Raw genomic sequence first — 56,953 nt, forward strand, 5'->3', positions numbered from 1 at the left:
ATCGATCGTCAGATCGGTTCGCCTACCGGACCGCCGCCATCCCCTGGATGGCGGCGGTTCCTTTTTTGGGGATATGTCGCAGCCGTCTGGCGCTGGCGGCCGTAATACCCCCCAGCGCGTAGACCATCAGCCCCAGGTGCCGCGCCAGCATTGACAGGGCGGCGAAGCGCAGAGCCCCCAGACCGGCCGCACCGGGATGGCTGGCGGTAGAAAACACCGGCGAAATCAAAACCGCATCCACACCAGCCCGCGCCGCCCGCCGCACTGCACCGGCATCATGGGCTGCCGCGGTAACCTGCCCCAGGCCGGTACGCCTCGCTGCTGCCGCCCGGCCGATCAGCCCCTGCGGCAGATGCAGGCCATCGGCATGCACGGCACGGGCAAGCCGCACATCACCGGCGACCAGCAGCACCAGACCCTGACGGCGGCACAGTGCGGCAATCTGCCGGGCCAGTGCCAGGCGCCGGACCGGTGCAAGCTCGTAATGGCGGAACAGCACGCCGTCACCCGACTGCAGCCGCCGGATCGCCGGCAGCGGGTCAGGCAGACGCCTGGCATCGGTCACCAGCCAGCGCACCGGCCAGGCCTCAGGCTTTCGCCGCGAGGCGGGGGTTGCTAGCGTGCGGCCCAGCGACGTTACCTGTGATTTCACCCGGTGTTTCATCCGTGCAGCGTGCCATGACCCAGTCCCCATCGGAAGCATCTGACCCTGCCGCCACCCTTGCCGACCGTCTGGCCGCCATCCGGCAGCAGATCGCCGCAGCGGCCGAGACGGCACAGCGCAAGCCCGACGCCGTGACCCTGATCGCCGTGGCGAAGACTTTTCCGGCCGAAGCCGTGATCGAAGCGCTGGCCGCCGGACAGCGCCATTTCGGCGAGAACCGCGTGCAGGAGGGCATGGCCAAATATCCAGATCTGCGGCAATCGCATCCCGATCTGGTGCTGCATCTGATCGGCCCGCTGCAAACCAACAAGGTGAAACAGGCCGTCGCCCATTTCGACGTGATCCACACGCTGGACCGCGAAAGCCTGGCGCAGGAGCTGGCCAGGGAATTTGCCAAAAGCGGTCGCCGCCTGCCCTGCTTCATCCAGGTCAATACCGGTGCGGAACCGCAGAAGGCCGGCTGCGCGCCGCAAGAGGCCGACGCCTTCATCGCCGCCTGCCGCGCACTGGACTTGCCGGTGGTCGGCCTGATGTGCATCCCGCCAGCCGAGGAAGAGCCGGCGCCGCATTTCGCCCTTTTGCACAAGATCGCGAAGCGCAACGGGCTGGAGCAGCTCAGCATGGGCATGAGCAGCGATTTCGAAACCGCTGTGATGCTGGGCGCCACCCATGTGCGCGTGGGCAGCGCCATCTTCGGTGGCCGCAGCTATCCGCCTGCCAGCTAATTCCCGGCGTTAGTTTCCGGCGAGCTTTGGCAGATCGGCCAGCAGACTGTCGCGAGTCTGTGGGCCGGCACCCATTGCTGGACCACTATCCAGCTTTCTCAGGCGCGCAAAGACCACCGCATCGCGTCCGGGCTTTTCCGCCCAGCCGACAAACCAGCCGAAAGGCTGCGTGCGATCCACATTGCCGCCGGGACCTCTCTGGTAACCGCTGCCGGTCTTGCCACGCACAGCCCAACCATCCATCGCGGTAAAAACCGGCAGGCTGGCAATCGCCTTGTCCTGCGCCGTCCGCGATACCGGCAGCGCGCGGTCCAGCAGCCTGCGCAGGAAAACAACCTGCTCGCGCGGCGATATCTGCAGCGAGGAGTGGCCGAGCCAGGCCTGGGTCAAGCCGTTCTTCCTGCCCGGATCGCCGGAGAGGTCGCGGTTGCCGTAGTCGAAGCCATCAACATAACGCCGGAAAGCCGGCATCCCGAGCTTCAGGGTCAGCTGCTGCGAATACCAGACAATGGATTCCATCAGCCAGTAAGAGGGATCGGTCGCCTTGCGCGCCTCTTCCCGCGAAGCGCGATACTCCTGACGATACGACCATACCGGCTTATGAGGATCTTTCAGGATGCCGGCATCGAAGCCCATCACCGCCAGCGGCAGCTTGAAGGTGGAGGCCGGGCTGTTCCGCGATGCGCAATCACCGCTTTCATGCAGCAGCCGCCCATCGGCGGCATTCACCACCAGTGTACAGGTGGCCGCAACCGCCACATCACATATGGGCAGCAACAGCAGGCCGCATACAGCAGCCAGACTCTTCAACATCGGCAATCGCGCGGCGTCAGTTCTTCTTGGTGGTTCCACCCGAAGCCAGCGTGACGCTGTCGCCGGTGATGACAAAGGTGACCGAGCCATCGCTGGTCTTGTAGGTCCACTGTTCCAGCGGGCCCAGCTTCTGCAGCTCGGTCGGCTTGCCGAGCGCCTTCTCCAGCGCCGCCTTGGTCTTGGCCGGTTCAGCCTTCTTCAGCGCCTCTTCGGTCGAAGGCGGTCCACAGGCGATCAATGCCAGCGGCAGGGCAAGCGTAAAAGCAAAGCGGGCCAGGCGAGCCATGATCATACTCCTGAAATAAAAGAGGGCCGGGTTAGTTAAACGGCCAACCCGGCCCACGTAAAGCAGTAAACGATTGTCTTTAGGCTTGACTTAGAACTGCAGCGGCGTCGCCTGGCGAACGCCCGGGATCGCCTTCACCTTGTCAGCCACCGCCGCCGGGATCGGACCATCGACCTCGACCAGGCAGATCGCTTCCTGGCCGCGTGCGGCGCGACCGAGATGGAACGTGGCGATGTTGATGCCGGCATCGCCCAGCACGGTGCCCAGCCGGCCGATGAAGCCCGGCTTGTCCTCGTTGGTGACGTAAAGCATGTTCGGACCGAGTTCGGCATCGATATCGATGCCCTTGATCTCGACGACGCGCGGGTTCTTGTTGGCGAACAGCGTACCCGAGAGATGGCGCACCTTGTCGGCATGGATGGTGACGCGCATCAGGGTCTGGTAATCGCCCTCGCGGTCATGCTTGACCTCGGAGACCTCGATATTGCGCTCCTTGGCCACCAGCGGCGCGTTGACCATGTTGACGCTGCTGAGCTGGCGGCGCAGCAGGCCTTCCAGCACGATGGCGGTCAGCGGACGCGTATTCAGCGTCGCGGCATGCCCTTCGTATTCGATCATCACCTTGGTGAGGTTCGCCTCGGCGAGCTGGCCGACGAAGCTGCCAAGCTGCTCGGCCAGTTTCATATAGGGGCGCAGTTTCGGCGCATCCTCGGCCGAGACTGACGGCATGTTCAGCGCGTTGGTGACGGCACCCGACAGCAGATAATCGGCAATCTGTTCGGCCACCTGCAGCGCCACATTCTCCTGCGCCTCGTTGGTGGAGGCGCCCAGATGCGGCGTGGCGACAAAACGCTCATGGTTGAACAGCACGTTTTCCTTGGCCGGTTCGGTGACGAACACGTCGAAGGCGGCACCGGCCACCTGGCCGCTGTCCAGCGCATCTTTCAGTGCCACCTCATCAACCAGGCCGCCGCGGGCACAGTTGATAATGCGAATGCCCTTCTTGGCCTTGGCCAGCGCCTTGGCATCCAGGATGTTCTTGGTCTGCTCGGTCAGCGGGGTGTGCAGGCTGATGAAATCGGCCCGCGCCAGCAGTTCGTCCAGCTCGACCTTCTCGATGCCAAGCGAGGTGGCGCGTTCCGGCGTCAGGAACGGATCATAGCCGATGACGCGCATCTTCAGCCCTTGCGCGCGGTCGGCGACGATGGAGCCGATGTTGCCGCAGCCGATCAGGCCGAGCGTCTTGCCATACAGCTCGACACCCATGAAGCGGTTCTTTTCCCACTTGCCGGCCTGGGTGGAACGGTCGGCCTGCGGGATTTCGCGGGCCAGCGCCATCATCATGGCAATGGCATGTTCGGCGGTGGTGATCGAGTTGCCAAACGGCGTGTTCATCACGCAGACACCGCGGGCAGTGGCGGCCGGGATATCGACATTGTCGACACCGATGCCGGCGCGACCGACCACCTTCAGCTTCTTGGCGGCTTCCAGCACCTTGGCAGTCACCTTGGTGGCCGAGCGGATAGCCAGGCCATCATACTCACCGATGATGGCGAGCAGTTCTTCCGGCTTCAGGCCGGTTTTGATGTCGACCTCGACGCCGCGCGACTTGAAGATGTCGACGGCGGCGGGGCTCAGTTCGTCGGAGATCAGAACCTTGACCATGGGATAGTCCTCAGATTTTCAAAATGGGGAAAGAAAAACGGGCGCAGTCCCAGAAAGGCTTCTTGGTACTGCGCCCGTGGATCGGTTCAGGCGGCGACGGCCGGCTTGTAGGTCGCCTTCACTTCCGCGAAAGCCCAGTCGAGCCAGGGGCAGAGCGCGGCGATATCGCTGGTCTCCACCGTGGCGCCGCCCCAGATGCGCAGGCCCGGCGGGGCATCACGGTAATGCGCGATATCCATAGCCACGCCTTCCTTGTCCAGCAGCGAGGCAATCTGCTTGGCGGCGGCTTCCTGGTTCTTGGCATCCAGCGCCGTGAACCAGGGATCGACCACCTTGAGGCAGATCGAGGTGTTGGAGCGCACGGCGGCATCACCGGCGAGGAAATCGACCCAGGCGGTCTTGGCCGCCCAGTCGGTGATCGCCTTCAGATTGGCTTCCGAGCGGCCGATCATGCCCTTCAGGCCGCCGACGCTCTCGCCCCATTTCAGGGCATCGAGAATGTCTTCGACGCAGAGCATGGAAGGTGTGTTGATCGTTTCACCCTTGAAGATGCCGTCGATCAGCTTGCCGTCCTTGGCCATGCGGAAAATCTTCGGCAGCGGCCAAGCCGGGGTATAGGTCTCCAGGCGCTTCACGGCGCGCGGGCTCAGCACGATCATGCCATGGGCGGCTTCGCCGCCGGTCGCCTTCTGCCACGACCAGGTGGTGACATCCAGCTTGGACCACGGCAGGTCCATGGCGAACACCGCCGAGGTGGCATCGCAGATGGCGAGGCCCTGGCGGTCATCGGCGATCCAGTTGCCGTTCGGCACTTTCACGCCCGAGGTGGTGCCATTCCAGGTGAAGACGACATCGCGGGTCCAGTCGACCTGTTTCAGGTCGGGAATCTCGCCGTAGCCGGCCTTCAGTGTGCGGACATCCTTGAGCTTGAGCTCCTTGGCGATATCCGAACCCCAGCCGGCGCCGAAGCTTTCCCAGGCCAGCACATCGACGCCACGCTCGCCCAGCATCGACCACAGGGCCATCTCGACGGCACCCGTATCGGAGGCCGGCACGATGCCGATCTTGTAGTCGGCCGGAATGCCGAGCAGCTTGCGATGGTTTTCAATCACGTCCACCAGGCGCTGCTTGCCCTCTTTCGAGCGATGCGAGCGGCCGACCAGGGCGTTCTTGAGGATATCGGGGGTCCAGCCGGGGCGCTTGGCGCAGGGGCCGGAGGAAAAATGCGCGGAATTGGGGCGCAGGGCAGGCTTGGTCATCGGTCTATCCTTCCAGATAGTAAGCGCCCCGTTGGGGGGGCGTGTCCCGCGGCCCTTTTAACCGGGCTCGCCCGACGGCGCAATGGCTTCCTTGGTTGTGCGCTGAGCGAAATGCCGTTTATGGTATTTTTATACAGATTAACTAATCCGGGCGTGCAAGCTGGCTGTAAGGCAGCCATGGTCTAAACATTCGCCCATATCGGTAATCGGATCATGCTGTCTGTTTTGTCGTCGCCGCGTCTGCGTTTCTGGCTGCTCTGTCTCGCTGTGTTCGTGGGCCTTGCGGCGCTGGTCCGGCTGGTGCTGACCATATGGGTGGCCATGGACACGCCCGATTCCGCCTGGGCTTTCGTGGCCGTCTGGCTGGTCGGGCTGCTGGACGATATCGCCACCGCCATTGTGCTGGGCCTGCCCTTTATCGCCGGGCTCTATTTCCTGTCGCGCCCCCTGAAATGGCGGCTTGGAAAGGTCTTTGCCCACCTGCTGCTGATCGCGCTGCTGGGCGTCGCCGTCTTCAGTGCGGTGGCCGAACTGTTCTTCTGGGAAGAATACAACAGCCGGTTCAACGGCATTGCCGTCTACTACCTGATCTTCCCCAAGGAAGTGATCGGCAATATCCGCGAATCATTCGACCTGCGATATTACCTGCCGCCGATCGGCATGGTCGTGCTGATCGTCTATGCCTTCCTGTTCCGGCGGCTGAACCACGCCCTGAACGCGCCTTTTGCGCCCAGGGAACGTCGGCGTACATCCGCCCTGGCGGCAATCACAGCCGTGCTGGCCGTGCCCTTCGTGATATCCGGTCCGCATGAACCGGCGGCATCCCGCACCGTCAATGAACTGGCGATCAATGGCATGCACAGCATGCTGAATGCCTACTTCACCAACGACAGCAAATATGACGGCATCTACGCCGGCATCAGCGAAGAAGAAGCAATCCCGCTATTGCAGGACATGGTGAAACAGGACAACACCATCAATCTTGCAGCACCGGGCGAACGCAGCATCCGCCGCCATGTCGACAACGGGCCGCTGCCGGCCAAGAAACTGAATGTGGTGCTGATTCTGGAGGAGTCCTTCGGTTCGGTCTATTTCGAGGATGTCTTCCAGGAAAAGCAGCGCGACTACTGGAAGACCATGTCACCGAACTGGCATCGCATCGCCGAGGACGGCCTGCTGTTCACCAACATCTATGCCACCGGCGACCGTACCGTGCGGGCGCTGGAAGCCGTGTTCACGTCCTTTCCGCCAATCCCCGGCATATCGACGGCGCGTCGCGCCGGTTCGGAAGGCATGAATTCCCTGCCCTTCCTGCTGGAAAAATTCGGCTACCGCACGGCTTTCCTGTATGGCGGCCCGACCAGCTTCGACAATATGGGCTATTTCTGGAAAACCATCGGTTTCGACAAGGTGATGGGCCAGGCCGATATCGCCGACCAGAGCTTCAAGACGATCTGGGGCGTTGCCGACGAGTACATGTTCAAGGAGGCTCTGACCCGCATCGACCAGATGGCGGCGGAGCCAGGCCCGTTCTTCTTCGCCGCCCTGACCGTGACCAACCACCGCCCCTTCATGTTTCCGGAAGGTCGCGTGTCTTTCAAGCCGGCGCCCAACGCCCGTGATCATGCGGCCGCCTATGCCGACTGGGCGCTCGGCCAGTTCATCGATGCCGCCCGCAAGAAGCCGTGGTTCGAGGATACCGTTTTCGTCATGCTGGGCGATCATGGCCCGAAAGTCTGGGGCGCCGCGCAGATTCCGGTGCAGGCCTTTCGCGTACCGATGATCATCCTGGCGCCGAAACACCTCAAAGCCGAGCGCAATCCGGTACTCGGTTCGAGCATGGATGTGGGGCCGACCCTGATGGGCATTCTGGGCCTAAGCTATGACAGCCCGTTCTTCGGCATCGACCTGCGCCGGGTGCCGCCGGGCGGCGGCCGCATTGCCATGGCGCATAATTTCGATGTTGCCGTAGGCGATGGAAAGAATGCCGTGGTGCTGACTCCAAAGGGCGGCCTGCGCCCTTACGGCATGCAGGCCGGACCGTTCCAGCTTGAACCCGCCGAGCCGGAAAACGTGCCCCCCCTGATCCTGAAACAGGCAGTGGCGCAAACCCAGACCGCGCATCGCATGTTCTATGCGCGGCAATATCACGAATTGTCCGCAGGTCAGTAAACCGCGCGGATCAGGCCTGTCGCGCGTTGACGTCTGCCGCCAGCTCCATCAGGCGCGGCGCGCGATCGGAGACCTCGCGCAGGATGGTTTCAGCCACCACAAGGCGCTTGCGCGCATCCTCATCCAGCACGCCCTCGAGATGCTCGCGATCGACGCGGGCAACGGTTTCGTGCAGTTCCCAGATGGTGGCCAGAAAGACTTTCTGGGTACCGACCGGCAGCACCTCGGCGCCTTCGAGCGCCGGGAAAACCCTTAGCACCACATCGATCTTCATGCGCAGCAGGTCGACAATCAGCTGGCTGTGATACTCACGCAGCTGGGCCGCAGCATCCTTCTCCGCATTCTCCATGCGGTCTTCGATCAGCACCAGCACGCCCTCGATCTCGGTAAGGGCATCGCGATATTCGTAATAGGGTTCGTAGGTGGCCTTGCTGATCCGCTGGATGGCATCTTCGGCCATCTTGCGCGCACGCCTGGTCTGGCGTTTCAGCGCATCGAGCAAGGTCTCGATCTCGGGCTTCCGGTAGCTCTTGCCGGCAATCTTGGTCATCGTCTGCGTCTTCTCTTGCCCGCGACCCTGTGGCGGTCAGCACGTGCCCGCATACTAGCCGGATCGCCGGCCTCGCAGCCACCGGCATGTTCGTGACAGTTCATACAAAAACGGTCGCCCGAGACTATCGGGCGACCGTGACGTCAGAATCGGCAAGATTCCAGCGTGTATTTGCGGTCAGTCGATTCGCGCGCCCGACGCCTTGGCCACTTCGGCCCAGCGCTTGATCTCGGCGCCGAGGAAAGTGCCGAAGGCGGCACCCGTCATGTTGGGCACCTCGGAGCCGTTGTTCTTCCAGATCTCCTTCACCTCCGGTGTGTTCATCGCCGTGGTGACTTCCTTGGCCATGCGTTCCACCACCGCAGCCGGCGTGCCCTTCGGCGCCCACATGGCATACCAGGTCGAAACCTCGTAGCCATCGAGGCCGGCTTCCTTCGCTGTCGGTACATCGGGGAAGGCAGCCGAACGCTTGGCGGATGCCACCGCCAGCGCCTTGATGCGGCCAGCCTTGATCTGCGCCGCCGAGGAGCCCAGGCCGTCGAAGATCATCTCGATGCCCTGGCCGCCGACGAGATCCTGCATGGCCGGACCGGCGCCGCGATAGGGTACATGGGTGATGTCGGTCTTGGTCAGGATCTTGAACAGCTCGCCCGCCAGATGATGCGAGGTGCCGTTGCCGGCCGAGCCGTAGCTCAGCTTGCCCGGCTTGGCCTTGGCCTCGTCGATCAGCTGCTTCAGCGTGGTGGCCGAGGTGCGGCTGGTATTGATCACCACCACCTGCGGCGGCTGCGCCAGCAGCGCGACCGGCACGAAATCCTTCTCGATATCGTAATCCAGCTTCGGATAGACCGAAGGCGCGATGGCATGATGCGCACCGCCGATGAAGAAGGTGTAGCCATCCGGCGCCGCACGCGCCGCCACGCCCGCACCCACAGTGCCGCCGGCGCCACCGCGATTGTCGATCACCACCTGCTTGCCGATCTGGTTGCCCAGATGCGCCGCCAGCGGGCGGGCGAAGGCATCGGTGCCGCCGCCGGCCGGGAAGGGGACGACGAAGGTGACAGGCTTGTCGGGCCAGGCCTGCGCCTGCACGCCATGTGCGCCGAAGGTCGCTGCGGCCAACACCGCCGTCGTCAAGATCAGAATCCGCCGCATAATGTCTCTCCCTTCCAAGCGAGCCGGTTCAATCCGGCTGTCGCACGTTTCCTCAGGATCAAGACTCTTACGGCAAAGCCGCCGTCGGACCAACAATTTCGTTGGACCCGCAACCGTTTTGCACTGCACACCGATGATGAAGTTTTCATCCCGCCAGCAGCAGCACCAGCGCAAGCAGGGTAAAGGCCGCGGCGGCAATGTAGCGGACCGGGGCCAGCGGCAACCGCCGCATCAGGGCTTCGCCGAGGAAAACCACCGGCACATTCGCCAGCATCAGGCCCAGGGTGCTGCCGAGCGTGACCATCAGCACGGCATCGAACCGTGCCGCCAGTGCGGTGGTGGCCAGCTGGGTCTTGTCGCCGATCTCGGCCAGGAAAAACAACACCAGCGTGGTGAGGAAGGCGCCCCAGCGCCCGGCCTTCGGCGCGGCGTCGTCATCCAGCTTGTCCGGGATCAGGGTCCAGACGGCCATGGCGATGAAGGATGCGATCAGTACCCAGCGCAGCACGCGCGGTTCCAGCAGACCCTCGATCCACACCCCGAGCGCCGCTGCAGCAAGATGGTTGGCAATCGTGGCCACCAGGATTCCGGCGAGGATCGGCCAGGGTTTCTTAAAGCGCGCGGCGAGCAGCAGCGACAGCAACTGAGTCTTGTCGCCGATCTCGGCGATGGCGACCACGCCGGTTGTCGCAAGGAAGGGGCCAGCGAAATCCGGGACAATATCTGGAAACACGGGGCAGCTCGAAACGGACCGGGCGGCGATACTGGCCATAGGCTGTCCCGTCGCCGCCCGGTCCGGGATGCAACGGTACAAGCCTAAGGTCTCGCCATACCGAAGTGGCTTCGGTCCAAAAGCGCCAAGGCGAGAGGGCTGGTCTCCGCTCGCCTAGTCTGTTGACGCTCTCCCCACTCATCTTCTGCAAGACGGCGGACGGCTACTCCCCAAAGGGTGCAAAATCTGTGTAACGCGGATCGGTCAGACTGCCAAGGCATACAATGCCGCAGGCCGGAATATTCAACTCTGGGGCCGGCACCGTCGGTTCGACAGGGACCGGATTAGCCGCAATTCCGCCATAACTCCGGCGATACAGTGCCATCCGTCCGCCAAGAGACGGACATGGGAAACCTGGAGAAGGATACAGACCATGATCAGCCCGCGGGCCCTGCAGCGCAGCGCCCTGTTCGCCCTGATACTGGTGGCGCTGGCCGCCTGCTCAACCCGCTCGATCTCGGATTCCGGCTATCGTGCCGAAGCCGGTCAACGCAGCCAGAGCAACCCCTTCTATCGCGGCGAGCTGACCGCCTATGACATCCTGGGCATCGAGGCGGACAAGCCGATTTCAGATGACGATATCCGCAAGGCCCTGTCAGCGAAGCAGCAGATTGCCGCGCGCAAGGGCTCTGCCGTCATGCTGGTGCAATCCGGCGCAGCCTTCCCCGATCACGACATGGTGGCGGCACTGGAGCGGTACTATACCGTCGCGGCCTTCTCCGGTGTTCCGATGGAAACCCGCAGCAATCCCGAAGCGGCAAAATATGCGCAGGTCTTCCGTCTCGCAGCGGCGAAGGGCGGCTATCAGACCATCGTGGTCTATTGGGGCGTGCTGGAATCCGCCACCGAAGGATCGGGTGGCAAGGTGCTGTCATGGCTGCCGATCATCGGTGGTTCAATCCCCGACCAGTCGCAGCTGATGCGCATCCGCCTGATGGTGGCGGTGATCGATGTCGCCAGCGGCCAGTGGGACACCTTCACGCCAGAGCCCTTCGTCGATGCGGCCAGCAGTGCCGAACGGCGCCGCGCCGTCTCCGACCAGGAGCAGGTCGCCCTGCTGAAGACCAAGGCCTACAAGGCCGCCGCTGAAAGCCTGGTGCAGCGCTACAGCCGATAGTGTCTCGCCATATCTTCCTTGAATATTTGGAAAACTCCGCGCTCCGGCAGGGCCAGGGAGAAGGAATTCTTTCATTTTGCGGGAGAATGACTTGAAAAACTCAATCACAGGTGATTGAGTTTGTGTGAACAAAGGATAAACGCCACAGCCTTAAGCCGGGGACAAAGAGAATGCGATTTTTTAAGCGTCTGGGAACAGTGATCCTGCTGGCTGCCGCACTGACAGCCTGCGCGAATGCAAAATCCGTGGCCCAGAAACCCGCCGATGCTGGAACGGCACGCAGTTTCGAAGCTCCCTTTGCCACAGTGAAAGATGCCGCTTATGGCGCACTAAAACTGCTGAAGCTCTATCCTGAAGGTGAACAGGATACTGCAGAGTCGCATGTCATTCTCCTGGCACGCCCCCCGCACGGCATGAGCTGGGGCGAAGTGGGCCGCATAACCGTGGAGAAATCCCCCACCCCGCCGACGATGGTTCGTGTCGTTTACGACAAGCGCACTCCATTCCAGCTGACAGGAGGCGAGGAAGGTTTTTCCCGCCGCCTGTTCGAACGGATGGATGGATTGCTGGCCAAACAGACATCACAAAGCGATTAGGCGCAGCGGATGGTCGCACGCTGCCGTACCGTCGCATTCCAGGGCATCGAGGTGATGCCGGTCGAGGCACAGGTGCAGCTCGCCAATGGCCTGCCGGCTTTTGCCGTGGTCGGCCTGGCCGACAAGGCGGTGGCGGAAAGCCGCGAGCGCGTGCGTGGTGCGCTGGGCGCCATCGGCCTGGCCCTGCCGCCCCGGCGCATCACGGTCAATCTCGCGCCAGCCGACCTGCCCAAGGAAGGCAGCCATTACGACCTGCCCATCGCCCTGGCCCTGCTGGCCGCCATGGGCGTGCTGCCACCCGATGCGCTGGATGGTTTTGTCGCGCTGGGCGAGCTTGGCCTCGATGGCGCCATTGGCCCGGTGACCGGCATTCTGCCCGCAGCGCTCTCCGCCCATGCCAATGACCGCGGCCTGATCTGCCCGCAGGCCCAGGGCGGCGAGGCAGCCTGGGCCGGCGATGCGGCGCGCGTGCTGGCCGCGCCATCGCTGCTGGCCCTGATCAACCATTTCAAGGGCAGCCAGGTGCTGCCGACACCACAGGCCGGCATCGCGGCGGAAGACCATCAGGCCCTGCCCGACCTGCGCGACATCAAGGGGCAGGAAAGCGCCAAGCGCGCGCTGGAGATCGCCGCGGCAGGCGCCCATAACCTGCTGCTGATCGGCCCGCCGGGCGCAGGCAAATCGATGCTGGCCCAGCGCCTGCCCGGCATCCTGCCACCACTCGATTCCGCCGAGATTCTCGAGGTCAGCATGATCGCCTCGCTGGCCGGGCAACTGGCCGAGGGCAAGCTGACGCGACGTCGCCCCTTTCGTGCCCCGCATCATTCCGCCTCGATGGCAGCCCTGGTCGGCGGTGGCCATCGCGCCAGGCCGGGCGAAGTCAGCCTTGCCCATCTCGGCGTGCTGTTCCTCGACGAACTGCCGGAATTCAGCCGCCAATCGCTCGACTCCCTGCGCCAGCCGCTGGAAAGCGGTGAGGCCGTGGTGGCGCGCGCCAATGCGCATGTCAGCTATCCGGCCCGCGTGCAGCTGGTGGCGGCGATGAATCCCTGCCGCTGCGGCCATCTCGGCGATCCGGCCCATGCCTGCAGCCGGGCGCCGAAATGCGCCGGCGATTACCAGGCGCGCCTCTCCGGTCCGCTGCTCGACCGCATCGATCTCACGCTGGAAGTGCCGGCCGTCAGCCCCGATGATCTCAGTGCGCCGCCGCCCGGCGAAAACAGCGCCACCGTTGCGGCCCGCGTGGCGCAGGCGCGCGCCATCCAGCGCGACCGCTATTCACGCACCGGCAGCGGCGGATTGTCGAAAGACGGCCGCAGTGTGATCCGTACCAATGCCCAGGCCGATGGCCAGCTGCTGGAGCTGATCGCAGCACCTGACGATGCCGGCCGCAGCCTGCTGACCGAAGCCGCCAAGGCCATGCACCTGACGGCGCGCGGCTATCACCGCGTGCTGCGCGTGGCGCGCACGCTGGCCGACCTGGATGGCAGCGACAGCGTGCGGCGCAGCCACGTGGCGGAGGCACTGAGCTATCGCAGGCTGGGGTTTGTGAGGTAAGAAAAAAGGGCGCCGTTGCCGGCGCCCTTTACAGGCTTCACTCAGGACGGCCGCGTTACGCGGCGATCTTTTCCATTTCACGAATGTGATCCGGAACGCGGGAGCCAACCAGGATATCCAGATCGAGGAACGAGACCATTCGGGACTCGCGTGCAAGAAGCGCAGTCAGAAATGCGTTCTCATCCTCCATCCCCGTCTGCGGCACCGGCTGCAGCTCGCCTGCTGTCGCGGAGAGAATATCCGAGACGGCATCGACCAGCAGACCGTAGAAACCAGCCGCGGCCTCAACCACAATCACAACATGCGTGGCGGTCGGCGAACTGCGCTCGGCTCCAAGCCGGATGCGCAGATCATAGATCGGCACCACCTGGCCCCGCAGATTGATGACACCCCGAACCGCAGGCGGGCAATTCGGCAGCGGATTTTCCACTGTCCAGCCGCGGATTTCGCGGACGGCCAGAATATCGATGCCATATTCTTGGCCGGCAGCCGCGAAAGTGAGATACTCCCGCTCGGCATGACTAAGCATGCCACCGTCAGAAGCGACAACCGCGCCCATCAGAATTGCTCCCACGTGCTGTCCTGCGGCTTGACCGCAGCATTGCCATTGGTGGCTGCCACTTTAATCACTTTGGCCATCTTCTGGGCCGGACGCTTGTCGACCGATTTTTGCGGCAACCGGGTAACTGTGGCAGAAGTACTGCGCTGCACGGAACCTGCTTCAGCACTCTGGCCGTCGATCTTGTAGCGCTGCACAAGCTCAGCCAGTTCCTGCGCCTGGCTGGAAAGCGACTGCGCCGAGGCGGAGGTCTCTTCAACCAGAGCGCCATTGCGCTGGGTCATCTCGTCCATACTGCCGACCGCCGTGTTGATCTGCTCCAGGCCAGTCGACTGCTCACGGCTGGCCGCCGCAATTTCAGCCACGATGTCAGACACCTTCTTAATCGCGCCGACAATCTCGGTCAGCGAGCCCCCAGCCTGATTGACCAGGGCGGCGCCGGTCTTGACCTGCGTATTGGAGGCCTGAATCAGCGCCTTGATGTCCTTGGATGCATTGGCGGAACGCTGTGCCAGCGCGCGGACTTCCTGGGCGACGACAGCAAAGCCCTTGCCGGCTTCGCCGGCGCGGGCAGCTTCCACCGAAGCATTGAGCGCCAGCAGGTTGGTCTGGAAGGCGATCTCGTCGATCAGACCGATGATATCGCTGATCTTCTGCGCGCTTTCCTCGATCCGCGTCACTGCAACAACCGCGTCCTGCACCACAGAACCGCCCTTTTCCGCCGTGTCGCGCGCCACAGTGGCGAGCTGATTGGCGGCCTGGGCATTGTCGGCATTCTGCTTCACGGTCATCGTCACTTCATGCATCGATGCGGCGGTCTCTTCGATGCTTGCGGCCTGAGATTCAGTCCGGCTGGCCAGATCCTGGCTGCCCGTAGAGATTTCGTTTGAAGCAGCGGCGATGGTGTTGGATGCTTCACGGATGCTGCTGATGATCGTGGTCATGGCATCGACCAGATCGTTGACACCCGCGCAGAGCGAGCGAATTTCGCCAGTCTTGCCGTCGAGGTCGATCCTCTGGGTCAGATCGTTGGCCTTGGTCGCGTCGACCACGTCCTGAACCTGCTGCACCGCAAGCTGAGTCATCTGTGCCAGACGGGTCTGCGCCGTGATGTCGGTGGCATATTTCACCACTTTATACGGCCGGCCATTGGCGTCCATGATCGGATTATAGCTGGCCTGAATCCAGACTTCCTTGCCGCCCTTGCCAATGCGCTTGTATTGCGCGGCATCATACTCGCCACGACCGAGCTTGGCCCAGAAGTCACGGTATTCGGGGCTCTCGCGCAACGCCGGCTCGACGAACAGGCTGTGATGCCGCCCCTTCACCTCATCCAGCGTATAGCCGAGGGTGTTGAGGAAATTTTCGTTGGCATGCAGGATTTTCCCGGTCAGATCGAACTCGATCACTGCCTGCGCCTTGCTGATGGCGCTGAGCTGGCCTTCGTAGTTGGCCATCAGCATTTTCTGCTCGGTGATATCGGTGGCGAATTTCACCACTTTATAGGGCTTGCCGCTGCTGTTGAAGATCGGGTTGTAGCTGGCCTGGATCCAGACTTCCTTGCCACCCTTGCCGATACGCTTGTACTGCGCGGCCTCATATTCGCCGCGCCCCAGCTTGGCCCAGAAATCGCGATAGTCGGCACTGGCACGATAGGCCGGATCGACGAACATGCTGTGATGCTGGCCCTTCACCTCATCGAGGGTATAGCCGAGCGCATTCAGAAAATTCTCGTTGGCATGCAGGATTTTCCCGGTCAGATCGAACTCGATCACCGCCTGCGCCTTGTTGATGGCATCGAACTGGGCCCTCAGATCGCTTGAGCTAGGCCCTTTGGACATTCCGAACATTTTCCACCTTTAGGTTTTTGATGCCGGATCCCTCCCGGCCAGGTGGCAGCATCAAGCCTAAAAATGCCGGTATTTTCGAATTACAAACCTGTAATTATGGCCGGATTACCAGGAATTAACGTTACTATCGAATCACTGCCATTCCCTCGTAGCGGCCGGTCGAATGCCTACTATAGCGCGTGCCGCCGCCGCGCGGCGGGCGCGCTGAATTAGAGAGGCCGGGTTTGTGCGCTGACTAGGCGTTGTGGGCCTTGGTGAAGCGCCGCATGCCGAAGGCGAAGACCAGCCCGCCGGCATACATCAGCACGCCGTAAAGGCCGCCGGGTATCGCCAGCGCATCGTCCTGCAGCACAGTGCTGGCGATCACGATGGCGAGCGTCGCGTTCTGGATCGCGGTCTCGATGCCCAGCGTGACCGACTGCCGCCGCGACAGCTTTGCCAGCCAGGCGACCGCGAAACCACAGGCCAGCATGACCAGATTGAGCGAGATGGCAAAGCCCGCGAGGCTGCCGAGGTTGTCGCGCAGCAAGGCCCAGTTCTTGGCCACCGCCCCCAGCACGATCAGGATGAACAGGATGGCCGCCAACCGCGTCGCCCGCGGCTCCCAGCGCTGCGCAGCGGCCGACCAGCGGTGCCGCACCAGCATGCCGAGCCCGACCGGCACGCCGAGCATCAGGAAAATCTGGCCCATCATCAGGCCGACAGGAACCGTCACGGCCGGAGCACTGCCCTGGGCCGCACCGGCAAAGTGCTGCATCGACCAGATCACAATCGGTGGCAGGGTGAAAATCGTTGCCACGCTGGCCACCGCCGTGAAGCTGACCGCCAGCGCCACATCGCCGCGCGCGATATAGGTGAGCAGGTTGGAAGTGGTGCCGGTCGGGCAGGCCGCCAGGATCATGAAGCCGATGGCGAAAGTCCCGCTCAGGCCGAAGGCCTTGATCAGCAGGAAGCAGATCACCGGCAACAGCACGAAGTGGCAGAGAACGCCCACCAGCAGGGCACGCGGCTGCCGCACGATGCGGACAAAGTCCGCCAGCGTCAGGCCCAGGCCCAGCGTGAACATGATGAATGCGAGGATAGCCGGCAGCAGAATGCCGGTAACGATATCGCCGTCCATGGCGCTCCCTCCCTGCCGTCTACAGCGGCATTGTGCGGACAGTGTCGCGCACCGTCCGCATCACGATACGCGATGCAGGATGCGGTTTCCACGCCTGACCTGGCGCATTGTCTGGGTGCAATCGCAGGGTCGCAATGCTTCGGCCGGCACCGTAGCATCACCCGATGCCCCCGCCAGACCGGCATGCCATGCTGCAGTCGAAGCCCAGATATCCAGGATCAGTATCCCGATGACCGTCGCCGCCGCCGTCCAGCCCCGCCCGCTGATAATCGAACTCCTGCTGCTGGCCACGCTGGCGACGCTGTGGGGTGCCTCCTATACCTTCATCAAGCTGGGTGTGCAGACCATTCCGCCGGTGACGCTGATCGCGGCCCGCACGGTGATCGCCGGCAGCCTGCTGTTGCTGATCCTGCGCCTGCGCGGGATCAGCCTGCCGCGCGATGCCGCCACCTGGCGGCATCTGGCGATCCAGGCCTGCATCAATTCGGTGCTGCCCTTCACCCTGATCGCCTGGGCCGAGACCCGTATCGAGGCCGGCCTGGCGACGATCCTGAATGCCACCACACCGATCTTCGCTTTCCTGATCACCTGGGCGATCACGCGGCATGAAGCGGTCTCGGCCCGCAAGCTGTTTGGCACCATCATGGGGCTTGGCGGCGTCTGCCTGATTATCGGCGTCGGCGTATTCACCGATCTGGGTAATGATTTGTGGGGCCAGCTGGCCATGCTGCTGGCCTCGCTGTCCTACGGTGCCGCGGCCATCTACGGCCACAATTTCAAGCATCTCGATTCGATGGTGCCGGCAACCGGATCGCTGCTCTGCGGTGCCGTGATGATGGTGCCGCTCAGCCTGATCGTCGATCAGCCCTGGACGCTGCAGCCATCGCAGGCGTCAATGCTGGCACTGATCGGCCTGTCCGTCTTCTCCACCGCGCTGGCCTTTGTGATCTACTTCCGCCTGGTGCGGACCCTGGGTTCGGTCGGCACCACATCGCAGGCCTATCTGCGCATCCCGATCGGTGTCGGCATCGGCGTCGTGTTCCTGGGCGAGAGCCTGGCCGGCTCGGCCTGGATCGGCCTGATCTTCGTGATCGTTGGCGTGGCAGCCATGTCGCTGCCGGCACGCAGCAAAGCGTGACCGTTCACGCGGCTTCGGCGGTATCCGACAGGTAAAGCGCGCCGAGAATCTTGGTCACGACACCGCCTTCCATCAGCGGCAGCGCCAGCTTGTCGACCTGCAGGTATTCACGGGCCGAGGGGCTGATGCGCGAGGCATAGACCGGTGCGCCGACACGCACCACCTGGCGATACTCATCCAGCGGCTTGTCGCCGATCCGGCCCGCCGCATCGCTGACCGTCTTGCCCGTCAGGTCGAAACCGAAAATTCCGACCAGTGCCGTACCGTAGAGGCGATAGCGGTATTCATCGTTATCGAGACAATCGAGCAGCATCAGATGGCCGAACCACGGCCGCAGTTCTTCCAGCGTGAAATCGCTGCGCGGCGGTGCCTGTCGGCTGCCCCGCTTGGCATTCCACAGATCGTATAGCGCACGCAGTTTGGGGTGGGTGATGGCGACATCGGTCATGTCGTCATGATAGGTGAAAATCCGGCGTTTGAACTGCATGATCATCGGAGCACCTCGGCTGCTCGCTGAATCAGATGCCTGGCATCTGTTCCGGACAGCAGAGCGAAGGATGAACGACTATACCCAGTGGTTTTTCGGTTCGATCACAGCCTGAGCGCGAAAAATTTGATAACCGTCCGCTCAGCCAGCGAACCTCGGCTTTGAGCCCGTCTGGGGCTTCTGCGGCATCAAAGCCGGAGCCCGGCGCCGAATCGCCCGTTTTCCGGCCCGCCGCAGGGTAGCCCTGCCGCCCGGAAGCCGTTAAATAACCTGCCTTACCCCTTCAGGCCGCCTGGGCCTTGGGCCTGTCAACGGCACGGATACGTCCGCAGCAATGACCACGCAGAAAACAGATGTCGCCATCATCGGCGCCGGTCCGGTCGGCCTGTTTGCCATTTTCGAATGCGGCATGGTGGGCCTGACCTGTCATGTGATCGATGCCCTGGATGCCATCGGTGGCCAGTGCAGCGCGCTGTATCCTGAAAAGCCGATCTACGACATTCCCGGCTTTCCGCGTATCAGCGGCGCCGGCCTGGTGGAACAGCTGGAGCAGCAGAGCGCACCATTCAAGCCGGTCTATCATCTGGGCCAGTGCGTGGAAAAAATCGAACAGCCGCACGGCAATGGCCGCGGCTTCCGGCTGACGACATCGAAAGGCCGCGTGATCGAGGCCGGCGCGGTCATCATCGCCGCCGGCGCCGGCGCCTTCGGTCCCAATCGTCCGCCACTGGAGAATATCACGGCCTTTGAAGGCCAGCCCGGCGGCAGCGGCGTACATTACCTGGTGCGGCGCGCTGAGGATTTCCGCGCCCGCAAGATCGTGATTGCCGGCGGCGGCGACAGCGCGGTGGACTGGGCGCTGGCCCTGCATGGTATCGCCAGCCAGATCTGGTTTGTGCATCGGCGCGACCAGTTCCGCGCCGCGCCCGACAGCGTCGCCAAGCTGCGCGCCCTCAACGGCCATGGCCTCGATATCGTGGTGCCCTACCAGCTGGATTCACTGGATGGCGGCAACGGCGTGCTGACCGGGGTGACGGTGAAATCGCTGGTCGGCGACAGCAAGCGGCTGCCCGCCGATGCCCTGCTCGCTTTCTTCGGCCTGAAGAGCGATCTCGGCCCCATCGCGCAATGGGGCATTGCACTGGAGCGCCATCATCTGCCCGTCGATCCGGCCACCTGCCAGACTTCGGTGCCCGGCATCTTTGCCATTGGCGATGTCGCCACCTATCGCGGCAAACTGAAACTGATACTGACCGGCTTCGCCGAGGCCGCATCGGCCGCCCATGCCATCTACCCGCTGCTGCATGGCGGCCAGCCGCTGCATTTCGAGTATTCGACCTCGAAGGGCACGCCCGGCAATCCCAAAGCCTAGACGATACGACTGGTGCGGTTGCCCCAGTAGCGATCCTTGATCAGGCGCTTGTAGAGCTTGCCGGTGGCGTGGCGCGGCAGGGCTTCCTCGAAATCGATCGAGCGCGGGCATTTGATGCTGGCCAGATGCTGGCGACAAAAAGCCAGCAGTTCCTCGGCCAGTGCCGGCCCAGCATCCGCCATGCTGACCGGCTGCACGACGGCTTTCACCTCTTCGCCGAAATCTTCATTGGGCACGCCGATCACCGCCACATCGGCGACCTTGGGATGCTCGATCAGCACATTTTCGGCTTCCTGCGGATAGATGTTCACGCCGCCGGAAATGATCATGAAAGCCTTGCGGTCGGTCAGGTAGAGATAGCCTTCCGCATCGAGATAACCGACATCGCCCAGTGTGCTCCAGCCCTTGTCGTTGAAGGCCTGCTGCGTCTTGCCGTCATCGTTGTGATAGGTGAAGGGTTGCCCGTTGGCGAAATAAACCAGGCCGGACTCGCCCACGCCCAGTTCCGCACCGCTTTCGTCATCGACGATATGCAGGTCGCCAATGATGGCGCGGCCGACCGACCCCTTATGCCCCACCCATTCCTGGCTGGTGATGAAAGTCATGCCATTGCCTTCGGAGGCAGCGTAATACTCGAACAGCACCGGCCCCCACCAGTCGATCATCTGCTGCTTGGTGGCGGCCGAGACCGGCCCGGCACCGTGGATGGCGACGCGGTGCGAACTGAGGTCATAACGGCTGCGCACCTCCGGCGGCAGTTTCAGCATGCGCACGAACATGGTCGGCACCCAGTTGCTGTGCGTGACCTTGTATTTTTCGATCAGGCGCAGGGACTCTTCGGCATCGAAACCCTGCATGATCACCAGCGTGCCGCCGACCTTCGATACCAGCATGCAGTACCGCAAGGGCGCAGCATGGTAGAGCGGCGCCGGCGACAGATAGACCATGTCCGGTCCATAGCCATAAAGGCTGTAGCCGTTGTCGACGAAGTAGCTGCGCGCGCCAACGGGGTCGCCATTGATCGGCCGCTTGATGCCCTTGGGCTTGCCGGTGGTGCCCGATGAATACAGCATGTCGCGGCCCTGCATCTCGTCGGCAATCGGCGTCGCCGGCATGGCCGCCACGGCAGCTTCCCAGCTGTCATAGCCGTCTGCCGTGCCGCCGATCATGAAGAAGCGCTCGACGCCCTTGCACTGGGCCCGCAACTCCGCCGCCATATCCTGGAAATCGGCAGTAATCACCAGCACGCGGGCGCCAGAATCGCTGACGACATAAGCGATCTCAGGCGCACTCAAGCGGGTGCTGATCGGTGTGTAATACAGCCCTGCCCGGTCGGCGCCGAAGCAGACTTCGAAGAATTCCGGTCGGTTCTCGATCACCAGCGCCATATGGCTGCGATGGCCGAGCCCGAGCTTGCGGAACAGGTGAGCAGCACGGTTGGAGGCCGCTTCCAGCTGGCCGAAGGTGGTGATCTCTCCTGTTTCCGCGATGACAATTGCCGGCTTGTCGGGCGCCTTCCGGGCATGTTCGGTGATGTAGACCAAATTCGACAAATCAGGCTTCCTTCTGCAATGCGGCGCGCAACTCAGTCTTCAGTACCTTGCCATAATTGTTCTTCGGCAGCGCCGTCACGAAACGGTACTGTTTGGGCCGCTTGAAGCGGGCGATATGATCCAGGCAGAGCGCATCCAGCGCCTCTACTGTCGGTGCCGCACTGTTCTTTGCCACCACAAAGGCAACCACCTCCTCGCCCCAGTCGGCATGCGGCTTGCCCACCACCGACACTTCATCGACATCGGGATGGCGCAGCAGCACTTCCTCCACCTCGCGCGGATAGATGTTGCTGCCGCCGGAAATGATCATGTCCTTCGAGCGGTCCTTGAGCGTCAGGAAGCCATCATCATCCAGGCTGCCGACATCGCCGGTATGCAGCCAGCCGCCGCGCAATGCCTGCGCCGTGGCGTCCGGGTTGCGCCAGTAACCGGCCATCACCACCGGGCCGCGACAGATCACCTCGCCCACTTCGCCATTGGGCAGCGGGTTATCTTCAGCATCGACCACGCGCACCTCGACATCGGTGCGCACCGCACCGGCCGAGCCGAGCCGGGCGAGATAGCGCGGATGGCCATCATCGACATGCATGCGCTTGTCCATGCCGGTGATGGTCATCGGCGCCTCGCCCTGGCCATAGATCTGCGCCAGTTTCGGCCCCAGCACCCGCATGGCCGCCTGCAGGTCGGCGACATACATCGGCCCGCCGCCATAGACGATTGTTTTCAGATTGGTGGTATCGGCACCGGCGATCTGCGGCGCATGGATCAGGCGATGCACCATGGTGGGTGCAAAGAAGAAGCTGCAGCCCGGCCAGTGCGCAATCAGATCCAGCGTCTCGGCCGGATCGAAGCCGCCGGATTCCGGGATCACCTGATTGGCGCCACGCGCCACATGCGGCAGACCATACAGGCCGGAGCCATGGCTGATCGGGGCGCAGTGGATGATGCAATCCTGCGGATCGATATGATCAACATCGGCGAAGTAGTTCATCACCGCAGCCCACAGATTGCGATGGGTCAGCATGGCGCCCTTGGGCCGGCCGGTGGTACCCGAGGTATAGAACAGCCAGGCCAGATCGTCGGGCGCCACCTCAGCCATCGGCAGGGCGGGCGCGTCATACAGTGCGGCATAGGCCGGCGCTTCCATGACGATCAGGCGCTGCAGGCTCGGGATATCTTTGGCCAGCGGCGTCAGATCATCGGCCAAGGCAGCGGAAACGATTGCCAGCTTGGCCTCGGCATTCTCGATAATCCAGGCAACCTCGCGCGCATGCAGCTTGGCATTTACCGGGACGGCGGCAATGCCGGCATGCCAGAGCGCGAACATCAGTTCCCAGTATTCGGGGCAGTTCTTGAGCAGCAGCGCCACGCGGTCGCCACGCTGCAGCTTGCCGGCAGCAATCAGGCCGGCAGCCAGCCGCGGCACCCGCTGACCCATCTCGGCATAGCTGAGCCGCACGGCACGGCCGACCGACAAGGCCGGCCGCTCACCCCAGATTTTCGCTGCACGATGCAGCAGATGCGCCAGATTCATGGTCGCCCCGGACTGTTTCCTCCGGACCATGTTACGCAAACCCGATCTGGGCCAACAGGCCCCGGCGCACCACACAAACAAAAGCGGCGCCGATCAACGGCGCCGCGGGTATCAGTCCGGTATTTACGCCGATCAGGCGTGGTATTCGGTCACGATCAGGCCTTCATCGGCCGAGAAGCGGTTCTGGTATTTCGGGGCGATGCGATCCACCGGAAGCAGGATGAAGACGTCGGTGGTGCCGAACTGCTGGTCGATCACCGCGCCGTCGCCAATATAGGCGCCGAGGCGAAGGTAGCCCTTGATCAGCGGCGGCAGCGCATGGAGGGCGGCACGCGGATTGACCTGGTCGGCCGGCATCAGGTTCATCGAAACGAACCGCTCCGGCAGGGCGCGCACCCGCCATTCCGGCGGCGGCAAGTGATTGTGGTGCAGGTAGCTCAGCGCCAGCGCATGGTCTTGCGGGTTGGTGCCCGGGAAGGAGGCGCAGCCGAACATGAAGCTGATGCCATGATCGGCGACATAGGTGGAGATGCCGCGCCAGAGCAGCTGGATCGTTGCATTGGTGCGGTAGTCGCGATGCACGCAGGACCGGCCGAGTTCCAGCAGGCCGCCACCGGCACCGACATAATCGAGCATAATTTGCAGGTCGTATTCCGACGAGGAATAGAAGCCGCCATGCAGCTCAGCCATCTGTCGGCGCAACAGCCGATAGGTGCCAACCACCTGCTCGCCTTCAGGGCGGCGGCGATCGAATACCATGAGATGGTCACACAGCCGATCGAACTGGTCGAAGTCGAGACCGAGGCGGGCCATCTCCGGCGAAGGCTCGGCTGCCATTTCCTCGTAAAACACCTGATAGCGCAGACGCTGCGCCGCGGCGATGTCGTCGGGGCTGCGGGTCAGACGCACTTCGAACCGGCCATCGGCAGACGTGCACTGCCAACCGCTGCGGGACGCGCGGGGCTGTGGGATGGCCGATGGAACGGAGAGTGGCAACTGCATGTTCATGCTCCGACTATCGCTATACACGATGATGCAATAGTGTCAAATCTATGACACATATATTAAAACGCGTATTCGAAGAAAATATGTTGCGGTTGGCAGCCCGCTGCAACCACAAAATGTTGTGCCTCAGCCGACTCGCGGCAGACCTGTAATCCGGGCTCGGCTCAATCCTCGGCTGTCAGCGCGGAAGCGCCGCTGCGGCGGGCATCCAGCCGCGTTTCAGCGCCGCGCCGGGTCAGCCAGGCCAGCAGGGCGAGGCCCGGCAGGGCGGCCAGGGTGGTCAGAACGAAGAATGCCGGCCAGCCGAAGGCACCGGCCAGGAAACCGGCATAGGACGACAGCAAAGTGCGCGCCACCGCCGTCAGCGACGACAGCAGGGCATATTGCGTGGCCGTGTAAGCAACATCGCAGAGCGCCGAGAGATAGGCGACCAGCACCGCCGTGCCCATGCCGCTGGCAAGATTTTCCACCCCCACCGTCAGCGCCAGGAACCACAGATCATGGCCACGCATGGCCAGCACGGCAAACAGCAGGTTCGATCCCATCTGCAGCAGGCCGCAAACCCAGAGCGCGCGGTAAAGCCCGACCGCCTGCATCAGCCAGCCACCGAGGAAAAGCCCGAGCATGGTGGCGCCAAAGCCGTAGAGCTTGCCGATCTCGGCGATCTCGGTCTTGGTGAACCCGATATCGAGATAAAAACTGGTGGCCAATACACCGGCCAGGCTGTCGCCCAGCTTGAACAGCATGACGAACAACAGGATGCCGACCCAGCCTTTGCGCGACATGAACTGCAGGAAGGGCCCGGCGACGCTGGCATAGAGCCAGGCCATGGCACCGGCGAACGGACCTGATAGATGCGGCCGCCGCGCCAGCCAGGCCCGCGCTTCGTTGAAACGTCGTTCGGCATCGCCACGCGGCTGTGCCTGCGGTTCGCCAACCAGCAGCACCGTCACGGCACCGATCACCAGCAGGGCCGCCATGGCGAGATAAACCAGCGGCCAGGCAAACTGGTCCGCGAGATATAGCGCCCCGGCCGAGGATACCAGCATGCCGATGCGATATCCGAAGACGATGGAGGCCGCACCGGCAGCGAGCTGTCGCTGCTCCAGGATTTCGACGCGCCAGGCATCGATCACAATATCCTGCGTGGCCGAGGCAAAGGCGACCGCAACGGCGCAAAGGGCCGTGACGGCCAGGGCCTGGCCGGGATTGCTGAACGCTAATGCGACAATCGCGGCCATCAAGACGACTTGCGCGAAGATCAGCCAGCTGCGCCGGCGGCCCAGCCAGCGCGTCAGGATCGGCAATGGCAGACGGTCGACCAGCGGGGCCCAGAGGAATTTCAGCGTATAGGGCACGCCGACCAGGGCGAACAGCCCGATGGACTGCAGCGAAACGCCGGATTCTTTCAGCCATGCCTGCAGCGTCTGCCCGGTCAGCGCCAGCGGCAGGCCGGAAGCAAAGCCTAGCAGCAGAATCGCCAGCACCCGGCGGTCGCGATAGACCGCCAGAGCCGCGAGGGAAGCGGAAACGCGTGTGCCCAGCGCCACCGATCAGGGCCGCTTGGCATAGCCGAGCGGCTGCAACACCTCGGAGATCTCGCCCAGAATGGCGGGATCGTCGATGGTGGCAGGCATGCGATAGTCCTGCGCGTCGGCGATTTTCTGCATGGTGCCACGCAGTATCTTGCCCGAACGCGTCTTCGGCAACCGTTTCACCACCGCGGCCTGCTTGAAAGCCGCCACCGGTCCGATTCGATCACGCACCAGTTGCACCAGCTCGCGCAGGATCTGCTCCTCTGGCTTGGTGACACCGGCCTTGAGCACGACGAATCCGAGCGGCACCTGACCTTTCAACTGGTCGGCGACCCCCACCACGGCGCATTCGGCAACATCGGGATGCGATGCCAGAACCTCTTCCATGCCGCCGGTGGACAGGCGATGCCCGGCAACATTGATGATGTCGTCGGTGCGGCTCATGATGAAGATATATCCATCCTCATCGATGAAGCCGGCATCCCCGGTGTTGTAGTAACCGGGAAAACGCGCGAGGTAGCTTTTCTTGTAGCCCTCGTCATTCTGCCACAGCGTCGGCAGGCAGCCCGGCGGCATCGGCAGCTTGATGACGATATTACCGATATCGCCGGCCTTGACCGGATGACCGTCGTCATCCAGCACCTGCACGTCATAGCCCGGCACGATGCGCGTCGGCGAACCGTGCTTCACCGGCAGCACCTCGATACCCATGCAGTTCGAGGCGACCGGCCAACCGGTTTCGGTCTGCCACCAGTGATCGATCACCGGCTTGTGCAGATTGTCCTCTGCCCATTTCACCGTATCGGGATCGGCGCGCTCGCCGGCCAGGAACAGGGTGCGGAAGTGACTGAGGTCGTATTTCTTCAGCAGCTCGGCTTTCGGGTCTTCCTTCTTGATCGCGCGGAAGGCGGTCGGCGCCGTGAACAGCGCCACGACCTTGTGCTGCTCGATCACGCGCCAGTAGGCGCCGGCGTCGGGCGTGCCGACCGGCTTGCCCTCGTAAAGCAGCGTGGTGCAGCCATACAGCAGTGGCGCGTAAACGATGTAGGAATGCCCGACCACCCAGCCGACATCGGAGGCGGCCCAGAAAACCTCCCCAGGATTGATGCCGTAGATATTTTTCATCGACCAGTGCAGCGCCACCATATGGCCGCCATTCTGGCGCACGACACCCTTGGGAATACCGGTGGTGCCAGACGTGTAGAGCACATAGAGGGGATCTGTGGCCTGCACCGGGACGCAATCGGCCGGCTGCGCTTTGGCGATTTCGGCATCGAAATCGAAATCGCGGCCTTCGGTCATCGGCCCGGCATACATCGGCCGCTGGAACACCAGGCAGGCTGAGGGCTTATGCACGGCCATATCGATGGCCTGATCGAGCAACGGCTTGTATTCGACCACGCGGCCAACTTCCAGGCCGCAGGAACTGGCAATCATCAGCTTGGGCTTGGCATCGTCGATGCGGGTGGCCAGTTCACGCGGCGCAAAGCCGCCAAACACCACGGAATGCACTGCGCCGATGCGGGCGCAGGCCAGCATGGCCATTGCCGCTTCCGGCGTCATCGCCATGTAGATGATGACGCGGTCGCCCTTCTGCACGCCATGCGCCTGCAGCGCGCCGGCCAGTTTGGCGACCTTGTCGCGCAGTTCCCGCGTGGTGAAGCGCCGGATCGTATTGGTGACCGGCGAGTCGTAGATCAGGGCGATGCGCTCGCCATGGCCGTCCTCGATATGGCGATCGAGGGCGTTGTAGCAGGTGTTGCATTCGGCACCGGCAAACCAGCGGTAAAATGGCGGATTGGATGCATCCAGCACGCGATCCCAGGGCTTGGACCAACGCAATGCCTGCGCCGCCTCGGCCCAGAAACCCTCGGGGTCAGCTTTTGCTGCTGCGTAAACCTGTTCGTAGCGGCCAGACATCCGCCCCTCCCTGCTTTTGTTCTTTGCACGATCTATAGCAGATCGTGCCCATAACAGGCCACGGGGGTGAGTTACGACCCTCGTCTAAGTCCGGTTTCGCAGCGAGGCGCTATTCTGCCGTCTGCTTATTCCGCAGCCTGCGCAGCACGGCTGCCGCCGACCAGTTCGGCCTTGGCGGCATCGTATTCGCGCTTCAGCCGGGCAACCAGATCAGCGACGCTGGGGACATCCTCGATCAGGCCGACGCCCTGGCCCGCACCCCAGATGTCGCGCCAGGCCTTCGACTTGGAGCTGCCGCCGGAACCGAAGCTCATGGTGCTCTTGTCGGCCTCGGGCAGATTGTCGGGGTCCATGCCGGCGGCAATGATGCTTTTTTTCAGGTAATTGCCATGTACGCCGGTGAACAGCGAGGAATAGACAATGTCGCCGGCGGCCGAGTCGATCAGCATCTGCTTGTAGCCCGGCACTGCATTGGCTTCCTGGGTGGCGATGAAGCGCGTGCCCATATAGGCGAAATCGGCTCCCATCGCCTGCGCGGCCAGGATATGGCGGCCATGGGCGATCGAGCCCGACAGCGCCAGCGGACCGTCGAAGAACTGGCGCACTTCCGAGACCAGCGCAAACGGGCTGAGCGTGCCGGCATGACCACCGGCACCGGCACAGACCAGGATCAGGCCATCGACACCGGCTTCCAGCGCCTTCTTGGCATGGCGGATATTGATCACGTCATGCAGCACGATGCCGCCATAGGAATGGATGGCATTCACAACTTCATTCGGCGCACGCAGGCTGGTGATGACGATCGGCACCTTGTATTTGACGCACATCTCGACGTCATGCTGCAGCCGGTCGTTCGACTGGTGAACGATCTGGTTGACCGCAAACGGTGCCACCGGTTTGTCCGGATGCCTGGCGCGATACTCCTCCAGTTCGGTGGTGATGCGCTGCAGCCACTGTTCCAGCACTTCCGCCGGCCGTGCATTCAATGCCGGGAAGGAACCGACGATGCCGGCCTTGCACTGGGCGATCACCAGCTCGGGGCCGGAGACGATGAACATCGGCGAGCCGATGACCGGCAGCGAAAGGCGGCCCTGAACGACGGCAGGTAGGGTCATGGGTTTCCTCCAAGGAAATTCGTTGGCCGGATGATCGGGCAGGCCTGGGGTGCCGTCAATCCGGTCAAATGTGAATCCCTCACATTGACGTTACGGCAGTCATCCATCCGGCCACACCAGCCGTATAAATTGGAACCAGCACAGGCCCCGATGCTTACAGCCCTGATCCTTCTTGGCGCCGCCCTGTTCGGCCTTGGCGCCACCAGCGAACACCTGACGGCACAGGCAGAACAGGCCTTTCCGCCAAGCGGCCGGCTGATCGAAGCCGGCGGCATCCGTCAGCATGTCATTGAGCATGGTGAAGGAGCGCCGCTGGTGATGATCCACGGTGCCTATGGCTTTGCCGAGGATTTCGCCGTCAGCCTGATGCCGCAGACCCAGCAGCACTACCGCTCCATTGCGATCGACCGTCCGGGCCATGGCTATACCGAGCAGGGCAATCCCGACTATGCTGCCACGCCCGATGGCCAGGCGCGCTATCTGCGTGCCGCGCTGAACAGGCTCGGCGTGAAGAAACCGATCCTGCTCGGCTTCTCCTATGGTGGCGCGGTTGCGCTGAGCTATGCCCTGCAATACCCCGACGAGGTTGCGGCACTCGTGCTGGTCAGTCCCGCCTCGCATCCCTGGCGCCAGACTGCCGCCCTGCCCTTCGGCATTGCCGATGCACCCCTGATCGGCCCGGTGCTGAAACACACCATCGTCACTCCGGTTGGCGCCATATTGAAGGACAGCGCAGTGGACTCGGTTTTCGCACCTGAACCGGTGCCGGCCACATTCCACAGAACGCCGGTGGCGCTGAGCCTGCGGCCGGCCGATTTCGCCGCGACGGCGCGCGAAGTGCGCGAGCTGGATGATTTTCTGCGTCGCCAGGCCTCGCGCTATGCGGATCTGCGGCTGCCTGTGGTGATTGTCGTCAACGATGCCGACCGTTCGGTGTCATCGTTTATTCATGGCCGCCCGCTGGCCGCCCAAATCCCCGGTGCCGAACTGGTGGTGACCAATGGCGGCGGGCATCCGTTGCATTTCTCGCGTCCGGCAGCCGTTCTGGCCGCGATCGACATGGCGGCGAGCAGGGCCAGACCCTAGCCCATCCGCAAATCGAGATGCGTAGAGGGCCGCAAGACCGCCAGCAGGGCGAGCAGGTCAGGCAAGGCCAAAGCGACACAGCCTTCGGTGCCGCTGTATTCGGGCCGCGCGACATGCAGGAATATGGCACTGCCCAGGCCGGGCACCGGCGGATCGTCATTATGCCCCAGCACGGCAATCACATCGTAGACATGATCCTCGCGCCAGAGTTTTTCATGACTCGCGGCATAGGGCAGCGTGACAAAACGGTTGTAGGCCGGGTCGGCGGGATCGTCGCACCAGCCGTCCTGCGGCGTCAGTGCCTGCAGCGGCAGGCGGGTCTCGGGCGGTGACAGGCGATCAGCCCGATAGAAAACCTGGCGGATCGGATAGCGGCCGAGCGGCGTCGCACCATCGCCCTCGCGCTTGTCGGCCTCTGACCGCACACCACCCTTGCCCAGCGCGCAGCGGAACTGCAGGCCACCGAATTGCAGGATGCCGTCAGGGGTAACGAGAATATCGCTCATGCAGCGATCAAGCGGTATTCAGCGCAACGATGCAAGGGCCGCAGGTCTTGGGTTACTGAACGATGCCGGCGCGGCGGTTCTTCTGGTCCTGCATCTCGAAATACTTCTGATAAGCTTCGCTGGCGCGATTCGACCATTCGGTCTGTGGATCGCTGCTCTGCTGGATCTGGGCGGCGGTGGCAGCAGTGGCGGCCTGCGGCGAAGCCGCATAGGACGCACCGCGGGTGACGCCGAATTTCGAGGCACCATTCTGTTGCGTCACCGGCGTGGTGCCGACAGCGCGGCTCGGTGCCGGCGCGCCGCTACCCACCGTCGGGAAGGCCGGGAACCAGGTGCGGCCATCAGCAGTGCGGATGGCATTGTCAGGCATGGGGCCGGCATTCGAACTGGCGGCAGCGGTGTTGGTCTGCATTGGCCCGGCATTACGCGACTGGGAGGGCTGCTGCAACAGAACCTGATTGGCCGTGGCGCTGTTTGCGGCGGTCGACTGCGCATTCGCCTGCTGGGTGGCGGCGGTCTGCTTGAGGGCCTGGAACAAATCGGCAGGCAGTTCGACCGGACCGCTCGGCTTCGGGGCCACCTGCCCAGCGGCAGCGTCAGCCAGCTTGCGGCCACGGCCATCATCTGTCGTCACGCCAAGCTTGAGATCCTGACCAGGCAGTGCCCGTGCCGCTCCCTGTGCCTGTGCGGCCTGCAGCTGCGCGCCCTGCGCCTGCAAAGCCGCCAATTCGCCCTGTGTCATATCCGCGGGGGACTGCGTGGCATCAGCCAGCGCCGTCACCGGCGCTTCCCGGTTTCCCGGCCCGATATCGATGCCAAGGGCTGCGAGAGCGTGCTCCCCCGGATCCTTGCCGGTGGCCTCTTCAACTATGCCGCTGACCATCGAGGCGACCAGACCGATCGGACCGCCGAACAGGCCGCCACCGATAATGCGCGACCCGGCATCGATCTTGTCGCCGGTGATGGCGCGATAAACGGTCGAAACGACCGGGATATGCTGCAGCGGATTGATGATGTCGAGCAGATCCCCGAAGGTGAATCCGTCCTTGCCGAATAACGGGCGGCTTTCCTTGGCCTCGGCGGTGCCGTTTTCGCTGGCCACCTGAGACGCCGCAGTCGGCACTGCGCCCAGAACCTCCATATCCTGGCCCGACGCACCCTGCGCAAACCGATCCCGCGCCGGGGGCCTGTAGGCCATCGGCTGGGGCACCGGGGGGGTGCTGTAGGCGGTTGCAGGGATCGGGCTTGGCATCATGGTCCTTCCTCGGACACAAGATTTGCAAGCCACGGGCCAAGATTCAGCCCAGACAATTCATATAGTTAACCGCGAAAATAGCTCAGCCCGGCAATTCCTGCCGGGCGTCAGAGGTAATGACCGGAGCGTTTGCGCTTGGCAGCCAGATAGGCCTCGTTATGAGCATTGGAGGGGAATTTGTGCGGCACCCGCTCGGCCACGTCGATGCCACAGGCGGCCAGGCCCGTCACTTTTTCCGGGTTGTTGGTCAGCAGCCGGACCCGGTTGAAGCCAAGCCGCTGCAGCATGCGGGCAGCGGGCAGGAACCAGCGCTCGTCGGCATCGAAACCGAGCCGCTGATTGGCATCCACCGTATCGAAACCCTGATCCTGCAGCTGGTAGGCCCGCAGTTTGTTCACCAATCCGATGCCGCGGCCTTCCTGGGCCAGGTACAGCAGAACGCCGCCGCCGGCCTCGCTGATGGTGCGGATGGCGCCGCGCAACTGTTCTCCGCAATCGCAGCGCAAGGATCCCAGCAGATCGCCGGTGAAGCATTCCGAATGCAGCCGGGTCAACACAGGCGTGGAAGGATCAGGGGCCCCGATCACCAGGGCGAAATGCTCCTGGCGGCCATCGGCCGGGCGGAAGGCAAAGAGCTGCGCATTCTCGGCATCCATCACCGGCAGGCGTGCCTGGCTGACCGGGACCAGCGTTTCAGCCGCGGCCATGTCATAGCTGGTCACCGCCTCGCCCGGCAGGCTGTGAATGTCAGCCGGCGGCATGGCATCGGCGGGCAATGCAATATGCACGGCGGCCGGCAGCAGATAGGCGGTCTTGGCCAGTTTTACCGCCAGACGCGCGGTTTCCGGCGGCGCGGCCTTGAGCCGCGTGAACGGCCCCCGCAGCGGCGCGGCCAGATCACGGCTGGCATCGGCCAGATCCCGGATCAGGGAGGCCTGTTCCTCTGGCACTGCCGGCAGGTCACGCAGGGGTAACAGAAGCGTGTCATGCCCGGTGGGGCCGATATGCAGCACGGCGGCGCGCGAGGCAGGCAGCACCAGTGCCGCCGCATTGTCCCACTGCCGCAGTTCGGCCAGAGTCGGTTCGGTCAGGGTTTCTGCAGCCAGTACGAGGACACGCTCGCCCTGGCTGCCGGTCAGCAGCACCGGACGCCCACGGCGCAATTCGTGGCCGGCGCGATCGACGGCAATGGCGGCAGCGGAAGGGGAAAGAGCAGTCATGACCGATCCGATGTACGACTCTGGCGGCAGCCCGGCAAGCCACCGGAACGAGGATGGGCTCCGTGGTGATGCCGGTTACACCGATCCGCTGCCCCCCGGAAATGCTGAATTCGCCCCCTGGGTTACCCCCAGCCTGCAGGCCCGCCTGATCGCCCGCGGCCTGCGCCGCCTGGTCAAACCGCGCCGTGTCAGCCGCATGGACGTACCACTGATCCGCGCGCTGATGGGGGCGCTGACCCGCAGCCGGCCGCTGCCCGGCATCACGGTCGAACGGGTCAAGGCCCCTGTACATGGCGAATGGCTGCGACCGCGACAGGCCCGCCGTGGCCGCGCGCTGCTCTACCTGCATGGTGGTGGCTATGTCTGCGGCAATCCGCGCACTCATCGGGCCATCACCACGCGCCTCGCCCATCGGCTGGGCGTTGCCGTGTTCGCGCTGGATTACCGCCTGGCGCCCGAACATCCCTATCCGGCAGCTCTGCAGGATGCCCTGGCCGCCTGGCGCTGGCTGCTGGCCGAAGGCTGGCGCGCTGACCGGCTGTGGCTGGCTGGCGACTCGGCCGGCGGTGGCCTCGCCTTGGCCCTGATGCTGGCCTGCAAGCAGCAGGATCTGCCGCTGCCGGCCGCGGCGACGCTGTTTTCGCCCTGGACCGACCTGACCTGCAGCAGCACCGCCATCACCGAGAATGCCGCGCGCTGCGCCTGGTTCACCGCCGATCACCTGCAGTTTGCCGCCAGGCTCTATGCCGGCGGTCATGATCGCACGGCGCCCCTGCTGTCGCCGCTCTATGGCGATCTTGCCGGTCTGCCACCCCTGCAGCTGCATGTCAGCGATAGCGAGTTGCTGCGTGACGACTCCCTGCAGCTGGCGGTGCGGGCCCAGGCGGCCGGCACATCTGTGCGCCTGCGGATGTGGCATGGCTTGCCGCATGCCTGGCCGAACTTTGCCGGCCTGATGCCCGAGGGCGATGCCTGCCTGGAGGATGCCGCCAGCGCCCTGCTGGCTCTCTCCGTGTCATGACGAGTCGCCGCTTGAGCCCGGGGCCATAGCAAGGCAGACTCAAGGCTGTAGCCGCGCAGCCGCGGCAGGACCGGGGAGACCTGCTTGCAGGAAAAGGAACTGCGCCTCGCGCTGGTGTGTTTCGGCGGCGTCTCGCTCGCCATTTACATGCATGGCGTGACCAAGGAAATTCTCAAGCTGGTACGCGCCTCACGCGCCTATCACGCGCTGCCCAAGGGGGCAGAGCGCGAAACCGCCAGCTTCGCCGACCATGTGCATCCCAGCGATACCGAGTATGACAGCGAGCATGCCTATTTCGAGCTGCTGCAGGAAATCGGCAGGCATGTCGATCTGCGGGTTGTCGTCGATGTGATCGCCGGCGCCTCGGCCGGCGGCATCAATGGCCTGATCCTCGGCCGCGCACTGGCACATGACCTGCGCATCGATCATTTCCGCAACCTGTGGCTCCGCGAAGCCGATGTCGAACGCCTGCTCGATACCGAGAAACGTGCCGGCCAGTGGAGCAAGGCATATATGCGGCCGTTGCTGTGGCTGGCGGCACGTTCGCGTTTCGGCCGGCTGCTGCTCGGCGATACCGAAATCTTCAACAAGATTTCCCTGTTCACCCGTTCGCGCTGGTTCCAGCCACCCTTCGACGGCACGCATCTGTTGCGCCAGCTGATGGCAGGCCTGGAAGCCATGGGCAATCCGGTGAAGCCCGGCGACTCGTTGATGCCCACCAATCTGGCACTCGACCTGCTGGTGACGGTGACTGACTTCTACGGCTTCCTGCAGCATATCCCGATCCACGATCCACCCTATGTGCGGGATCGCGAGCATCGCCACACCTTGCGCTTTGGTTATCGCCGCTGGCCCAGCGGCGAGGAGCAGTCGGATTTCACCCGCGCCGATGCACCGGCACTGGCCTTTGCCGGACGCGCCACCTCGGCTTTCCCGGGCGCCTTTCCGCCGGCGCAGATCGGCGAGGTCGACCGGTTGCTGGCCGAGCAGGGCCGGCAATGGGAAAACCGCACGGCCTTTATCGCGCGCAATTTTGCCGACTATCTGCGCGCCGACCTCGACCCGGAGCTGACGTCCTTCGTCGATGGCGGCGTGCTGGCCAACAAGCCATTTGCCGCGGCGATGAAGGCGATCCGCGGCCGCCCGGCCTATCGCGAGGTCGACCGCCGGCTAGTCTACATCGATCCGCAGCCGCTGCGCCCGGCACCGCCGCCGACCGGACGCATTCCCGGCTTCTTCCGCGTCTTGAAAGGCTCGCTCAGCGACATTCCGCGCAATGAGCCGATTGCCGATGAACTGATCGGTGTCAGCCGTTTCAATGAACGCGTCCGCCATCTGCGCGGCGTGATCGAGGCGACGCAGCCGCAGATCGCGGAACTGGTGGAGGAAAGCGCACCGCAACACCTGGATACGCCGCTCAGCGAGATGGAAATCCGGCTTTGGCGTATGCAGGTGAGCGAACGCGCCGTGCGCGAGGCCGGCTTTGCCTATGAAGGCTATGTCCGCCTCAAACTGGGGGCAGTGCTGGACTTTGTCACCCGCCTGGTCTGCGATGCCTGTGGTTACGGCGAACGTTCGACCGAAGCGCAATGGACACGACAGGCCCTGCTGCACTGGGCCGAGGATCGCGGCGTCTGCTACACTGTCAAGCAGTTTGAGCGCGCCAGGCCAGGCGCTGGCATCGACGCCCTGCCCCGCTGGGTCCGCTTTCTGCTGCGCTTCGATGTCGCCTTCCGTCAGCGCCGTGTGCGTTTCCTCGTGCAACAGCTCAACCAGCTTTATGGCAAGCTGGCCGATGCAGACCATCGCGGCCTGAAAGCCGAACAACTCGACAAGCTGAAACGCGCGCTCTATGAGGCGCAGGAAACCCTGCGTCACCTCAGCGGCGCGGGCTGCCTGTCGACATCGACGATCGACAGCATCAAGACCCTATTCTTCCGTCGCGTCGCGCTGCAGCAGGCCGATCACATGGCGCAGGATGCACAGGTCTTCGCGCGCGCCAATCTGGACACCATTGATGCCGCCGTGGATGCGATGGCAAACGATATTGACCTCAATCGACGCACCGACCAGCTGGACGGGCTGTTTGCCGATTTGCAGCCCCAGGACTGGAGCAGCAAGGCGAGGCGGGATCTGCTGGTCAGCTATATCGGTTTTCCGTTCTGGGATGTGCTCACCTTCACCATTACAAACTGGCGCGACCTGGGTGAATTCAACGAAATCCGCATTGACCGCATCAGCCCGGAAGATGCCGTGGCGATCCGGCGCGGTGGCACACTGAAGGGCGTCAACCTCGGGCGCTTCGGCGGTTTCTTCAGCCGCGTGCATCGCGAGAATGACTACCTCTGGGGCCGCCTGCATGCTGCAGACCGCCTGATCGACATTGTCTACGATGCGGCCAGCGGACCGGATCAGCAGATTCCACTCGACCGCATGGCAATCAAGCTGAAGGCCTTCCGCATGATCCTTGATCGCGAGGCGGCGAACCTGGCTGTCAGCCAAACGCTGATCGCCGATCTGCGCCTGGAACTGGATGCCATAGCGGCCGGAAAAGCCGCCTGAATCGCCATTTCCGCGCCTTGTCCGGGCGGTGATTTGGCGTATGCTCGGCGGCCAATTTCAGCCAAGCGACCAATTTCAGCCAAGCGAGCCGTGCCGTGACCCGTCCCCTGTCCCCTGTTCTTTTTCTTGCCGCCGCCATGGCGGTTGTCAGTCCGCTTGCCCTTGCGCAGCCGGCCAAGACTGCCGATGACCCGGTGGTGGCCCGCGTCAACGGCCAGCCGATCCTGCGTTCGGCAGTGATGGAATTCTACAATCAGCTGCCGCCGCAGATGGCGCAGATTCCGATTGAACAGATTCTGCCTGGCATCATCAACGAGCTCGCCGCCCGCCGGCTGCTCGGCGAAGCCGCCGAGAAAGCCAAGCTGGGCGACGATCCTGCTGTGAAAAAGCAGCTGCAGTCCGCCCGCGAGCAGGTGCTGCAGCAGGCTTATCTTGACCGCAAGGTCAAGACGGAAGTGACCGATGCCAAGATGAAGGCCCGCTACGAGGAGCTGATCAAGCAGCAGCCGCCGCAGGAAGAGGTGCATGCGCGCCATATCCTGGTCGCCAGCGAAGCTGACGCAAAGGCGGCACTCGAGGAAGTGAAGAAGGGTGCTGATTTCACCGAGGTGTCGAAAAAGCGCTCGACCGGACCGACGGCTGCCACCGGCGGCGATCTCGGCTTCTTCACCAAGGACAAGATGGTACCGGAATTCGCCGAAGCCGCTTTCAAGCTGCAGGCAGGCCAGGTCACCGACACGCCAGTGAAGAGCCAGTTCGGCTGGCATGTGATCAAGGTGGAAGCCCGCCGCAAGTCGGACCCGCCGAAGTTCGAGGACGTACGCGGCCAGGTCTATGACATGATGGCCGGCGAAACGGTGGAGAAGCTGGTGGCCGATCTGCGCAAGACCGCCAAGATCGAGCAGCTCGACTGGCAGCAGCCGGGCGGCAGCAAGCTGCCGACCATCGCGCCCGCCGAGCCGAAGAAAAAGTAACACCGCCAAGTCCCAGGAGCATACTGATGGCCGCGCATCCGGTTTCACCGCTGGCACCGTCCACCTATCCCGAACTGCCGGCCGTGGCCGGAGCCAGACTGGCCACGGCCCTGTCGGGCATGCGCTACAAGGGCCGCGACGATCTGCTGCTGATCGAATTCGCGCCCGGCACCACGGTGGCCGGCCTGTTCACGCGCTCCTCCATGCCCGGTGCGCCGGTGGAATGGTGCCGCAAGGTGCTGCCCAATGGCGCTGCCCGCGCGCTGGTGGTGAATGCCGGTATCGCCAATGTGTTCACCGGCAAGGCCGGCGCCCAGGCGGTGAAGGCCACAGCCGATGGTGCCGCCAAGGCGCTTGGCTGCAAGGCGAACGAGGTCTATCTGGCCTCCACCGGTGTGATCGGCCAGATCCTGCCGGCTGACAAGATCGTGGCGCAGATGCCCAAGCTGAAAGCCGGGCTGAAAGCCGAAGGCTGGATGATCGCCGCCAAGGCGATCATGACCACCGACACCTTCCCCAAGCTGGCCGGCGCCACCTGCAAGATCGACGGCAAGACCGTGACGATCAACGGCTTCTGCAAGGGCTCGGGCATGATTGCGCCGGATATGGCGACCATGCTGGCCTTTATCGTCACCGATGCCAAACTGCCGGCAGACACGCTGCAGGCACTGCTGAAGGCTGCCAACAATCAGAGCTTCAACTGCCTGACGGTGGATGGCGACACCTCGACTTCGGACAGCGTGCTGCTGTTCGCCACCGGCAAGGCTGGCAATGCCCTGCATGCCAAGGCTTCCGACAAGCGGCTGGCCGACTTCCGCCGGGCGCTGGCCGCCGTGATGAGCGACCTTGCCCAGCAGATCGCCCGCGATGGCGAAGGCGCCCAGAAGCTGGTAACCATCGACGTCACCGGCGCCAAGAGCGACACCTCCGCCCGCATCATTGCCCGTGCGATTGCCAATTCGCCGCTGGTGAAGACGGCGATTGCCGGCGCCGATGCCAACTGGGGCCGCATCATCGCGGCAGTGGGCAAATCGGCCGAGCCGGCCAACCGCGACAAGCTGGTGATCAGGCTTGGCGGCAAGCCGGTGACCAAGAACGGCATGGTGCGGCCCGATCACGACGATGCGGCCGCGACCAAGCATTTCAAAGGCCGCGATGTGCGTATCGAGGTGGATGTGGCAATCGGCAAGGGCACGGCACGCGTCTGGACCTGCGACCTGACGCACGGCTATATCGATATCAATGCCGACTATCGCAGCTGACGACCCGCTCTGCCCCGGCGATGCCTCGGCCCTGCTGACGCCCAAGCCGATCGTTCTGGTGGTGGCCGTCGCGCTGGTCGATACCGATGGCCGCGTGCTGCTGACCCAGCGACCGCCGGGCAAGAAGCTTGCCGGCATGTGGGAATTTCCCGGCGGCAAGGTTGAAAAAAACGAAACGCCGGAAGCTGCATTGATCCGCGAGCTGCATGAAGAACTGCATCTCGATATCAGCGCCGCCTGCCTGGCGCCCTTTGCCTTCGCCAGCCATGCCTACGACGATTTCCACCTCCTGATGCCGCTCTATGTCTGCCGCCGCTGGGCCGGCCAGCCACAGCCGCGCGAGGGCCAGGCGATGAAATGGGTACGGCCGATCAAGATGGCCGAACTGCCGATGCCGCCGGCCGATGTGCCGCTGGTGGCGATGCTGCGCGACCTGCTGGGCTAGCCGGAAATCTTTTTCAGGACTTCGGGTTTGTACTGCGCGGCGAAGTCTTCCGATGGCGCAATCGGCTTGATCACATCCACCAGCACGCCGCTGGGATCGGCAACAATGAAATGGCGCTGGCCGAAGGCCTCGTCGCGCAGCGACAGGCGGATATCCAGCCCGGCGTCCTGCGCCTTTTCATAGGCCACATCCACATCCTCGACCTCGAAGTTGATCAGAAGGCCCTGGGCCGGCTTGCGATAACCTTCGGGAATCGTCGGATGGCTGTGGTCGAGTATGGCAAGATGGACGCGCGAATCGCTCCGGCTGGTCAGATGGACATACCAGTCGCTCTCGAAGGCCGGGGCGAAGTCGAAATGGGTTTCATAAAACGCCCGGGTCTCGGCCAGGGCGGCGGTGCAGATCACGGGGTAATAGCTGGTGAGTTTCATGGCGGCCTCCTGGACAGGCGAACGGGTGGTTGATGAACGGGCTGGACAACCTGCTGCGAGCCAGATATAAACATACAGGCTGTATGTATGCAAGAGAAACGTCAGACCAAGGCTGAAAAACACGCCGCGACGCGGGCCGCCCTGCTGGCCACCGCACGCGCGCTGTTCGCCGAAAAGGGCTATGCCGCCACCGGCACCGAAGAGGTGGTGGCGCGGGCGGCCGTGACCCGCGGCGCGCTCTACTACCACTTCGCCGACAAGCAGGCGCTGTTCGCCGCCGTGGTCGAACAGGTGGCGCAGGAGGTGCTGGCCGAGATCGAACGGGCAGCCGGCAAGGCCAAGTCACCCGTAGACGCCCTGGTCAGGGGGACGCAGGCGTTCATGGATGCCTGCCTGCAGCCGGCAGCGCGACAAATTTACCTGATCGATGCGCCATCGGTGATCGGCTGGCAGCGCTGGCGCGAGATCGATGCACGCCATGGCATGGGCTCGTTACGGCAGGGCATCGAGGCGGCATTGGCCGAGTTGCCGCGCAGCCAGCGACTGCCAGCCGAGGCGCTGACCTATCTGTTGAGCGGTGCGATGAACGAGGCTGTGTTGTGGCTGGCCGAGGCCAAGGACGACGTGGCTGCACGCAAGGCCGCTGACGCGACGCTCAAACGCATCCTGGAACTGCTGTTCACCCCAGAGGCCTAGTTGGACTTTGGCGGGCCGCCGACCGGATAGGCCACGGTGCCAAGCGCATCCGACAGACGATGCGTGGCCTGGCCGGGCCGCAGCGGTTTCTGCTGACTTTCATGCGGCGACCAGCCGGTGAGCGTAATCACCTCGAAGGTCGCCGGGATGCGGCCATCGGCACCGGCAAAGCGCTGCTGATACAGCTCCGCCATGCGGAATAACGTCGACCGGCGGGTGAAATGCTTGCGCCGATCATGCACCGCGTTGCTCTCGCCCATGCCACGCAGGTCGCGCATCAGGCTGAAAGCATCGGCATAGGTGACCGGAATGACCTCGCTGTCGGCAACCGGCAGAGCAAAGCCGGCGCGCTGCAGCAGGGCCGCACCATCCAGCGTCTCGGCCATCGGCGAGACCCGCGGGCTGGCGCCGCCCTCGACTTCTGCCTCGGCCGCCAGCCAGGACTGCCGCAGTTCGGTGAGCGTCGATCCGCCCAGCATGGCGCCGAGAAACAGGCCATCGGGTTTCAGCGCCCGGCGGATTTGGATCAGGGCGCCCGGCAGATCGTTGACCCAGTGCAGATTGAGCAATCCGACCACCAGATCGAATTGTCCCTCGCCAAACGGCAGAAACTCTTCGTCGCCGATCACATGGCAGCCGCCGCCGGGCAGCGCATCCATGGTCATCAGGGTTTCGATCTGGCCACGGCCGGCCAGATGCGGCTGCAGCCAGGGTGCATTGCAACCCTGCACCAGCGCGCGCGGGAAGCTGCGCCGCACATCGTCCAGCCGATCGAACAGGCGCTCGGCCACGGCTACGCGCAGGAAATCGAAATCACCCGCGCCGCCCCCAATCACGCGCTGGCGCTGACGCCGCTTGGCGGCGCGGTCGAAGACCTGCATAGTGTCGCTCATCACCGCATTTTGCCACGGGCCCACGCACCTCGCCATGCCGGTACGGACAAAAATTAAGAAGGCCATCGCCAAGGCAGTCAAAGCGGCAGCACCCAAGCCGGCGCGGCGAACGCAGAAACGCAAGCCCCTCAATCTCGCCCTGCAAGGCGGCGGCACTCATGGCGCCTTCACCTGGGGGGTGCTCGACCGGCTGCTGGAGGAAGACTGTTTCGAGATCGAAGGCATCAGTGGCACTTCGGCCGGCGCGATGAATGCCGCTGTGCTGGCTTATGGCCTGCACAAGGGCGGCCCGGCCATGGCACGTGCCACCCTGCAGGAGTTCTGGAAACGGGTGGCTGACTCGGCGGCTCTGTCACCGTTCCGGCCGACCCTGCTGGACCAATGGTTCAAATTCGGCGGCATCGACTATTCGCCCAGCTATCAGCTGCTGGAGATGAGCACGAAGCTCGCCTCGCCCTACCAGACCAACCCGAACAACAAAAATCCGCTGCGCGGCATCCTGGAAAAGACCATTGACTGCGACAGCCTGCATGCATGCAGCTCGGTCAAGCTGTTCGTCTGCGCTACCGATGTGCTGGAGGGCAAGATCAAGGTCTTCCAGAACCGCGATGTCACCATCGATGCCCTGCTCGCCTCCGCCTGTCTGCCGCAGCTGTTCCAGGCGGTGAAAATCGGCAAGAGCTATTACTGGGATGGCGGCTTCATGGGTAACCCGCCGATCTTTCCGATCATCTACAATTGCGACAGCCGCGACGTGCTGATCGTGCAGATCAATCCGATGCGGATTCCCAGCGTCCCGAAAACCCCGCAATCCATTCTCGACCGCGCCAATACCCTGAGTTTCAATTCCAGCCTGGTGCGCGAGATGCGTGCCATTGCCTTTGTCACCCGGCTGGTTGAGTCAGGCTTCGACGATGGCGGCCGGCTCAAACATATGCTGATCCATACCATCGACGCCGAGGAACAGCTCGCCGCCTATGGCGCCACCAGCAAATACAATGTCGAGTGGGACTTCCTGCAGAAGCTCCATGCGCTTGGGCGACGCCAGGCCGGCACATTCCTGCGCAAGCATTTCAACGATATCGGCAAGGTGTCCACCACCGATATAGCGGCGAAATTCCTGTAAATTATTCTGCCGCAACCGCCGGCTGGATCACCCGCATCACCGCGCGGGCCCGCTTGGCCACCTTCTGCGGTGTGAAGCCGGGTTTGTAGATCGACCCACCCAGTCCGAAGCCGGCGGCGCCCGCTTCCAGCCAGGGATCCATATTGTCGGCATTGATGCTGCCGACCGGGATCACCGGCATGGTGCTGGGCAACACGGCCCGCAGGCTTTTCAGCACTGCCGGCGAGAAGGCTTCAGCCGGAAACAGCTTGAGCCCATCGGCGCCGGCCTGGATCATGGCAAAAGCTTCCGTCGGCGTGGCAAAACCGGGGATGGATATCATGTCGAGCACTTTGGCCTTCTGCACGACATCGCCGCAGGCATGCGGCGACACCACCAGCTGGGCGCCCGCCTGGCAGATACGCTTGACCATCGTGCAGTCCACCACGGTGCCCGCGCCGATCAGCGCCTGATCGCCATAGCGCTTGGCCAGATTCTTGATGCTGGTCAGCGGATCGGGTGAATTCAGCGGCACCTCGATGATGCGGATACCGGTCTCGATCAGGGCCGCGCCGATATCAACCACTTCCTCGGGCTTCACGCCACGCAAAATGGCGACCAGCGGGCAGGCCTGCAGCCAGCTTGAAAGATCCTTCATGGCGTCCTCCTCGCCGTCAGCACCCCCAGGCGATACAGCCCGGTTGCCGCGGCATCTTCCGGCGCCACATCGGCATCACTGCCGAGGAAGGCGAAAGCCTTCCGGTAACGCATCGTCAGCACGCCGGTTCCGACGATGACGACCTTTCCGGCCCAGGCGGTCGCCCGCAATTCATGGCCGATCAGGATACCTGAAAGATAGTGCGTCGCAGCCACCGCGGAAAGCTCATTAAACAGCCTTCGCGTGCGCACACTGAACAGGTGGTGCAGCAGGCCGCCCGACTGGCCGGAGAGGGCAAGGCCGGCTTCAAAGGCCGCGGTATCCAGGTCCGGGCCGCTTTCCGCCTGTAACATTGCGGCGATCAGGCCGTGGCTGCTCAGCAGGGCGAAAACCTCGCCGGTCATCGCCGTGGCAAAACCGGTAATGCGACCGCCGCGGACCTGCACATGCTTGGAATGGGTGCCGGGCAGGCAGATCGTGGCATCGCCGGCCAGATCGAGACCGAAAATCTGGGTTTCCTCGCCGCGCATGACATCGGGTATGCCATCGTCGTTGCGACAGGACAGGCCCGGCACGATATGGGCCAGGCGCCCGCCGCCAAGCTCGACCGGGCAGAGCCCGCCTGCAAGATCAGCCAGGCCGGCCGGACATTCGGTATAGGGAGCTTCGCGCCAGCCCTGCCGGCTACCCACCATGCCGGACAGCAGCACAGCTGCGGCCGGATCGGCCTGCAGCCAATCGCCAATCTGCTGTTGCAGGACGGCGGCATAGTCGGTCGGCGTCAGGCTGGCGATACCGGACGTGGCGGCACGGCGTTCCAGCACCGCACCATCGGCCGCCATGCGATAGGCACGAAAGCCGCTGCTGCCCCAGTCTATGCCGATCATACCGGCTGCCGCTCAGGCCGACAGGCGCCGCCCCGTGGCAGAATCGAAGAGATGCACGCGATCAAGCTGCGGCATCAGATGCATCTTGCCGCCGGGATTGAAACCGTGCCGCTCGCTGAAAACGCCGCAAATCTGTGCGCCGCTCAGGTCGGCATAGACAAAGGTGCTGGCACCGGTCGGCTCAACCACACCCACGGTCACCGGCAGCCCATCGCTATCCGATGGCGACAGATGCTCGGGCCGGATGCCATAGACCACCGCCTGGCCATCCTGGCCGATGATGTTGCCATTGAGCGGCAGATCGATGCCGGCATCGGTGGATACCCAGCTGCGCGCAGCATCGCGGCGTAGCGTGCCGCGGATCAGATTGATCGCCGGCGAGCCGATGAAGCCGGCGACAAACAGATTGGCCGGACGGTCATATAGCTCCAGCGGTGTACCGATCTGCTCAACAATGCCGTCATGCATCACCACGATGCGGTCGGCCATGGTCATCGCTTCGATCTGGTCATGGGTGACATAGATCGAGGTGGTCTTCAGTTGCTGGTGCAGGGCCTTGATTTCGGTGCGCATCTGCACGCGCAGCTTGGCATCCAGGTTGCTGAGCGGTTCGTCAAACAGGAAGACCTGCGGATTGCGCACAATGGCGCGCCCCATGGCGACGCGCTGGCGCTGCCCGCCGGAAAGCTGCTTGGGATAGCGATCCAGCAGAGTATCGAGACCGAGAATCTCCGAGGCGCGCTTGACCCGCTCCCCGATCGTGCCCCGATCGGCTTTGCGCAGCTTCAGCGAAAAGCCCATATTCTCGCGCACCGTCATATGCGGATAGAGCGCATAATTCTGGAACACCATGGCGATGTCGCGGTCTTTCGACGGCACTTCGTTCACCACCCGCTCGCCAATGCGAACGACGCCACCAGAAATCTCTTCCAGACCGGCGATCATGCGCAATAGGGTGGACTTGCCGCAGCCGGACGGTCCCACCAGAACGACGAATTCACCGTCCGGGATCGCAATATCGATGCCGTGGACCACTTCCAGCGCGCCATAGCGTTTGCGCACCGCTTCCACACTCACGCTCGCCATTTCAAACTCCCTGTTACTCTTTTTATTGTCGTCGCAAGAATTACGACTTCACTGCCCCCGCAGTGAGGCCGGACACCATGTAACGCCGGAACACATAGTAGATCGCTGCCGGCGGCAATGCATAAACCGCACCTGTCGCCATGAGCACATTGAACGGCGCATCGTCAGTGGTGAGAAAATGACCGAGCGCCACGGCCAGGGTGATGTCCTTGTCAGCCGACAGCAGCAGGAAAGCGTAGAGATACTCGTTCCAGGCCAGCAGCAGTGCATAGGTGCCGATCGCCACCAGAGAAGGCGCCATCAGCGGCAGATAGATCAGGCGGAAAATCTGCAGCGGGCTGGCACCGTCGATGCGAGCGGCTTCGTCCAGTTCATAGGGCAGCTTGTCGGCATACTGCTTCAGCACCCAGATGGCATAAGGCGAAGCGAAGGTCACCATGGTCAGGATCAGCGACCACTGCGTATTGAGCAGGCCATAGACTCCCATCACCTTGTACATCGGGATCGCCAGGAAGGCCGGCGGGATCAGATAGGTCGCCAATGCCATATTGGAGACCAGCCGGCCGCCGCGCACCCGCAGTCGGCTGATCGCAAAGGTGGCGGTGGAGGCAATGACCAGCGTGATGACACAGACCATCACGGCGACGAAAGCGCTGTTCCACAATTGCTGCCAGAAATGCTCGAGATAGTAGTGACCCTGCTTCACGACGGTCTCATAATTTTCCAGCGTCGGGCGTGACGGCCAGAGCGCACCGGCAAAGGTTTCCACGCGCGGCGTGATCGACATGACGAACAGGTGATAGATCGGGATCAGCGTCCAGATGAAGATGACGACCCCGAGCAGCATCAGGCGTGCTTCAATCAATATTTTACGCAGACTCATGGCTGCTCGCCTTTTCTCATCCGTCGCAGCATGAGAACCAGCAGCGGCAGCATCACCGGCAGCGCCACAACCACGGTGGTGACACCAACCTCGACTTCCGACATGCCGAAGGCATAGCGGATGCCAAGCGTGGCGAGTGTTTGCGTCGAATCGGCCGGTCCACCGCCCGTCAGCAGATAGATCGAGTTGAAATCGCCAAGACTCATGATGGTCGAGAGCAATGTGCAGGTGATGTAGAGGTTCCGCATGCTCGGGAAGGTGACATAGAAGAATTTCTGCAGCGGGCTGGCGCCATCGACATCGGCGGATTCATAGAGATCCTTGGGGATCGCCAGACGACCGGCCAGCATGATCAGGGTCCAGAACGGCAGGTACTTCCAAATATGCACCAGGGAGATCATTCCCAGGCCGCTCCAGCGGTCGAGCAGCCAGTTCGGCCCGTCTTCCAACGTGAGGCGGAAGATCAGCGAATTGAGCATGCCCCACTCGGCATTGAGCATCCAGCGGAAGGACAGGATGGTGGGAATCGAGGGGATCGCCCAAGGCAGAATGAAGATCACGCTGAGCCAGCGAATCCAGCGCTTTTCATGAGCGAAGAAGCCGGACAGCAGCAAGGCGAGGAACAGCTTGATGTTCACTGCCACGCCGAGGAAGACCACGGTGTTGACGATGGTGCGGGTGAAGACCGGATCGGTCCATAGCCGCACATAGCTTTTGGGATTGGTGCCCAGGATCAGGCCATAGCCGACCGGGTAGATCACCAGGGTGAGGAACAGAACGATATAGGGCACGAGGAAAATGAGACCCCAGATCGCCTCCTGCGAGAGACGACCTGGGGCCTTTTCCCCGGCTTGCACGTCGATAACAGCAACCACGACGATCAGCCGCTATTCAGACTCAGCCTTCGACCAGCTGCTTGATGCGGGCGAACATCTCGTCGACCGCCTGCTCGGGCGAAACCTTGTCCTGGACGACGCGCGACATGGCACGGCCCCACACATTCTCCGCGTTCACGGTGGTGAACTTGTAGTTATAGACGAACGGGAACGGCACGGTCGGCTGCTTCACGAACTGTTGGTACACATTCTTGCGATGCTGGTCTTCCTGCCAGAAGGGGCGTTCCGCCGCTTCCTTGGTGACCGGGAACCAGCGGCCGAGCGAACCCTCGGTATAAGGGATCAGATTCTCGGACTGGGCCAGGAAGGCGAGGAATTCCTTGGCGCGCTTCTTGTTAGGCGCATCGGCAAAAGCCACCGCCAGCTTGATCGACACCAGATTCGGCAGTGCCTGCCCATCGGGCTTGGCCGGCCAGTTTGTGGTGCGGATCAGGTCATAGTAGTTGGTCTTGGCCTGATCGCGATCCTTCTGCTCCTTGGCATTCATCATGTCATCCATGTGCTTGCCGGGGAGCGAGATGGTCGCGTTATGCGTCATCGGGGTGGTCTTGTTGTGGAAGGCGACGTTGTTGTCGACATCCTTCCACGACAGCGAACCGGGCGGGGTGCAGCCCTTGACCACGATATCCGTGTAGTCCTTCAGCGCGGCAACCATGCCGGCCTTGATCTTCGGATCGGTGATCAGCAGCTTGCCGTCCTTGTCGACCGGCATCGCGTTATAGGCATTCACATAGGAGAGGAAGCTGTAGAAGGTATCCGAAGCTTCCACCGACGAGGGATGACCGATGCCATAGACGCGCTTGCCCTTGGCGCGCAGGCCGGGCTGTACCTTGTCGCACCAGAAGGACCAGTAGCCCTTCCAATCCTTCGGGATGTCGGTTTCCTTGAAACCGGCTTCCTCGACCATGTCCTTCCAGTAATTCGCATGCATGGTCTGCTGGTAGATCGGCATGCCGTAATAGGCACGCTTGCCGCCCGGGCCCTGCAGGAAAGCCGTATCCAGCACGCCGGCGAGGAACTTGTCCTTGTTCGGCGTGATGACGTCGGACAGGTCTTCCAGCTTGCCTTCATAGGCCCATTTGCCGGCCGTGCGGAAATCGAAGGTCCAGCCGAAGGCCACGTCCGGCGGGGTCTTGGCTTCCACCGCCGACACGGCCTTGGTGATGATGTCTTCGACGCCGAACAGGCTGAGTTCGACGGTCACGCCGGTCTTCTGCTTGAAGCGGTCGATCACCGCATTCAGCGCGACGTCTTCCGCCGGGTAGAAGCCCTTGTTGAACCAGACGGTGAGCTTTTCCTGCGCCTGTGCAGGCATTGCACCGGCCAGAACCGCACCGCCCAATACTGCGCCGGCGAGAATCCGCCCCGCGGTTTTACGCATGGTTGACTTACGCATTTTTATTCCTCCCTGCCTGACCCGTTGTGGGTTTTTTCTATCGGTTACCGATGCAACGCGGCATTCTACGTAGCATCTTATATATCAGTTTAGCCAGCCCGGCCCGGCCTGCCAAGCCCCCATTGCCCGCCTTTCGTCCCTGGCGGCACAGGCGCTGCAGATGCCCTTATTCCCTCAGTGGTTATGCCGCGGCACACCGAAAGTTTCGGCGATACGCTGATAATCCGTGGCAAAATCCAGGCAGCCGCCTGTGGACAACTGGCCCACATGCTGGCGCTGCAGCTCCTGCCATGGTGTCTGGTTCACCAGCTTCGGCGGAACCCAGGCCTTGCGGCGGCGCTCCAGCTCATCCTTCGGAATTAAAATGTCGGCGCTCCGCTTGTTCAGGTCGATGCGGATCTTGTCGCCGGTCTGCAGCAACGCCAGGCCACCGCCAATGGCGGCTTCGGGCGAGGCATTGAGGATGGAGGGGCTGCCCGAGGTACCGCTCTGGCGACCGTCACCGATGCAGGGCAGCAGATTGATACCCTGCTTCACCAGCCTGTCGGGTGGCAGCATGTTCACCACCTCGGCCGCGCCCGGATACCCGATCGGGCCAGTGTTGCGGATGACGAGAATGCTGTTCTCGTCGACCGGCAGCTTTGGATCATTGATCCGCGCGTGGTAATCCTCCGGCCCTTCAAAGACGATGGCTGTGCCCTCAAAGGCATTGGGGTCGCCCGGGCGCTCCAGGTATTTCTTGCGGAACTCCGCCGACACCACGGACGTCTTCATCACCGCCGAATCGAACAGTGTGCCTGACAGTACCGCGAAGCCCGCTTCCGGCAGCATCGGCTGCTTGTAGGGCTTGATCACGTTGCGATCCTCACAGACCGCGTCCTTCACATTCTCGCCCATGCTCTTGCCATTCACGGTGAGCACGTCGGCATGCAGCTTGCCGGCCTCCAGCAACTCGCGCATCACCACCGGCACACCGCCGGCATGATGGAAGCCCTCACCCAGATACTCGCCGGCCGGCATCAGGTTGACCAGCAGCGGCGTGTCGTAACCAACCTTGTCCCAGTCCTTCACATCCAGTTCGACGCCCATATGGCGGGCGATGGCATTCAGATGCGGCGGGCAGTTGGTCGAGGCACCCAGCGCGCTGGCTGCCACGATGGCATTCTCAAACGCCTTGCGGGTCATGATCTGCGACGGCTTGAGGTCTTCATGCACGATCTCGACAGCGCGGCGACCGGTCTCGTAGGCCATCTGGGCGCGCTCGCGATACGGCGCCGGAATCGACGCGCAGCCGGGCAGCGACATGCCGAGGGCCTCGGCCATGCTGTTCATCGACAGCGCCGTGCCCATGGTGTTGCAATGACCCGGGCTCGGCGCCGAGGAGGCCACCATTTCGAGGAACTGGTCGTAATTGATGCGGCCGGCCGCCAGCTCCTGGCGCGCGAACCAGACAACCGTGCCAGATCCGGCGCGCATGCCCTTGTACCAGCCATCCAGCATCGGGCCGCCAGAGAGCACGATGGCCGGGATATCCACGGTGGCCGCCGCCATCAGCATGCCTGGTGTGGTCTTGTCGCAGCCGGTGGTCAGCACCACGCCATCGAGCGGATAGGAATACAGCAGCTCGGCCAGCGTCAGATACAGCAGGTTGCGGTCCAGCGCCGCAGTCGGCCGCTTGCCGGTTTCCTGGATCGGATGGGTGGGAAATTCAAACGGTATGCCGCCGGCGTCGCGGATGCCTTCACGCACGCGCTTGGCCAGCTCGATATGGTGCCGGTTGCAGGGCGACAGGTCGCTGCCCGACTGGGCGATACCGATGATCGGCTTGCCGCCGCGCAGCTCGGCCAGGGTGAGGCCGAAATTCAGATAGCGCTCGAGATACAGTGCGGTCATGCCCGGATCATGCGGGTTGTCGAACCATTCGCGGCTGCGCAGTTTTTTCTTCTCGGTCATATGGGGCTCCCTCGAACCAAATCCTACTTTATGTCGTCTTCACCTGTCGTTCGCGATGCAGGACGAACAACCCGCTCGCAACGATGATCCCGGCACCCAGCAGCATCAGCGGCGTCGGCAGGTCGGCGAAAAACAGCCAACCCAGCAGAATCGCCCAGAGCAGCGAGGTATAGGTGTAGGGCACCACCACGGCGGCAGGTGCCAGCCGGAGGCCCTGGTTCACGCAGGCATGGGCGCCCGTGGCCACCACGCCGATCAGGACAAGATAGCCGATGCCAGAAGCGTCGATCGGTGCCCAGCCCCAGGGCAGGGTCAGCAGCCCGGCGGCGCCGACCGCCAGCGTGTGATAGACGATCAGCGACAGCGCCCCGGTCTGCCGCAGCTGACGCGTGACAATCATCATCAGCGCATAGGCCGTGGAGCCGGCCAGCGCGATCAGTGCCGGCGCAGTGAACATGCCGCCCTCGGGCTGCAGTACCAGCAGCACGCCAATGAAGCCGACCGCCACGGCAACGCCGCGGCGCCAGCCGACCATTTCACCCAGCAAGGGAATCGCCAGCACGGTGACGATCAATGGCGTGGCCTGATAGACCGACATCACATCGGCCAGCGGCAGGTAGCGGACCGACAGATAGAAACAGGCGACTTCGGCGACAATCAGCACCAGGCGCACGATCTGCCGGCCCGGCTGGGCCAGCACAAACACTTCACGCCAGCCGGTCTTGTGTACCATCGGCAGCAAAACGACCAGCGCCGCCGCTGAGCGGATGAACAGCAGTTGGCCGACCGCCACGCTGGCCACCATCCATTTGCCCAGAGCATCATTGAAGGTGAACAATGCCGTGCCCAGCAGCATGAACAGGATGCCATGCCAGTGACTGGTCTCGGCAGGAATGCCGGCGTTACTCAGGGCACGCTCGGCCATGACTAGCTGCTCCGCCTGTCCCGGCCGCGCGCCTGTTCATGCAGGATGATCTGGTAGTCGCGCGAGGCCGCGCGGATATGGATGCCCAGCAGGTTGAGCGCCTTGGTCCGTTCCTTGGCGCGCAGCAGCTTGACGATATTCTGATGCTCCGCGAGGGAGTCCTCGACCGTGCGGCTTTTCGAGGTGACACTCGCGCGCAGGGCCTGGATTTTCATTTCCAACTGCTGGTGCGCCTGGGTCAGAAAACGATTGTTGGCCCGGGTCAGGATATGCAGATGGTATTCGGTATCCAGCCGGCGGTAGGCCGGAATATCCCCATCCGCCACGGCCTTGGCCATGCGCCGCACATTCTGCTCCAGAGCATCGAGCAGCCCGGCCTCGTCATTGGCCAGCGCATCGCGCATCGCGGCTGCTTCCAGGATGACGCGATACTGGCACATCTCGGCCGCCTCTTCCGGCGCCAGCGAAAAAACAAAACTGCCGCGCTGCGGCTGGATATCGACCAGCCCCTCCAGCTTCAACTGCAGCAACGCTTCGCGCACCGGTGTTTTGGAAATGCCGAGCTGGGCTGCCAGAACATTTTCCGACAGCGCCTCACCCAGCATCAACTCGCCATTGGTGATCCGCCCCCGGACATGATCCTTCACCAGTTCGGTGAGGGACTTCGGGCGCTCCAGCCGTGTGGTGCGGGCTGCGCTCTGTTTTGCCATGACGGACGGACCTTTCCTGCCAGCCCGCAGCGTAGCAGCGCCGTCTAGGCCGGTTCAAGCAGGATAGTATCTGATATGCCAGTTGGCTTGCCCTTGCAGTCCCTCTCGGGTTAGGAAGGATCGACAGGAGGCGCAACCGGAATGGCATTTGACATTCTCTGCCTCGGCGAAGCCATGGTCGAGTTTAACCAGACGGGCGGCGCAGAGAGCGACCAATACTTGCGCGGCTATGGCGGCGATACCTCGAACTGCGCGATTGCTGCAGCGCGGCAAGGCGCCCGTGTCGCCTATTGCACCCTGGTCGGCCAGGATCCGTTCGGCGATCTGCTGCTCGACCTGTGGCAACGCGAGCAGGTGGATACCAGCCCGGTCGGCCGTAGGGCCGATGCGCCGACGGCAATCTACTTTGTCACCCATGGCGAGGCCGGTCACACCTTCACCTATTTCCGCAAGGACTCGGCCGCCAGCCGGATGACCCCGGCCGACCTGCCCGGCGACATGCTGGAAAGCACCAAACTGCTACATGTGTCAGGGATCACCCTGGCGGTGAGCGAGTCCTTGCGCGATACGGCCATGACGGCGATCAATCGCATGCGCAAGGCCGGGCGCAAGGTATCCTTCGACACCAACCTGCGGCTCAAGCTCTGGCCACTGGAAACGGCACGCGCGGCGATCCATGCCGCGCTCAAGCTCAGTGATATTGCCCTGCCGAGCCTGGAAGACGCCACCGCGCTCAGCGGCCTCAGTGATCCGCTGGCCATCCTCGATTTCTATCGCAGCATGGGCATTCCGCTGGTGGTGCTGAAATGCGGCGCTGATGGCGTGCTGGTGGCCAACAGCGAGGGGCGCTGGCGCCTGGTCGGTCATCGTGTGCCGACCGTGGATGCCACCGGGGCGGGGGATTGTTTTGATGGCGCGTTTCTCGCCGAACTGGTGCGCGGCGCAAGTCCACTGGATGCGGTGACTTACGCCAATGCGGCGGCGGCATTGACCACGATCGGCTACGGCGCGGTTGCTCCGATTCCGCGCCGTGCCGCCGTGGAGGCCTTCTTCCAGTCGGTCGGGCGCAATGCGCCCGTCCCGCTCTAGGAAACTCAGCCCTTATAGTTCCGTGCGGTCTGGTGCTGCTCGCCCAGCCCATGGATGCCGAGATGGATCTTGTCGCCATCCTTCAGATACAGCGGCGGCTTCTGGCCCATGCCAACGCCCGGCGGCGTGCCGGTTGAAATGATGTCACCCGGCTGCAGCGACATGAACTGGCTCAGATAACTGATCAGGTAACGCACGCCGTAAACCATGGTCTTGGTCGAACCATCCTGGAACCGCTTGCCGTTGATGTCGCAGAACATCGACATATTCTGCGGATCTGGCACTTCGTCTGCCGTCACCAGCCATGGGCCGATCGGGCCGAAGCTGTCGGCGCTCTTGCCCTTGGTCCATTGGCCATGGCGCTCGATCTGGAAGGCACGTTCCGACACGTCATTGATCAGGCAATAGCCGGCAACATGCTTCATGGCATCGGCTTCGCTGACATAGCGCGCCACCGAACCGATCACCACGCCCAGCTCCACTTCCCAATCGGTCTTCTGGGAGTTCTTCGGGATGATCACATCGTCATTCGGCCCGGTGATGGCCGAGGTCGCCTTCATGAAGATGATCGGCTCCGGCGGCACGGTGGCACCGGTTTCGGCGGCATGGTCGGAATAATTCAGGCCAATGCAGATAAACTTGCCGACATGGCCGACGCAGGGGCCGATGCGCGGATTGCCCGAAACCACTGGCAGCGCCATCGGATCGAGCGATTTGAGCTTGGCCAGTCCTGACGGGCCAAGCGCCGCGCCGGCGATATCGGGCACCACGGTGGACAGATCGCGGATCGTGCCCGAGGCATCGAGCAAACCGGGCTTTTCCTGGCCCGGCGGGCCGTAACGCAGCAGTTTCATCGTCGTTTCTCCTTGCTCAGATCAGATCGACCAGCCGCCATCGATCACGTGGATCGTGCCGGTGGTGAAGGCGGATTCATCGGCCGCGAGATAAACCGCCAGCGCGGCAATTTCCTCAGGCGTGCCAAGCCGGCCGAGCGGCTGGCGCGCAACGAAACCGGCACGCGCCTGCTCGACGCCGCCAGCTGCAGCGGCCTGACTGGCGATGCGGTCGTCCAGCGACGGCGTCTGGATCGTGCCCGGGCAGATCGCGTTACAGCGGATGCCCTGCTTGATGAAGTCGGCCGCAATCGATTTGGTCAGGCCGATCACGGCCGCCTTGGTGGTGCCATAGACGAAACGGTTGGGCGCACCCTTCACCGAAGAACAGGCTGAAGACATGTTGACAATGGAAGCGCCCTTGCCGCTGGCGATCATCGCCGGCAGCAAGGCCCGCGCCAGCCGATACATGGCGCGCACATTCAGATCGAAGGAGAAATCCCAATCCTTCTCTTCGGTCTCCAGGATGGTGCCGTGATGGACGAATCCGGCACAGTTGAACAGCACATCGACAGCGCCGACCTCCTTGGCGAAGGCCGCAATCGCGCCCGCATCCATCACATCCAGTTTGCGGGTGCGGATATTGGGCAGGCTGCCGAGCTCCTTCAGCTTTGGTTCGTTCACATCGGTTGCGATGACTGTGGCGCCTTCGCGCGCAAAGGCGATGGCCGAGGCGCGACCGATGCCCTGTGCCGCCGCCGTTATCACCGCTGTCTTGCCTTCCAAACGCATCATGATCTCCTGTTCTTACTTTTATGCCACGGCCGGCAGACAGGCCGGGCCGATTGGCTCGAAGCTCTTGTAGGTGAGAATGAACTCCTGATGGCCGAGGCCTTCAGATTTTGTGGCGGCGCCGGCGCCCACCTGTTTGACCAGATCGAAGATTTCGCGGCCCACGGTATCGAGATCGGCCGTGCCTTCTAGAATCCGGCCGGCATTCACATCCATATCGTCAGCCATGCGCGCATAGGTGCGCGGATTGGCACAAACCTTGATCACCGGCGCCAGCGCGGAGCCAACCACCGAGCCGCGGCCGGTGGAGAACAGGATGACATGCGAGCCGCAGGCAATGAGTTCAGCGATCTCCGCATTGTCGCTGATATTGGGGAAGCCGAAGCGCACCTCGCCATCGGGCACGACATCGAGAAGATAGAGGCCCCCACGGGGCGGAATATCGCCGGGCTTGATGATGCCACTGATCGGCGAAGCCCCGCTCTTGGCATAGGCACCGAGCGATTTTTCCTCGATGGTGGTGAGCCCGCCATCGGCATTGCCCGGCGCGAAACTGGGATAGCCAAGCGTCTCATAATACCGCGCTGCCTTGGCGACACAGGCCTTGAGTTCCTGGCCCAGCTCCGGCGTCACCGCCCGTTCGGCCATCCAGCCTTCCATGCCGATCAGCTCGCCGGTTTCCTCGAAGATCGTCGCCGCCTTTTCCTGCACCAGGAAATCAAAGGCGCGCCCCATGGCAGGATTGGCGGTCAGGCCCGAGGTAGCATCGGAGCCGCCGCAGATGGTGCCCACCACCAGCTCGGATACCGCCATCGGCTCGGTCGGCTGTTCGCTGAGCGCCTTCAACTGCGCTTCAACCCAGGCGCGGCCCTTCTCGATGGTCGAGCGGGTGCCGCCATTGTCCTGGATCGCCAGCAGCTCCACCGGACGACCGCTCTCCCTAATCGTGCGTTCCAGCAGTTTCTTGTTAAAGCCTTCACAGCCGAGCGACACCAGCAGCACGGCACCGACATTGGGATGCGTGCACAGCCGCTGCATCATCTTCAGCGCATAGGCATTGGGATAACAGCCGGGAAAACCGATCACATGGGCGCCAGTTTCGCGATAGGGCCAGGCGATTTCCTTCGACACATGATGGGCGCATTCGACCAGATAGGCGACGGCGACATAATTGCGGATACCCTTGCGCCCATCGGCCCGGCGCCAGCCGCGCATTGCAATCTCACTCATAGGGCGGCCTCCACGGCAACGGTGTTCGGCATGTAATCGCTGGCAACATTGTGGTTATGCACATACGCGCCCAGCGCAATCGCCGCTGTGGCGCGGCCGATCGGCGCGCCGTATTTGACGATCTTCTCGCCGGCCGCGATATCGCGCAGCGCGATCTTGTGACCAAAACCCAGCGCGCGTTGCAGCGTCACCCGCCGCCCCGCCACGGACAGGCCGGTGCCGGCGGCGATTTCGGAACGGGCGACGGCGATATTGTCGCCCGGCGCCAGCACCAGCAGGCGCGGATCGGTGTCAGAGCCTGCCCCAGCCTCAGAACTTGCCATAGCGTTTGTAGGCCTCCTGCGGGTCCATGCCGGCCATGATGTTGCGACGGACCTCGCCTTCGGTACCCATCACCTCTTCGGTCCGGGTGATCACATCGCTGGCCATCGCAGCCGGAATGATGACGATGCCGTCACGATCGGCGATCACGTAATCGCCAGTGCAGACCGTGACGGTGCCGATGGTAATCGGTGCGCCGAAACTGTCGGGCACCCAGCGCGCGACGATGTCGGAGGGTGTGTAGAAGCTGCACCAGGTCGGGAAGCCGATCTCGTCGATCATCGCCGCATCGCGGCAACCGCCATCGACGATATAGCCGCGCACGCCCTTGAGCTGCAGGGCCGAGGCCGACAGCTCGCCCATCAGCGCCACTTCCTTGTTGTTCGGCTGGCAGATCACCACCTTGCCGCCGGGTGCCTTGGACAGCACCCCGGTCCATTCCAGCAGGGTCTCATGGGCGGATTTGGTGCGGTCGATATGACCACTGACGGTCCAGACCTGGCCGGCCAGGGTGTGTTTGATGTTGAGCGGGCGGATATCGTAAGGCAGCAGGCAGTTGTCGTGACCCTGGGCACGCAGCACATCATGGACGGCGGAGGCGTAGCAGCGGCTCAAACGCTCCGCCAGCGGATCAGCCGGCAGGGTCTCGGACATTTTCACTCCCATCTGATATATCAGTTGCAGGAACTTTAGCCAGATTCCCTGGTCCTGACTAGTCACGGCCTGATGACGGTTGAAGCACCGGGGCCAGCAGGCGGATAATCGGCCGGCAAAACTCGGGGACGGCAGGCAACACCAGAAGGACCAAAGCCATGATGAAGAAAATCGCTCTTGCCTTTGCCATCGTCGTCATTGCCATTGCCGGCGCGGCATATTACTTCGCCTCCAATATCGACAGCGTGATCAAGGCGATGGTTGAGCGTTACGGCTCGGAAGCCACGCAGACCAGCGTGACGCTGAAATCAGTCAAGCTGTCCTTCAAGGAAGGCGGCGGCGAACTCAACAGTCTGGTAGTGAAGAACCCCAAGGGTTTCAGCAGCAATGACGCCATCTCGCTTGGCGACATCAAGATTGTGCTGGATATCTCGACGCTGCAGTCCAACACCATCGTCATCAAGGATGTGACCATCCTGCAGCCGGCGGTGCTGTATGAATATGCCGGCGGTGGCGGCAACCTGGAGGCCATCCAGAAGAATGTGCAGTCCTATGCCGCGAAGTTCAGCGGTGGCAAGACCACACCGGACAAAAGCGCCGGCGCCAGCGGCGACGCCGACAAGGCGGCCAGCCAGCAGCCGGAGAAAAAAGTCATCATCGAGAAC

General features: G+C 63.1%; 54 protein-coding genes (1 of these 54 cut by a window edge). 17 read left to right on the plus strand and 37 right to left on the minus strand.

The annotated features are described in order from the left end of the window. Window positions 1–22: 22 nt before the first annotated feature. Window positions 23–652 (minus strand): thiamine phosphate synthase, encoded by a 630-nt coding sequence (locus AAG799_RS01255; RefSeq protein ID WP_341893968.1) that lies wholly within the window; start codon window positions 650–652, stop codon window positions 23–25. A gap of 26 nt (window positions 653–678) precedes the next feature. Between AAG799_RS01255 and AAG799_RS01260 the strand changes: the two genes are divergently transcribed. Next, window positions 679–1,389 (plus strand): YggS family pyridoxal phosphate-dependent enzyme, encoded by a 711-nt coding sequence (locus AAG799_RS01260; RefSeq protein WP_341893969.1) that lies wholly within the window; start codon window positions 679–681, stop codon window positions 1,387–1,389. 9 nt (window positions 1,390–1,398) lie between these two features. On the opposite strand, the gene blaOXA is transcribed toward AAG799_RS01260, so the two are convergent. From blaOXA to AAG799_RS01280, 4 genes are all read right to left on the minus strand, one after another. After that, a complete protein-coding gene (gene blaOXA, locus AAG799_RS01265) occupies window positions 1,399–2,202 on the minus strand; it encodes a class D beta-lactamase (RefSeq protein ID WP_341893970.1) in 804 nt (267 codons plus the stop codon). Between the two features lie 16 nt (window positions 2,203–2,218). After that, entirely contained in the window at window positions 2,219–2,488 is a 270-nt protein-coding gene (locus AAG799_RS01270; RefSeq protein WP_341893971.1) for a hypothetical protein, read from the minus strand. A 90-nt stretch (window positions 2,489–2,578) separates the two neighbouring features. Next, the gene (gene serA / locus AAG799_RS01275; protein WP_341893972.1) at window positions 2,579–4,153 is read right to left on the minus strand and encodes a phosphoglycerate dehydrogenase; all 1,575 of its coding nucleotides are present in this window, start codon (window positions 4,151–4,153) and stop codon (window positions 2,579–2,581) included. An 86-nt stretch (window positions 4,154–4,239) separates the two neighbouring features. After that, window positions 4,240–5,412: a phosphoserine transaminase gene (locus AAG799_RS01280; RefSeq protein ID WP_341893973.1), complete on the minus strand. Its 1,173-nt coding sequence runs from the start codon at window positions 5,410–5,412 to the stop codon at window positions 4,240–4,242. Between the two features lie 213 nt (window positions 5,413–5,625). On the opposite strand from AAG799_RS01280, the gene AAG799_RS01285 reads away from it, so the two are divergent. Further along, window positions 5,626–7,584, plus strand: a complete 1,959-nt coding sequence (locus tag AAG799_RS01285) for an LTA synthase family protein (RefSeq protein ID WP_341893974.1) — start codon at window positions 5,626–5,628, stop codon at window positions 7,582–7,584. Between the two features lie 10 nt (window positions 7,585–7,594). Here the strand turns inward: AAG799_RS01285 and AAG799_RS01290 are convergent, their stop codons facing one another. The 3 genes from AAG799_RS01290 to AAG799_RS01300 form a co-directional block, all read right to left on the minus strand. Continuing rightward, complete coding sequence (locus tag AAG799_RS01290; protein ID WP_341893975.1) at window positions 7,595–8,134, minus strand: hypothetical protein; 540 nt, start codon at window positions 8,132–8,134, stop codon at window positions 7,595–7,597. Window positions 8,135–8,311: 177 nt separating this feature from the next. Continuing rightward, the gene (locus AAG799_RS01295) at window positions 8,312–9,289 is read right to left on the minus strand and encodes a tripartite tricarboxylate transporter substrate binding protein (protein ID WP_341893976.1); all 978 of its coding nucleotides are present in this window, start codon (window positions 9,287–9,289) and stop codon (window positions 8,312–8,314) included. A 145-nt stretch (window positions 9,290–9,434) separates the two neighbouring features. After that, window positions 9,435–10,022 (minus strand): TMEM165/GDT1 family protein, encoded by a 588-nt coding sequence (locus AAG799_RS01300; RefSeq protein WP_341893977.1) that lies wholly within the window; start codon window positions 10,020–10,022, stop codon window positions 9,435–9,437. Window positions 10,023–10,434: 412 nt separating this feature from the next. On the opposite strand from AAG799_RS01300, the gene AAG799_RS01305 reads away from it, so the two are divergent. From AAG799_RS01305 to AAG799_RS01315, 3 genes are all read left to right on the plus strand, one after another. Beyond that, window positions 10,435–11,178 (plus strand): hypothetical protein, encoded by a 744-nt coding sequence (locus tag AAG799_RS01305; RefSeq protein ID WP_341893978.1) that lies wholly within the window; start codon window positions 10,435–10,437, stop codon window positions 11,176–11,178. A gap of 170 nt (window positions 11,179–11,348) precedes the next feature. Continuing rightward, a complete protein-coding gene (locus AAG799_RS01310) occupies window positions 11,349–11,774 on the plus strand; it encodes a hypothetical protein (RefSeq protein WP_341893979.1) in 426 nt (141 codons plus the stop codon). Between the two features lie 9 nt (window positions 11,775–11,783). After that, window positions 11,784–13,331 (plus strand): YifB family Mg chelatase-like AAA ATPase, encoded by a 1,548-nt coding sequence (locus tag AAG799_RS01315; RefSeq protein ID WP_341893980.1) that lies wholly within the window; start codon window positions 11,784–11,786, stop codon window positions 13,329–13,331. Between the two features lie 55 nt (window positions 13,332–13,386). Here the strand turns inward: AAG799_RS01315 and AAG799_RS01320 are convergent, their stop codons facing one another. From AAG799_RS01320 to AAG799_RS01330, 3 genes are all read right to left on the minus strand, one after another. Continuing rightward, on the minus strand, window positions 13,387–13,890 hold the full coding sequence (locus AAG799_RS01320) for a chemotaxis protein CheW (RefSeq protein WP_341893981.1): 504 nt from the start codon (window positions 13,888–13,890) through the stop codon (window positions 13,387–13,389). Continuing rightward, entirely contained in the window at window positions 13,890–15,731 is a 1,842-nt protein-coding gene (locus AAG799_RS01325; protein WP_341893982.1) for a methyl-accepting chemotaxis protein, read from the minus strand. Before AAG799_RS01325 ends, AAG799_RS01320 begins: the two co-directional genes overlap by 1 nt. Window positions 15,732–15,975: 244 nt before the next feature. Continuing rightward, window positions 15,976–16,860, minus strand: a complete 885-nt coding sequence (locus tag AAG799_RS01330) for a bile acid:sodium symporter family protein (protein ID WP_341893983.1) — start codon at window positions 16,858–16,860, stop codon at window positions 15,976–15,978. 229 nt (window positions 16,861–17,089) lie between these two features. Between AAG799_RS01330 and AAG799_RS01335 the strand changes: the two genes are divergently transcribed. After that, a complete protein-coding gene (locus AAG799_RS01335; protein WP_341893985.1) occupies window positions 17,090–17,998 on the plus strand; it encodes an EamA family transporter in 909 nt (302 codons plus the stop codon). Window positions 17,999–18,002: 4 nt separating this feature from the next. Here the strand turns inward: AAG799_RS01335 and AAG799_RS01340 are convergent, their stop codons facing one another. Beyond that, complete coding sequence (locus AAG799_RS01340) at window positions 18,003–18,485, minus strand: PAS domain-containing protein (protein ID WP_341893986.1); 483 nt, start codon at window positions 18,483–18,485, stop codon at window positions 18,003–18,005. 334 nt (window positions 18,486–18,819) lie between these two features. Here AAG799_RS01340 and AAG799_RS01345 point away from each other — a divergent pair, with 334 nt between their 5' ends. Further along, window positions 18,820–19,857, plus strand: coding sequence for an NAD(P)/FAD-dependent oxidoreductase (locus AAG799_RS01345; RefSeq protein WP_341893987.1), 1,038 nt, complete (start codon window positions 18,820–18,822; stop codon window positions 19,855–19,857). On the opposite strand, the gene AAG799_RS01350 is transcribed toward AAG799_RS01345, so the two are convergent. The 6 genes from AAG799_RS01350 to AAG799_RS01375 form a co-directional block, all read right to left on the minus strand. Further along, complete coding sequence (locus tag AAG799_RS01350) at window positions 19,854–21,410, minus strand: acyl-CoA synthetase (protein ID WP_341893988.1); 1,557 nt, start codon at window positions 21,408–21,410, stop codon at window positions 19,854–19,856. The two genes, AAG799_RS01345 and AAG799_RS01350, sit on opposite strands and share 4 nt — an antisense overlap. Before the next feature lies 1 nt (window position 21,411). Further along, window positions 21,412–22,944, minus strand: coding sequence for a long-chain fatty acid--CoA ligase (locus tag AAG799_RS01355; RefSeq protein ID WP_341893989.1), 1,533 nt, complete (start codon window positions 22,942–22,944; stop codon window positions 21,412–21,414). Window positions 22,945–23,076: 132 nt separating this feature from the next. Continuing rightward, entirely contained in the window at window positions 23,077–23,946 is an 870-nt protein-coding gene (locus AAG799_RS01360; protein WP_341893990.1) for a GNAT family N-acyltransferase, read from the minus strand. A gap of 167 nt (window positions 23,947–24,113) precedes the next feature. After that, complete coding sequence (locus tag AAG799_RS01365) at window positions 24,114–25,499, minus strand: AmpG family muropeptide MFS transporter (RefSeq protein ID WP_341893991.1); 1,386 nt, start codon at window positions 25,497–25,499, stop codon at window positions 24,114–24,116. A gap of 3 nt (window positions 25,500–25,502) precedes the next feature. Then, complete coding sequence (locus tag AAG799_RS01370; RefSeq protein WP_341893992.1) at window positions 25,503–27,404, minus strand: propionyl-CoA synthetase; 1,902 nt, start codon at window positions 27,402–27,404, stop codon at window positions 25,503–25,505. Window positions 27,405–27,529: 125 nt separating this feature from the next. After that, window positions 27,530–28,519, minus strand: coding sequence for a nitronate monooxygenase family protein (locus AAG799_RS01375; protein WP_341893993.1), 990 nt, complete (start codon window positions 28,517–28,519; stop codon window positions 27,530–27,532). Window positions 28,520–28,669: 150 nt separating this feature from the next. On the opposite strand from AAG799_RS01375, the gene AAG799_RS01380 reads away from it, so the two are divergent. Further along, on the plus strand, window positions 28,670–29,605 hold the full coding sequence (locus tag AAG799_RS01380) for an alpha/beta hydrolase (protein WP_341893994.1): 936 nt from the start codon (window positions 28,670–28,672) through the stop codon (window positions 29,603–29,605). On the opposite strand, the gene AAG799_RS01385 is transcribed toward AAG799_RS01380, so the two are convergent. The 3 genes from AAG799_RS01385 to ribA form a co-directional block, all read right to left on the minus strand. Then, entirely contained in the window at window positions 29,602–30,111 is a 510-nt protein-coding gene (locus tag AAG799_RS01385) for a L,D-transpeptidase family protein (protein ID WP_341893995.1), read from the minus strand. The two genes, AAG799_RS01380 and AAG799_RS01385, sit on opposite strands and share 4 nt — an antisense overlap. Window positions 30,112–30,163: 52 nt before the next feature. After that, window positions 30,164–31,213, minus strand: coding sequence for a hypothetical protein (locus AAG799_RS01390; protein ID WP_341893996.1), 1,050 nt, complete (start codon window positions 31,211–31,213; stop codon window positions 30,164–30,166). Between the two features lie 260 nt (window positions 31,214–31,473). After that, entirely contained in the window at window positions 31,474–32,586 is a 1,113-nt protein-coding gene (gene ribA, locus AAG799_RS01395; RefSeq protein WP_341893997.1) for a GTP cyclohydrolase II, read from the minus strand. Between ribA and AAG799_RS01400 the strand changes: the two genes are divergently transcribed. The 5 genes from AAG799_RS01400 to AAG799_RS01420 all read left to right on the plus strand — a co-directional run bounded on the left by AAG799_RS01400 (window position 32,585) and on the right by AAG799_RS01420 (window position 38,850). Beyond that, window positions 32,585–33,607, plus strand: a complete 1,023-nt coding sequence (locus AAG799_RS01400) for an alpha/beta hydrolase (RefSeq protein ID WP_341893998.1) — start codon at window positions 32,585–32,587, stop codon at window positions 33,605–33,607. The genes ribA and AAG799_RS01400 overlap by 2 nt on opposite strands. Window positions 33,608–33,691: 84 nt before the next feature. Then, the gene (locus AAG799_RS01405) at window positions 33,692–36,169 is read left to right on the plus strand and encodes a patatin-like protein (protein ID WP_341893999.1); all 2,478 of its coding nucleotides are present in this window, start codon (window positions 33,692–33,694) and stop codon (window positions 36,167–36,169) included. Between the two features lie 95 nt (window positions 36,170–36,264). Continuing rightward, window positions 36,265–37,143: a peptidylprolyl isomerase gene (locus AAG799_RS01410; RefSeq protein ID WP_341894000.1), complete on the plus strand. Its 879-nt coding sequence runs from the start codon at window positions 36,265–36,267 to the stop codon at window positions 37,141–37,143. Between the two features lie 26 nt (window positions 37,144–37,169). Then, window positions 37,170–38,405, plus strand: a complete 1,236-nt coding sequence (gene argJ, locus AAG799_RS01415; RefSeq protein ID WP_341894001.1) for a bifunctional glutamate N-acetyltransferase/amino-acid acetyltransferase ArgJ — start codon at window positions 37,170–37,172, stop codon at window positions 38,403–38,405. Further along, entirely contained in the window at window positions 38,386–38,850 is a 465-nt protein-coding gene (locus AAG799_RS01420; protein WP_341894002.1) for a (deoxy)nucleoside triphosphate pyrophosphohydrolase, read from the plus strand. Before argJ ends, AAG799_RS01420 begins: the two co-directional genes overlap by 20 nt. Here the strand turns inward: AAG799_RS01420 and AAG799_RS01425 are convergent. Continuing rightward, window positions 38,847–39,281, minus strand: coding sequence for a VOC family protein (locus tag AAG799_RS01425; RefSeq protein ID WP_341894003.1), 435 nt, complete (start codon window positions 39,279–39,281; stop codon window positions 38,847–38,849). The genes AAG799_RS01420 and AAG799_RS01425 overlap by 4 nt on opposite strands. Before the next feature lie 87 nt (window positions 39,282–39,368). On the opposite strand from AAG799_RS01425, the gene AAG799_RS01430 reads away from it, so the two are divergent. Next, on the plus strand, window positions 39,369–39,977 hold the full coding sequence (locus AAG799_RS01430; RefSeq protein ID WP_341894004.1) for a TetR/AcrR family transcriptional regulator: 609 nt from the start codon (window positions 39,369–39,371) through the stop codon (window positions 39,975–39,977). Here AAG799_RS01430 and AAG799_RS01435 read toward each other — a convergent pair. Beyond that, window positions 39,974–40,870 carry a methyltransferase domain-containing protein gene (locus tag AAG799_RS01435; RefSeq protein ID WP_341894005.1) on the minus strand — a complete coding sequence of 299 codons (897 nt, stop codon included), beginning with the start codon at window positions 40,868–40,870 and terminating at the stop codon, window positions 39,974–39,976. The two genes, AAG799_RS01430 and AAG799_RS01435, sit on opposite strands and share 4 nt — an antisense overlap. Window positions 40,871–40,904: 34 nt before the next feature. Between AAG799_RS01435 and AAG799_RS01440 the strand changes: the two genes are divergently transcribed. Further along, window positions 40,905–41,996 carry a patatin-like phospholipase family protein gene (locus tag AAG799_RS01440; RefSeq protein ID WP_341894006.1) on the plus strand — a complete coding sequence of 364 codons (1,092 nt, stop codon included), beginning with the start codon at window positions 40,905–40,907 and terminating at the stop codon, window positions 41,994–41,996. Window position 41,997: 1 nt separating this feature from the next. Here AAG799_RS01440 and AAG799_RS01445 read toward each other — a convergent pair whose 3' ends face one another. From AAG799_RS01445 to AAG799_RS01485, 9 genes are all read right to left on the minus strand, one after another. Then, window positions 41,998–42,633 (minus strand): 2-dehydro-3-deoxy-6-phosphogalactonate aldolase, encoded by a 636-nt coding sequence (locus AAG799_RS01445; protein WP_341894007.1) that lies wholly within the window; start codon window positions 42,631–42,633, stop codon window positions 41,998–42,000. Further along, window positions 42,630–43,520: a 2-dehydro-3-deoxygalactonokinase gene (locus AAG799_RS01450; RefSeq protein WP_341894008.1), complete on the minus strand. Its 891-nt coding sequence runs from the start codon at window positions 43,518–43,520 to the stop codon at window positions 42,630–42,632. Before AAG799_RS01450 ends, AAG799_RS01445 begins: the two co-directional genes overlap by 4 nt. 12 nt (window positions 43,521–43,532) lie before the next feature. Further along, a complete protein-coding gene (ugpC, locus tag AAG799_RS01455) occupies window positions 43,533–44,606 on the minus strand; it encodes a sn-glycerol-3-phosphate ABC transporter ATP-binding protein UgpC (protein ID WP_341894009.1) in 1,074 nt (357 codons plus the stop codon). Between the two features lie 40 nt (window positions 44,607–44,646). Further along, entirely contained in the window at window positions 44,647–45,489 is an 843-nt protein-coding gene (locus tag AAG799_RS01460) for a carbohydrate ABC transporter permease (protein ID WP_341894010.1), read from the minus strand. Beyond that, window positions 45,486–46,364: a sugar ABC transporter permease gene (locus AAG799_RS01465; protein WP_341894011.1), complete on the minus strand. Its 879-nt coding sequence runs from the start codon at window positions 46,362–46,364 to the stop codon at window positions 45,486–45,488. Before AAG799_RS01465 ends, AAG799_RS01460 begins: the two co-directional genes overlap by 4 nt. Window positions 46,365–46,386: 22 nt before the next feature. After that, window positions 46,387–47,781, minus strand: coding sequence for an ABC transporter substrate-binding protein (locus AAG799_RS01470; protein WP_341894012.1), 1,395 nt, complete (start codon window positions 47,779–47,781; stop codon window positions 46,387–46,389). Window positions 47,782–47,955: 174 nt separating this feature from the next. Next, a complete protein-coding gene (locus AAG799_RS01475; RefSeq protein ID WP_341894013.1) occupies window positions 47,956–49,734 on the minus strand; it encodes an IlvD/Edd family dehydratase in 1,779 nt (592 codons plus the stop codon). A 28-nt stretch (window positions 49,735–49,762) separates the two neighbouring features. Beyond that, window positions 49,763–50,659, minus strand: a complete 897-nt coding sequence (locus AAG799_RS01480; RefSeq protein WP_341894014.1) for a DMT family transporter — start codon at window positions 50,657–50,659, stop codon at window positions 49,763–49,765. Window positions 50,660–50,661: 2 nt separating this feature from the next. Then, window positions 50,662–51,369 carry a GntR family transcriptional regulator gene (locus AAG799_RS01485; RefSeq protein ID WP_341894015.1) on the minus strand — a complete coding sequence of 236 codons (708 nt, stop codon included), beginning with the start codon at window positions 51,367–51,369 and terminating at the stop codon, window positions 50,662–50,664. A gap of 141 nt (window positions 51,370–51,510) precedes the next feature. Here AAG799_RS01485 and AAG799_RS01490 point away from each other — a divergent pair, with 141 nt between their 5' ends. Continuing rightward, on the plus strand, window positions 51,511–52,458 hold the full coding sequence (locus AAG799_RS01490) for a sugar kinase (RefSeq protein ID WP_341894016.1): 948 nt from the start codon (window positions 51,511–51,513) through the stop codon (window positions 52,456–52,458). Between the two features lie 5 nt (window positions 52,459–52,463). On the opposite strand, the gene AAG799_RS01495 is transcribed toward AAG799_RS01490, so the two are convergent. From AAG799_RS01495 to AAG799_RS01515, 5 genes are read right to left on the minus strand one after another with little or no spacing between them, the layout of a single operon-like run. Further along, complete coding sequence (locus AAG799_RS01495) at window positions 52,464–53,312, minus strand: fumarylacetoacetate hydrolase family protein (RefSeq protein WP_341894017.1); 849 nt, start codon at window positions 53,310–53,312, stop codon at window positions 52,464–52,466. Between the two features lie 21 nt (window positions 53,313–53,333). After that, a complete protein-coding gene (locus AAG799_RS01500; protein ID WP_341894042.1) occupies window positions 53,334–54,083 on the minus strand; it encodes an SDR family oxidoreductase in 750 nt (249 codons plus the stop codon). A 21-nt stretch (window positions 54,084–54,104) separates the two neighbouring features. Beyond that, a complete protein-coding gene (locus AAG799_RS01505; protein WP_341894018.1) occupies window positions 54,105–55,313 on the minus strand; it encodes a UxaA family hydrolase in 1,209 nt (402 codons plus the stop codon). After that, window positions 55,310–55,636, minus strand: coding sequence for a UxaA family hydrolase (locus tag AAG799_RS01510; RefSeq protein WP_341894019.1), 327 nt, complete (start codon window positions 55,634–55,636; stop codon window positions 55,310–55,312). The genes AAG799_RS01505 and AAG799_RS01510 overlap by 4 nt, the downstream gene beginning before the upstream one ends. Beyond that, a complete protein-coding gene (locus AAG799_RS01515) occupies window positions 55,623–56,288 on the minus strand; it encodes a hypothetical protein (RefSeq protein WP_341894020.1) in 666 nt (221 codons plus the stop codon). Before AAG799_RS01515 ends, AAG799_RS01510 begins: the two co-directional genes overlap by 14 nt. Before the next feature lie 158 nt (window positions 56,289–56,446). Here AAG799_RS01515 and AAG799_RS01520 point away from each other — a divergent pair, with 158 nt between their 5' ends. Continuing rightward, window positions 56,447–56,953, plus strand: the 5' portion of a protein-coding gene (locus AAG799_RS01520; RefSeq protein WP_341894021.1) for a hypothetical protein. The gene runs 321 nt beyond the window's last position; the window shows 507 of its 828 coding nt (coding positions 1–507); it begins with the start codon at window positions 56,447–56,449; its stop codon lies off the right edge, out of view.

The sequence above is a fragment of the Ferrovibrio terrae genome (genome assembly GCF_943371255.1).
GTDB classification, from domain to species: domain Bacteria; phylum Pseudomonadota; class Alphaproteobacteria; order Ferrovibrionales; family Ferrovibrionaceae; genus Ferrovibrio; species Ferrovibrio terrae_B.

Excerpts from the sequence above, each read along its gene's own strand:
- AAG799_RS01260 (WP_341893969.1), top strand. The coding sequence starts at position 679 with ATGACCCAGTCCCCATCGGAAGCATCTGACCCTGCCGCCACCCTTGCC.
- blaOXA (WP_341893970.1), bottom strand. The coding sequence starts at position 2,202 with ATGTTGAAGAGTCTGGCTGCTGTATGCGGCCTGCTGTTGCTGCCCATA.
- AAG799_RS01270 (WP_341893971.1), bottom strand. The coding sequence starts at position 2,488 with ATGGCTCGCCTGGCCCGCTTTGCTTTTACGCTTGCCCTGCCGCTGGCA.
- serA (WP_341893972.1), bottom strand. The coding sequence starts at position 4,153 with ATGGTCAAGGTTCTGATCTCCGACGAACTGAGCCCCGCCGCCGTCGAC.
- AAG799_RS01280 (WP_341893973.1), bottom strand. The coding sequence starts at position 5,412 with ATGACCAAGCCTGCCCTGCGCCCCAATTCCGCGCATTTTTCCTCCGGC.
- AAG799_RS01285 (WP_341893974.1), top strand. The coding sequence starts at position 5,626 with ATGCTGTCTGTTTTGTCGTCGCCGCGTCTGCGTTTCTGGCTGCTCTGT.
- AAG799_RS01290 (WP_341893975.1), bottom strand. The coding sequence starts at position 8,134 with ATGACCAAGATTGCCGGCAAGAGCTACCGGAAGCCCGAGATCGAGACC.
- AAG799_RS01295 (WP_341893976.1), bottom strand. The coding sequence starts at position 9,289 with ATGCGGCGGATTCTGATCTTGACGACGGCGGTGTTGGCCGCAGCGACC.
- AAG799_RS01305 (WP_341893978.1), top strand. The coding sequence starts at position 10,435 with ATGATCAGCCCGCGGGCCCTGCAGCGCAGCGCCCTGTTCGCCCTGATA.
- AAG799_RS01310 (WP_341893979.1), top strand. The coding sequence starts at position 11,349 with ATGCGATTTTTTAAGCGTCTGGGAACAGTGATCCTGCTGGCTGCCGCA.
- AAG799_RS01315 (WP_341893980.1), top strand. The coding sequence starts at position 11,784 with ATGGTCGCACGCTGCCGTACCGTCGCATTCCAGGGCATCGAGGTGATG.
- AAG799_RS01320 (WP_341893981.1), bottom strand. The coding sequence starts at position 13,890 with ATGGGCGCGGTTGTCGCTTCTGACGGTGGCATGCTTAGTCATGCCGAG.
- AAG799_RS01325 (WP_341893982.1), bottom strand. The coding sequence starts at position 15,731 with ATGTCCAAAGGGCCTAGCTCAAGCGATCTGAGGGCCCAGTTCGATGCC.
- AAG799_RS01330 (WP_341893983.1), bottom strand. The coding sequence starts at position 16,860 with ATGGACGGCGATATCGTTACCGGCATTCTGCTGCCGGCTATCCTCGCA.
- AAG799_RS01335 (WP_341893985.1), top strand. The coding sequence starts at position 17,090 with ATGACCGTCGCCGCCGCCGTCCAGCCCCGCCCGCTGATAATCGAACTC.
- AAG799_RS01340 (WP_341893986.1), bottom strand. The coding sequence starts at position 18,485 with ATGCAGTTCAAACGCCGGATTTTCACCTATCATGACGACATGACCGAT.
- AAG799_RS01345 (WP_341893987.1), top strand. The coding sequence starts at position 18,820 with ATGACCACGCAGAAAACAGATGTCGCCATCATCGGCGCCGGTCCGGTC.
- AAG799_RS01355 (WP_341893989.1), bottom strand. The coding sequence starts at position 22,944 with ATGAATCTGGCGCATCTGCTGCATCGTGCAGCGAAAATCTGGGGTGAG.
- AAG799_RS01360 (WP_341893990.1), bottom strand. The coding sequence starts at position 23,946 with ATGCAGTTGCCACTCTCCGTTCCATCGGCCATCCCACAGCCCCGCGCG.
- AAG799_RS01370 (WP_341893992.1), bottom strand. The coding sequence starts at position 27,404 with ATGTCTGGCCGCTACGAACAGGTTTACGCAGCAGCAAAAGCTGACCCC.
- AAG799_RS01375 (WP_341893993.1), bottom strand. The coding sequence starts at position 28,519 with ATGACCCTACCTGCCGTCGTTCAGGGCCGCCTTTCGCTGCCGGTCATC.
- AAG799_RS01380 (WP_341893994.1), top strand. The coding sequence starts at position 28,670 with ATGCTTACAGCCCTGATCCTTCTTGGCGCCGCCCTGTTCGGCCTTGGC.
- AAG799_RS01385 (WP_341893995.1), bottom strand. The coding sequence starts at position 30,111 with ATGAGCGATATTCTCGTTACCCCTGACGGCATCCTGCAATTCGGTGGC.
- AAG799_RS01400 (WP_341893998.1), top strand. The coding sequence starts at position 32,585 with ATGACCGATCCGATGTACGACTCTGGCGGCAGCCCGGCAAGCCACCGG.
- ribA (WP_341893997.1), bottom strand. The coding sequence starts at position 32,586 with ATGACTGCTCTTTCCCCTTCCGCTGCCGCCATTGCCGTCGATCGCGCC.
- argJ (WP_341894001.1), top strand. The coding sequence starts at position 37,170 with ATGGCCGCGCATCCGGTTTCACCGCTGGCACCGTCCACCTATCCCGAA.
- AAG799_RS01420 (WP_341894002.1), top strand. The coding sequence starts at position 38,386 with ATGCCGACTATCGCAGCTGACGACCCGCTCTGCCCCGGCGATGCCTCG.
- AAG799_RS01425 (WP_341894003.1), bottom strand. The coding sequence starts at position 39,281 with ATGAAACTCACCAGCTATTACCCCGTGATCTGCACCGCCGCCCTGGCC.
- AAG799_RS01430 (WP_341894004.1), top strand. The coding sequence starts at position 39,369 with ATGCAAGAGAAACGTCAGACCAAGGCTGAAAAACACGCCGCGACGCGG.
- AAG799_RS01435 (WP_341894005.1), bottom strand. The coding sequence starts at position 40,870 with ATGAGCGACACTATGCAGGTCTTCGACCGCGCCGCCAAGCGGCGTCAG.
- AAG799_RS01440 (WP_341894006.1), top strand. The coding sequence starts at position 40,905 with ATGCCGGTACGGACAAAAATTAAGAAGGCCATCGCCAAGGCAGTCAAA.
- AAG799_RS01445 (WP_341894007.1), bottom strand. The coding sequence starts at position 42,633 with ATGAAGGATCTTTCAAGCTGGCTGCAGGCCTGCCCGCTGGTCGCCATT.
- AAG799_RS01450 (WP_341894008.1), bottom strand. The coding sequence starts at position 43,520 with ATGATCGGCATAGACTGGGGCAGCAGCGGCTTTCGTGCCTATCGCATG.
- ugpC (WP_341894009.1), bottom strand. The coding sequence starts at position 44,606 with ATGGCGAGCGTGAGTGTGGAAGCGGTGCGCAAACGCTATGGCGCGCTG.
- AAG799_RS01460 (WP_341894010.1), bottom strand. The coding sequence starts at position 45,489 with ATGAGTCTGCGTAAAATATTGATTGAAGCACGCCTGATGCTGCTCGGG.
- AAG799_RS01470 (WP_341894012.1), bottom strand. The coding sequence starts at position 47,781 with ATGCGTAAGTCAACCATGCGTAAAACCGCGGGGCGGATTCTCGCCGGC.
- AAG799_RS01475 (WP_341894013.1), bottom strand. The coding sequence starts at position 49,734 with ATGACCGAGAAGAAAAAACTGCGCAGCCGCGAATGGTTCGACAACCCG.
- AAG799_RS01480 (WP_341894014.1), bottom strand. The coding sequence starts at position 50,659 with ATGGCCGAGCGTGCCCTGAGTAACGCCGGCATTCCTGCCGAGACCAGT.
- AAG799_RS01485 (WP_341894015.1), bottom strand. The coding sequence starts at position 51,369 with ATGGCAAAACAGAGCGCAGCCCGCACCACACGGCTGGAGCGCCCGAAG.
- AAG799_RS01490 (WP_341894016.1), top strand. The coding sequence starts at position 51,511 with ATGGCATTTGACATTCTCTGCCTCGGCGAAGCCATGGTCGAGTTTAAC.
- AAG799_RS01495 (WP_341894017.1), bottom strand. The coding sequence starts at position 53,312 with ATGAAACTGCTGCGTTACGGCCCGCCGGGCCAGGAAAAGCCCGGTTTG.
- AAG799_RS01500 (WP_341894042.1), bottom strand. The coding sequence starts at position 54,083 with ATGCGTTTGGAAGGCAAGACAGCGGTGATAACGGCGGCGGCACAGGGC.
- AAG799_RS01505 (WP_341894018.1), bottom strand. The coding sequence starts at position 55,313 with ATGAGTGAGATTGCAATGCGCGGCTGGCGCCGGGCCGATGGGCGCAAG.
- AAG799_RS01510 (WP_341894019.1), bottom strand. The coding sequence starts at position 55,636 with ATGGCAAGTTCTGAGGCTGGGGCAGGCTCTGACACCGATCCGCGCCTG.
- AAG799_RS01515 (WP_341894020.1), bottom strand. The coding sequence starts at position 56,288 with ATGTCCGAGACCCTGCCGGCTGATCCGCTGGCGGAGCGTTTGAGCCGC.